This window comes from Sediminibacterium goheungense, assembly GCF_004361915.1.
Taxonomy (GTDB): domain Bacteria; phylum Bacteroidota; class Bacteroidia; order Chitinophagales; family Chitinophagaceae; genus Sediminibacterium; species Sediminibacterium goheungense.
Genome location: NZ_SNWP01000010.1, coordinates 1,442,227 through 1,499,897 on the forward strand (window position 1 = coordinate 1,442,227; position 57,671 = coordinate 1,499,897).

Genomic DNA, 57,671 nt, shown 5'->3' on the forward strand with positions numbered 1-57,671 from the left:
TTGCAAAGCCTCTGTCTTTGATATCAAATACACTCCCTTTTATTCCGTCACGCATATCATCACTGAATACAGCAATGCCTTTTAACAGGTGAGCATTCTTCTTTACCGCTCTTCGTTCTTCCGGATAGGGAGAAGCACCTGCTGTCCAGCCTTCACCATACAAGAGTATGTCTGGTTTTATTTTATGGAGGGTATCTGAAATCAGGTTCATGGTAGCAATATCATGTACCCCCATCAAATCGAAACGAAAGCCATCAATATGGTATTCTTTCACCCAATACAAAACACTCTCCACCATAAACTTCCTGAACATGGCTCTTTCACTGGCCGTTTCATTTCCGCAGGCAGTCGCATCAGAGAAACTGCCATCCGCTTTCTGGCGATAATAATAACCGGGCACCAGTTGGTTAAAATTGGATGTTTCTGTAAGTGCGGTATGATTGTATACCACATCCATTACCACACGCAACCCTTTTTTATGAAAAGCCTGAATCATTTGTTTGAGTTCGCGGATACGCACATTTCCATCTGCCGCATTGGTACTGTATGAGCCTTCAGGTACATTGTAATGAACAGGATCATAACCCCAGTTGTATTGCCCGGTTTTGGTTTCATCCACCGAATTATAATCGTAAAAAGGTAACAGGTGTACATGCGTAACACCCAGTTCTTTAATATGATCCAAACCGGTTGATAAACCTGCAGCATTTTTGGTACCCGACTCGGCTAGACCTAGAAATTTTCCTTTTTGTTGTACACCCGAGGAAGAATGGATGGTGGCATCCCTGATATGCAGTTCATAAATAATGGCATCGGTAGGTAAATTTTTAGCAGAGAATGCCGGGCTTTTGTCTTTACTCCATCCATCAGGGTTTGTTTCTTTCAAATCAACAACCATTGCTCTCTGCCCGTTAATACCAACCGCCCTGGCATAAGGATCAGTTACTTCGTTGCTCCATTTGCCATCGATTTTGGCGCGTAGGGTATAAAAATATCCTTTCAGATTTTCCTGTACGGTTAACTCCCAGGTACCGGATACTGATTTTTGCATGGGTAGTACCTGATAAGGATTGCCACCGGTTCCCGTCTTGTATAATCGTAGCTCTACTTCACTGGCAGGCGGACTCCAGATGCGAAATACCGTACGCTGGGGCGAGTAGGAAAAACCAAGATCAGCACCTTTGTAAACGGGGTAGGATTGAAAATCGGGCTGTGCATAAGCTATAAACATGGAAAGAATCAATAAAGAGGAAAGAAAACTAGTTTTCATACTTAGAATTATGCAGTAAATTAAGAAAGATTTGGTGGATGAAATGGTTCCTGCTGTTTCATCTATACAATATGCCAAATTACCGACAACAATGATGAAATACTATATAATGATACTTGTTTTGCGAGATGAAAAATAATACTTCTCTGGTCATATTATCACATGTACTGGGAAGTCTGGCTATTTTACTCTTACCGTTGATATTGCTGCAGGTTTTCCCACAACCCATACAAATTTCTTCGCTATTGACCTCCTATGCCTATTGGCAGTTTTGCCTTTTTTACCTGCTCTTCTTTTATTTTCACAAATACATACTTCTTTCACTTCTACTCGAGAAAAATAACTGGCTTGCCTATACAGCCATAATAACACTATTATTACTATTGGTGGTGAATATTCAGCCATTCGATCAGCTACTCTCTCTGAGCGGCTCAACACCTTTGCCTATGAAAAGTTTTCCGGGTAAAGAACCACCCAGAAAAGGCCCAAGGGTTGACATACTCAGTATCATTTTATTTATTCTGGTAATTGTATTCAGTGTGGCTTTTGAAATGAATAAAAAATGGCGATCCTCATTATTAAGAGCTGAGCAGGCAGAGAGAGAAAAAGCTGAGGCAGAACTTTCATTTTTAAGGGCACAGATCAACCCTCATTTTCTGTTCAATACATTGAATAATATTTATTCCATGTCTGTAACAGGCAGTCCTTATACATCCGAAAGCATTCTTAAGCTATCCAATATCATGCGTTATGTTACTGATGAGTCGCATGAAAACTTTGTTCCGCTACAACAGGAAATCGATTGTGTTACAGATTATATTGATCTTCAGAAATTACGATTGGGCAAAAAAGTACAACTCGATTTTGTTGTAACCGGTAATCTTGACAATAAAAAGATTGCCCCATTGTTGCTGATTAATTTTATTGAAAATGTTTTCAAATACGGGATCAGCAACCATGCTGTAAGCCATCTGCAGATCAGTATCGATGTGTTAGATAACGAACTTAGATTTTATGCTCAAAACCCATTACACAGTTCGCAAAGAATGATTCATCGGGATGGTATTGGTATACAAAATACAGAAAGAAGACTCTGGCAGATCTACCCGAATCAACACAAGCTTGAAATCAAAAGAGAAAATGGCTTGTTCACAGTAGCCTTACAAATAAATTTTAAAAATGAGTAGCCATATCAAATGCGTTGCAGTAGACGATGAGCCACTAGCACTTGAATTGATCAGTAAACATATTCAGCAAACTCCTGGCCTGGAACTGATACAAACATTCGACGATGCAATACAGGCAGGTGAGTTTATCAGAAACCATGATATTGATCTTCTATTTTTAGACATCAATATGCCCGATATTACCGGACTGGATCTTCTGAAATCATTGCCACAAAAACCCATGACTATTTTCACAACGGCTTATAAAAAGTTTGCTTATGAAGGATTTGAACTTGATATCATCGATTATTTATTAAAACCTATCTCCTTCGATCGTTTTACAAAAGCAGTTCTTAAGGTTCAGCAAAAGCTGAAAGCAAAAAAAACAATTACCCAGCAGGAAGCACATTTCGTTGTTAGATCTGAATACAAGATGGTAAGAATTGAATTATCTTCTATCCTATATGTGGAAGGCGTTGAAGACTATGTAAAATTTCATATTGAAAACGAGAGACCTGTTATGACACTGATGACTTTGAAATCAGTATTGGAAAAACTTTCCTCACACAGATTTTATCGGATACACAGAAGTTATATTGTACCTGTTGCGAAAGTGCGTTCCATTTTAAATAAAAAAATAACCCTCTCTAATGGAACCGTTCTGCCCATAAGCGATAGTTATGCCGACTTTATTCAACAGTGGAACCAGTCAGGGCTTTAACAAAACATTCTCCGATACATAATATCCGTTAGTCGATACATATTTCCGGCGATACAGGCGCCCGGATAGCTTTGATAGTGAATTAAAAAAACAATCCTTTCTCCTGCCAAAAAAGGTATTTATCGATACATAAGTCTGTTTAATCGATACATCCGAAAACAATGGCAGCATTTGTTTCAGCAACCGTATCATTCACCTAATCAAAGCAATCAGCATGGAAAGAAAAGATTTTTTAAGAAACAGTCTGGGCATCATCGGAGCAGGATCTCTGGTAATTGCCTGCGGAAAAAGCAGCGTTAGTCCCTCCGGTTCAGGAACCGGTACTTCAACCGGCGGCACCACCACAGGCAGCAGTTCCTGCGTTGTATCTCCTACTGAAGTAGAAGGTCCTTATCCTTACCCTGGTGGGGAAATCAATAATCCGTTGCAAAGAGTAGATATTACAGGCGGACAAACAGGTGTTCCGTTAAACATGACTTTAACGGTGGTAAATGCAAACAATGCCTGTGCAGCTGTATCAGGAGCAAGGGTTGATATCTGGTATTGTAATAAAGACGGGTACTATTCCGGTTATGGTAATCAGCCTGGTTTACTGGGCACAAAAAGTTATCTGGGCGAAACATGGCTAAGGGGTTACCAGCTTTCAGACAGTAATGGTCAGGTAAAATTTTCAGGTATTTATCCAGGTTGGTACAGCGGCCGAGCTACCCATATTCATGTAGAGGTTTTTGTAAACAATGTATTAGTAAAAACCACACAGATGGCTTTTCCCGAAACCATTTCAGATACGGTACATACCAGTTCATTGTATGCGGCACATGGTATCAATACCACCAGAAACACTGCTGATAATATTTTTGGTAATTCAGCAACAGATCTTGCCAACCAAACCATGAGTCTTACAGGCGATACCACCAATGGGTATACGGGTACTTATAAAATTGGCATTTCTATTTAATTGTTGGAATATGGAAAAAGCAGTCATTCAATTAAAATACAGACAGGTTATTGATCATAACACAGAAGACTTTCTGGAAAAGATGATCTTTCAGTTATCCTATGATGAATTCAAACTCAAATCGCAGGTCTACAATCCTGAACAGAAATTAACCCGTTTCAGTCAGATGAAAGCGATTGATGGAAGGGCTAATTCATTACATTATAAAAGTGGTTTTGCAGTTAGCGGTTATCTGGAGTCTTTGAACAAAGCCATCCCTGGGTTTGCCAATGAAGCAGGCCAGCCTGTATTATTTGAAAGCTATCGTTTTGAAGTGATAGAATCTGATATTACAGATATCAGTAAACATCAGGTGGCTGTTCACTATATCACCGGCAATCTTTCAGTATTGGGCGTGTTAGGAGATAAGCTGCTTCTGGCCTATGGCAACAGGTTCTCAGATGCCCTGCCAACCGATCCCATTGAGGATTGCTTTTTATTGGCCTTACCAAAGGGTGTTACGATCAATCGTTTTCATATTTCAGTTTCATAAATCCCCCAAAAAACAGCAAGGCCATCTTATAAAGATAGCCTTGTCTGTTTTATTTTATAAAACTTCGTTACTGTGTTATCCATGTTAAACCAGATGTGCTTTTCATTTCTGCTTTATTACTTTCATTCCCCAATCTGTCAACCGCAGTAACCGCCACCAACGATAAAGCCATCTTCTCTTTACCGGCAGTTGTAATATATGTATCCAACTCCAGCATCCTGTCGTGCCTGTTGAGTACCTGGTATCTTTTCTGGTTACCATACTGATAGTACACAACCCAACGAAACACCGCTGATGACTGTTCATGCTGCCAGGTAATTTTCACTTTCCCGTTTTCGGTTCGCACTTCTACGGAAGGTTTTGCAGGCGCATGGGTTCCCAGCCAGGGGCTTTGTGGTACCAACGCCTGTCTTTTATAGGGTCCTTCGATCAATGCTTTTGCCATAGGTGGATTTTTAGATACTGAAAAAATATTCCAGTGCAGCACACCCATACTCTCAGGTAACATACCCCGAGAAATCATAATCTGACTCATGATTTCATTTACATTTCTGGCACTGGTATCTCTTCCTACACTGATGCCCGGCCAGAGATGTCGTTGCATTGTATTCTCCTGCTGCCACCAACCCAATAAAACAGGGTAACTCTGTGGCATACGATTGATGGGCCAGTATAATTGTGGCGCGAAATAATCGATCCATCCTTTATTCAGCCATAGTTTGGCATCGGCATATAACTGATCGTATTGGTCGAAGCCTTCAATAGAAGCAGGATGACCGGGTCGCCAGATACCAAATGGACTCAACCCGAATTTTACATATTTTTTCTCCGCCTTTATTTCTTTGTACAATCTTTCAATCAAAGTATTTACAGCATCTCTTCTCCAATCGCCCCTTGAAAGTTTACCCCCCGATTGTTGATAAGATTTCCAGCTCTCATCATCCGGAAAATCTTCTGTACCATTATAAGAAGGATAGGGATAGAAATAATCATCAAAATGAACGCCATCGATATCGTATCGCTTAACAATATCCATCACCACTGCCGATGTATGATCCTGGGTTTCTTTCCGGGCTGGGTCCATCCACCAATAGCCTTCTTTCAGTTTCATCACCAACTCAGGGTGTTTGGTAACGATCGATTGCTCACTGATTTCTTTACCATCTTTATGGTGTGCACGGTAAGGATTTAACCATACATGCAGTTCCATACCCCTATCGTGCGCCGCTTCTACCCAGAAATTCAATGGATCATAAAAAGGATCTGGTGCTTTTCCCTGTTTGCCGGTGAGATAGTAGGACCATGGTTCCAAAGCACTTTCATACAGGGCATCGGCCTGCGGACGTACCTGAAAAATAACGGCATTGAAATGATGCGCTTTCAGAAAATCCAGCTGCTCAATGGCTTCCTGCTTTTGTTGCTCAACAGATAATCCAGATTTACTGGGCCAGTTAATATTAGCCACGGTAGCAATCCATGCAGCCCTGAATTCCCTGTCGGCACCAGCTGTTTTTACTGTTTGGGTACGCTGTACTTTTTTAGCAGGGTTGCAATAGAGAAAGAAAACAGATAATAAACAAAGAAGTAAACTATTACGATACATATATGGTAGTTATGAATATTAAAACTACTCTAAAAGATTGTAAACTTCATGTAAGTTCACCGCAGAGACGCAGAGGAAACAGCGTTTTCGCAGAGTTTTTTTACCTTACCTAATTATTTATATGAAATGTCGATATCAGGGAAGAAGAAAAGGATTGATGTAATTGATAAGCTGCTGGAAGCCTGCTACCAGCACAATAAAGACGCATTGTTTATCATGAGCCTGATGCACCAGTATGAGGAGCGAGGCAGCCTGAGCAAAAAGCAACTGGAAGGCTTACTATTAAAAGCGAAAAAAGCACAGGATATTCCCGTAAACCTCATTGCTGCAGTAGAAGCCATTGTGTTGAAAATGCCTACACGCGACAAAACACCGGTGAAAGACACAAGTAACAAGACAGAGGAATCAGGTGAGAAATGGGAAACACTGATCAAAGAAATACTTAACAAATACCCTCAACATAAACGTATTCTATTCCTGAAAGCACAGCTGGAGCAACGAAAAGCACTCCCACTTACAGAGCAGAACGAAATTGAAAAATTTTACCAACTGCTGATTCTCAAGAAAAAATGAATTGTGACAAATATCACGGCTCGCTCTTTTTAGCTGTTTACATTTGCAGATTGCCTAAATTGTGTCTATGATACCTATTGAGATCATACAAAAACATTTCCCTTTTTTTGATAAGGATTTACAGGATCAGATTGCCGAGGTAGGAGAAGTAAAAGAATTTGAACCGGGTGATGTTCTGATGAAAACCGGACAGAATATCCGTTCCACCATGCTGGTACTCTCCGGTTTGATTAAAATATTCAGGGAAGACGATGAGGGCAATGAGTTTTTCATGTATTACCTGCAATCGGGGCAGGCCTGTGCACTTTCGATGGTATGTGCCATTAAACAGGAAACCAGCCAGATTATGGCTAAAACAGTGAGTCAAACCGAGGTAATCGCTATTCCATTAACATATATGGATCAGTGGATGGCCAATTATAAAAGCTGGTACCATTTTGTAGTGAGCAGTTATCGCGATCGTTTTGAAGATATGTTGCAAACCATCGACCATATTGCTTTCAGAAATATGGATGAGCGACTGGTATTCTACCTCAAGCAACATCAGGCCAGTACAGGGTCGGATATGCTATCTATTTCCTTTACTGAAATCGCGCAGGAACTCAATTCATCAAGAGAAGTGATTTCAAGACTGATGAAGAAGCTGACTGAAAAGGGCATGATCAGACAGCATAAGTCATATATCGAGATTGTAAACCTGTAAACCCATACGTGATAAATATCACGTATGAATCCCTTTTACACCAACACCTTTGCTTTAGAAACACATAAAATGGAAATAGCAGGTTATATCGCATCATTGGTTATTGGCATCTCTCTCGGCTTAATAGGGGGTGGTGGTTCCATTTTAACCGTGCCTGTTCTGGTGTATCTTTTTGGTGTTGAGCCTGTAATCGCAACGGCCTATTCACTTTTTATTGTTGGCTTATCCAGCCTGGTGGGTGCCATACCCAAATACAGACAGGGATTTATTAACCTGAAAACTGCCATTATATTCGGCATCCCCTCCATTGCTGCTGTTTTTGCTACACGAAAATTCATTGTTCCGCTGATACCTGCTGAAGTATTTACTGTAGGTAGCCTTGTAATCACCAAGTCTATCTTAATGATGTTGTTATTCGCTGTTCTGATGGTATTTGCCTCCGTCTCCATGATTCGTGAAAAACAGCAGACAGCCGAACAAGAACCCGGTCCGCAACAATTCAATTATCCTTTAATTCTTATGGAAGGTGCGGTAGTAGGTATGTTAACAGGTTTGGTTGGTGCCGGTGGTGGTTTTTTAATTATACCTGCATTGGTCTTATTAAGCAAACTACCCATGAAGCAGGCCGTGGGTACATCACTCCTGATTATTGCTGCCAAATCGCTGATTGGCTTCACCGGCGATCTCTCTCATTTTACCATGGATTGGACCTTATTGGGTTCGGTAACAGCGCTTGCCATTGCCGGTATTTTCATAGGTAATAGCATGAGCAGAAAAATGGATGGCAATAAGCTTAAAAAAGGATTTGGATGGTTTGTGCTGGTCATGGGTATTTATATCATTGTTAAAGAAATTGTTTTGCCCGGCGGTTCATCACACTAGTTTTTAATACCCCCCAATAAAGAGAGGTCTGCAGCAATGTGGGCCTTTCCTGTTTTATGACAAAGAGCAGTTCTTATGGTGACGAATATCACGTTTTATATGCTCTTCGATTTCCAATTTTACATCGTTGTGAAACAAACGAATCACAGTCCCTATGCGGAATATTCCACCGCAGAGAATGGAGGGCGCAGGGGTTACGCAGAGGGTATTTGTTAAAAAAATAAAGGCGTGATACAGGTCACGAAAAAAAGAAAGCAGATAACACAATTTTACAGTATCAAAATAAAACAAACCACTATGATCGTTGAACAAATTTATACAGGATGTCTGGCACAGGGAGCTTATTATATTGAAAGTGATGGTGAAGCAGTGGTAATTGATCCACTCAGAGAAGTAGCACCTTATATCCAGAAAGCTGAACGCAATGGTGCTAAAATCAAGTATGTACTGGAAACACATTTTCATGCCGATTTCGTTTCCGGCCACCTGGATCTCGCTAAAAAAACCGGTGCTGCAATTGTATATGGGCCGAATGCAAAACCAGATTTTGATTTTTACGCTGCCAAAGACAATGAAGAGTTGAAAGTAGGTAAAGCTACCATCCAGGTATTACACACACCGGGCCATACCATGGAGAGTACCTGTTATCTTTTAAAAGACGAATCGGGAAAAGCTGTTGGACTTTTTAGTGGCGATACCTTATTCATAGGTGATGTAGGCCGTCCTGATCTTGCACAGAAAGTAAAGGCAGAACTTACACAGGATATGCTGGCAGGTTATTTGTTCGATTCATTACGTAATAAAATCATGCCGCTGGCAGACGATATCATAGTGTACCCTGCGCATGGTGCCGGTAGTGCCTGTGGTAAAAATATGAGCAAGGAAACCACTGATACATTGGGTCATCAAAAAAGTACCAATTATGCTTTAAGGGCCGATATGACCAAAGAAGCGTTTATCAATGAAGTTACCAATGGTCTGGTAGCACCACCCGCCTATTTTCCTTTAAATGTAATGATGAATATTCATGGCTACGACAGTATTGATACAGTACTGGAAAGAGGTCAGCAGGCATTGAGTCCCGAAGCGTTTGAAGCAGCTGCTAATGAAACAGGCGCATTGATTCTTGACACGAGAGATCCGCAGACTTTTGCAGCCGGGTTTATTCCCAACTCCATCAATATAGGTATCAACGGAAACTTTGCCCCATGGGTAGGTGCTATGATACCGGATATTAAACAGGAAATACTGCTGGTTACGGATGAGGGAAGAGAAGAAGAAGTGATTACCCGACTGGCTCGTGTTGGCTATGATTTTACCATCGGTTATCTGAAAGGTGGTTTTGAAGGCTGGAAAGCTGCTGGCAAAGAAACAGACCAGATTCGTTCCGTGAGTGCTGATGATCTTGCTATTGTGATGGATGAAGAAAACATCCATATACTGGATGTACGTAAACAAAGTGAATACCTCAGTGAACATCTGCTGGATGCACAAAATGCACCACTTGATTTTATCAATGATAGTATGACCCAGATAGACCGCAACAAAACCTACTATGTACATTGTGCCGGCGGCTATCGCTCCATGATTTTCAACTCCATTTTACGTGCCAGAGGGTTTGACAATCTGATTGACGTAAAAGGTGGTTTTAAAGCACTCAAAGAATCAGGAAAGTTCAAAGTGAGTGATTATGTATGTCCAACAACTTTATTATAAAAAATGAAAACAATACAGGAAATTATCAATAGCGGAGAAGCGATGGTTATTGATGTAAGAACCAGCAGTGAGTTTAGCATAGCGCATTATCCGGATGCCATAAATATTCCTTTGGATGAATTACCCAAACACCTCGATCAGTTAAAAGGGAGTAACAAATCCATTATTCTTTATTGCCGTAGTGGTAACAGAAGTGGTATTGGTATGAACTTTTTACATCAGCAGGGACTGAAAGACGTATATAATGGTGGTGGATTAAGTGATATGTTACAATATAAAAATTAGTGTCTATGTTATCTTTTTTGAAGAAATTATTTCCAGCTCCGGTAGATTATAATGCTGTAATGGCGAGAGGTGGTATTATTATAGATGTAAGAACCAGTAGTGAATTTTCCGGCGGACATATCAAGGGATCCAGAAACCTGCCCCTGGATCAGATCAAAAAAGAGATTCCTGTACTTAAAAAAATGAATACCCCCATTATTACTGTCTGCAGAAGCGGAAATAGAAGTGGTATGGCAAAGTCACTACTGGCAGCTTCAGGTATGGAAGTATATAATGGCGGCGCCTGGAATAGTTTGGCAAATAAACTGAATAAATCATGAAGAAGATACTCCACAAATGGCACTTTATGCGTATAGCAAGGGTAGTATTAGCAGCTGCCATACTGGTACAGTCATGGTATGCCAAAGACAATACTACAGCTGTATTCGGTGTATTATTATTATCCATGGGCGTATTCGATATCGGTTGCTGTGGTGCAGGATCCTGTTATACACCTTTGAAAAAGAACCATACGGGTGCCCATAAAAAATCTGTGTATGAAGAAGTGGTTTAAGAATAACAGTCTGTTATTGGTGGGTGCAGTGGCCGGTGCCCTGACCGGATACCTGTACTGGAAATTCGTAGGTTGTAGTTCCGGCACCTGTGCCATTACTTCAAAACCGCTGAACAGTACCCTCTATTTCGCAGTATTGGGTATGTTGGTGTGTAGCCTGTTCAAAAAATCACCCAAAAAAGAAAGCCATGTTGAATAATGCATTCTCAAAAATCATTGATGCCGATAAACCGGTATTGGTAGACTTTTACGCAGACTGGTGTGGCCCCTGCCGAATGATGCCGCCTGTTTTAAAAGAAATAAAATCGAGATTAGGCGATCAGGTACAGGTATTCAAAGTAAATGTAGACGAGCATACCGATGTAGCTGCTCATTTTCAGGTAAACAGTATTCCTACCCTGATGATTTTTAAAAAAGGACAATTATTATGGAGAGAACCTGGTGTGAAAAATGCCGGTCAATTACAGCAAATATTGAATAACTATCTATCATGACAACCACAGAAACATTTTATGCAGAAAACATCCGCTGTGCTGGTTGTGTGAATACCATACAATCAGAACTAAACAAAATACCCGGTGTAGAAGGCGTTGAAGTATCCATTCCTCAAAAAAAGATATCCGTAATGGGTATTGGTATCCGGCGCGATCTGATTGTTAAGGCACTGAGCAAAATGGGTTATCCTGAATCAGGTCATAATTCCATGCTCAGAAAAGCAATATCATTCGTATCCTGTTCTGCAGGAAAATAAACTTATCTATACTTTGTATTCATGATAGTACGGAGCACTGCCATTCTCGTTTTATGGATTGTATTCAGCTATCCTGTTTTTTCTCAACAAACCATTACTGAACACAAAGCTGATAGCAACACTCTTTTATCTGCTTTCAGTAAGGGCAAGATAAAAGGACATGTCAGGTATTTCTTCATGGGTACCGATAATGAAAAGAACCTTACAGATTATTATGCGCATGCAACAGGTGGTGGACTCAATTATAGGACCGCTTCTTTCCGTGGCTTCAGGTTGGGTATGGGAGGCTTCTTAATTTTTAACAGTGGCTCTTCAGATTTCATGAAACCCGATCCTTCCACGAAACAATACAATCGGTATGAAATAGGTTTATTTGACATTGAAAACCCATCCAACAAACGAGGTATTAACCGTCTTGAAGAACTCTACATAAGTTATGGGTGGCAGAAAAGTAGCATAACAATTGGCAGGCAGTTGATCAATACACCTTTCATTAACCCTCAGGATGGAAGAATGAGGCCAACTTTTGTAGAAGGTGCCTGGCTAAATACCACCCTGAAAAAGGTAAAGCTGGATGCAGGCCTGCTATGGGGCATAAGTCCCCGAAGTACGGCAAGATGGTTTACGATCGGCAATTCAATGGTCGTCTACCCGCAAGGAGTAAATGAGTCTGGGAACCCCTCGGATTATAAAGGGTACATCAGTAGCAGGTTTATTGGTTTACTGGGTATTCATTTCGCTGTAAACCCAAAACTGAAATGGCAGGTTTGGAATCAGCTAACCGATCAGGTAAGTAATACCCTATTGATACAAGGCAATCTACAACTTGGTGAATCTGAAAACAACCATTACTATACAGCTATACAACTCATCTCTCAACAGCGCATGGGCAATGGTGGAAATGATGACCCGGCGCATAGGTATATAGAAAAAAACAGTACTTCCCTGAGTTTTGGTTTACAACTGGGCTGGAAACAAAAGAATCAGGATATTTCATTGAATTATACAAGAATTACAAAACAGGGGCGTTTCCTGATGCCACGCGAATGGGGTCGCGAACCACTCTTTACATTTTTGCCCCGTGAAAGAAATGAGGGTTTCGGCGATGTACAGGCTTTGTTGCTGCTGCATAAAAAGCAATATGGAGAAACCGGGTTTCAGTCGCAAATAGGTTTTGGGTATTATCAGTTACCTGATGTGTTGAATACCCGGCTCAATAAATATGGTATGCCTTCCTATACCCAGTTGAATATTGATCTTCAATACGATCTCAGTAAATACTGGAAAGGTGCACAGCTGGCGTTTTTATATGTATATAAAAGTCAAAAAGGGAATAGTTATTATAACGACAAATATGTCATCAATAAGGTAAATACATCATTATTCAACCTAATTTTAAACTACCGTTTTTAAAAAATCAGCCATGTGGCATAAGATCAGATCGAACTGGCTTCCTTTTATTCTGTTGGTATTGACTTTTCTTGTCATAGCCGGCTGGTTTTTGCAAAGAAAATCTTACACAGACCTGTATACCAAAACCGATAGCAGCTGGCATGCGCCCAGTTATTTCATCGAACCCATTAAAGATGAAGCCACCCGTGAACTGGTTTTATATGGTGAAGAATTGATTGCGCATACTTCCCGTTACCTGGGACCCAATGGATCGGTACAGCAGATCAGCAATGGCATGAACTGCCAGAATTGCCATCTTGATGCCGGGAAAAAAACAGATGGAAATAATTATGCAGCAGTAGCAGCTACCTATCCAAAATTCAGGGCAAGAAGCGGACATCTGGAAAGTATTTATAAACGCGTGAGCGATTGTTTTGAAAGAAGCTTAAATGGTACTGCACCAGATAGTAACAGTAGAGAATACAGGGCCATTGAAGCCTATATTAAGTGGGTTGGTAAAAATGTATCTAAAAATGAACATCCAAAAGGTACGGGTATAAAAGTACCGGAAATGCTTAGCCGTGCAGCTGATCCGGTTCATGGAAAGAAAATATATACAACCAAATGTGAACGTTGTCATGGTAGTAACGGGGAAGGACTCATGAATCCTGAAAACAATGGATATAGTTATCCGCCACTCTGGGGTATACATAGTTATAATACCGGTGCCGGTTTATACCGGCTGAGTAGTTTTGCAGGTTTCGTGCAATCCAATATGCCTTTTAATGAAGTAAGCCATAACAATCAACTTACGAATGAAGAAGCCTGGGATCTGGCAGCTTTTGTAAATTCACAACCCCGTCCTGTTTTTACCGAATCACACGACTGGCCCGATCTTACAAAGAAACCATTCGATCACCCTTTTGGCCCCTACGCAGACAGTTTCAGTGAACAGCAACATAAATATGGTCCTTATCAGTCCATATTACAGGCAAAAAAATATTAACCAGGTAACGTGACTTGTATCACGCAATAACTATTTTGTAAAAAGCATTTTTGCTGTCAACATTTTTTATGAAGGAATTTTTACAACAGCCATGGCCCTGGTATGTAGCGGGGGGATTCATCGGACTCATTGTTCCCATACTATTAGTATTGGGAAATAAACATTTCGGCATTTCTGCTAATCTCCGTCATGCCTGCGCCGCTTGTTTTCCGGGTAAGATTTCTTTTTTTCAATACAACTGGAAAAAAGAATCCTGGAACCTGTTTTTTGCAGGAGGCATTTTAATAGGCGCAGCAATTGCAGCTTTTGGTATACCCGACCCTAATCCGGTTATCGTGCATCCCGAACTGGTAACAGAATTAAAAGCGTATGGTATTACAGATTACAGCAGTATGGTACCAAAGGAACTGGTATCATGGTCGTCGTTGTTTTCAGTAAGAGGTATGATCATGATGATAGGTGGTGGATTTCTGGTAGGCTTTGGTTCCCGCTATGCAGGGGGCTGTACCAGTGGTCATGCCATCATGGGATTGGCCAATCTGCAATGGCCTTCGCTGATTGCAACCTGTTGTTTTATGGCCGGCGGTTTTTTAATGGCCAATCTGATACTGCCTTTTATTATGAAATTATAATCTGAGAAAATGAACAAGGTTCAACCCGAAATAATTACCGATTTTGAAGTACGTTCTCTCGACACCATGTGTGTGAATGAGTCTGAACAGCAGCACCCCTGGTGGTACAATTTCAAATACCTGGCTGTTGGTATTTTATTTGGTATTGTTTTTGTAAAAGCTGAAATCATTTCCTGGTTCAGGATGCAGGAGATGTTCCGTTTTCAGCGTTTTCATATGTATGGTGTAATCGGTACAGCGGTAGTTGTGGCAGCCATTTCTATCCTCCTGATTAAAAAATACAAGGTGAAAACCATTCATGGTGAAGAAATACATTTCACGCCCAAAAAATTCAATAGGGGACAAATCATTGGCGGTTTGATTTTTGGTTTAGGCTGGGCTCTTACTGGCGCCTGTCCCGGACCCATTTTTGCACAGATAGGCATGGGTATAACTGTTATGGTTGTGGTTTTATTGAGTGCCATTGCCGGCACCTGGGTGTATGGTTATTTCAGAGAAAAGCTTCCGCACTAACTATACTAAATCGTTTTCCTTGATTCTAAAATAGCCAGAATTTTATCGAGCTTATCAACCTCTATTCTATTCAACCTTCTTTGCAGTTCTTCAATTTCCTGTTTGGCTTCCAGATTGGTCTGGTAATCATCCATGGCCTGTAAACGATCTCTTTCATTTTGTCGTTTCTGCGACATCATAATAATAGGTGCCGCATAAGCCGCCTGTGTGGAAAACAACAGATTCAATAAAATAAAGGGATAGGGATCCCAGTGCATAAGAAAACCAACCAGGTTACATCCCATCCAAACAAGCACAATAATTGTCTGAATAATAATGAAAGACCAGGACCCCATTCCATCAGATATATTATCCGCAATTTTTTGACCAAAAGTTCTTTCAGCAGCATGTAATTCATGCCAGGTGCGCACTTTCGTTTTATGTTCTTTTTTCATAGCAACTTGTGTTGTTTATCAGCGTTTAACTTCTATTAAGTTAGTCTTTCTATTTTACTATCCAATGAATATCTGCTCACACCATGCTATCTTTTTAAGCCGAATCTAATTGGAAGGTCAACCCAATCTTTCTACCTTGGCCGCCGCTTATGAAGAAAATTCTCCTTTTTGTATCACTTTTTCATTTTGCATTAAGTGGCATGGCGCAGCTTCATTTCCCTGTTGATGAAAATTCAGGAAAAGTACAGTATCAGCTATCAGAAGATATAGCCGTATCCAATACGGACAAATACAATCGTACAAAAACCTGGTTTATGAACTATTACAAGACCTCCAGGTTTGAAGAATATTTTATGAGCAGCAAAAGAGGCAGGCTTACCCACCTTGAGGAATCAAAAAAAAGTAATAGTATTTCTGGTAAATATGGCTTCCATGTCATGTATCCATCTGAAACCTCATCGATGGTAATAGAACAGGTCTTTGTTATGTTTACCATGAAGATTACATTCACGAAAACCGGCTACGAGAACCTCATAACCGACATGATCTGTTTTACAGCCCCCACTAATTCAAATGGTAATATGCGGCCTGTTGAATTCGGGCTGGAAGCTTATAATGCCCAGCAATTGAACAGACTGGGTTATGTACAGTATTATATCATTCCGCAAGTCAATCAATCCGTAAAAAAAATACAGCAGGATCTCTCCCGAAGCCTTCGTTACGGGAATTTAACGGAGATTTCCTGGTAAAAAACGGGGTAAAACACCCTGTCAGTGTAGTGATTATATTACACCAATACAAACGCTTGCACTATTGTAACAGCCCGAACTATAGCCTTACTTTGTTGGACAAATCTGTATTCTAATACAGAATACCCGGTTTAGAATCCAAACATCTTAAGAAAATCCAAATCAGCCTGTTGACTCCTGTAGCGTAAGTTAAACGGGTAATATCCTAAAGATTGAAAAACCAACGCTATCAGCCTTTGCAGGATCATACCCGCAAAGGTTTTTTCTTTTATAGAAAAGAATGGATCAGTATTCTTATACTCCAGATAATCACCATAATACCCACCGCAATAAACATGGTTTTCAAAGGTAGTTTACCGGCCAGTTTTGCGGCAATGGGAGCAGCTATTACACCGCCAATAATCAGTCCGGCTATTACCGGCCAGTGCGATATACCCAATAAGGAAAAGAAAGTAGCAGCACTGGCAAGTGTTACAAAAAACTCAGCAATACTCACCGATCCTATTACATAACGGGGTGTTCTTCCCTTTAATATCAATGTACTGGTTACCAGTGGCCCCCAGCCTCCACCACCAAATGAGTCGAGAAACCCACCTGCTGCACCCAGCCAACCTACTTGACGAAATTTCTTAGGCTTGTTCAATTTTTTAAATCCTGTTCTTAAAATGCGTAAGCCAAGAAACAAAGTGTAAGCTGCCAGCAGCGGTTTTACAAAACCCGCATAATGATCGGCTAAAGTCGATAATGCCACCGCTCCCAGTATGGCACCCAGTACGCCCGGAATAAGCAATGCCTTGAATAATTTTTTATTCACGTTGCCAAATCGGTAATGACTATAGCCTGAAGCAGCACTCGAAAACATTTCAGCCGTATGTATACTACCGCTGATGGCAGGCAGTTTAATACCCAGTGAAAGCAATACAGTTGCCGATACTACGCCATAACCCATGCCCAATAAACCATCTACGAGCTGTGCCAGAAACCCTGCCAGTATCATCCAGTAAAAAGTACTGTCGAGAGAAGCCAGCAGCTCCTTCGATTGAACAAATAACTCCTTATATGGCAGATAAGACAGCAACAGGTGACCCAGGAACATGAAGAAAAAGGCAAACAGAAAAACAGAAGCAATCTTTTTCCATCTTTGCTCAGCCACTGCCGGATTTTTTTTATCAGTGGCGGCCAGCACAGCTGTTATCTCATTCAGTTTTTTTACTTTATCCGAGAAATCGCCACCTATTTTATTCCTGATCTGCTGCATCTGGTCCAATACCTGATCCAGTTCAGACGGCAGCGTTTCCTGTAATACTTCTTTTAAGCGTTTCGCTATGGTAGGCGACTTACCATTGGTAGAAATAGCAAGTTTCAGGTTACCCTTCTGTACAATGGAACCCAGATAAAAATCACATAATGCGGGTTTATCAGCCACATTCACCAATATCTTTCTGGCTTTGGCATCATTTCTTATTTCTTCTGCAGTATCTATATCGTTCACGGCAACAATTACAATATCTGCATCATACAGATCTCCGGAAGAATAGGGTTTTTGTACCAATACTACCTGCTCCCTTTTTGCTGCGAGCTCAGTAAGTTCTTCCTGAAATGCCGTAGCCACTATTTTAACACGTGTAGCCGGTGCGTTCAGTAATACGGCCTGCAATTTTTCAAAAGCAACGGGGCCTCCTCCTACAATCAATACACGCATTCGTTCCAGCTGTATAAAAACCGGAAACAAATGATTCTGACGCAATGCCCTACATTCCGTACCCGATAACTTCTGTTCAATAGCTTCTGTCGTCATTTGCTTTTTATGATTTTGGTTTAAAGCCGGTATCAAATGTGATTGCCAGGTAGTACAGTGCACCAATGGTAGGCCCGGCTGCATACTGTATATACCTGTGGTTGAGAATATTACTACCACCCAGCTTAATGGTTGTTTTCAGCTCCGGTATTTCACGTGTAAATTGTATATCGATGGTATTGAAGGCAGCTATGCGGCCATTGGCCAATGGGCTTTCCCAGTTAAAAGCATCCTGCCATTTCCATACGATATTAAATCCTGTATGTCTGATAAATTCCCTGTTGCGTAGTGATACATTGGTGAGCCACTTGGGTGTATTAAAGCCGGTTACAAAAACATCTCTCTGCCGGTTCTCACTGATATTATTATAGTTGAGGTTACCGGAAATCACAAAACCCTTCGGTAAACTGTAAATCAAGCCCAGTGCACCACCATAATTATGGTATTGATTTTTTGCATTGGTATATACACGATAACGTGTTTGTCTTGCTCTGTTCGATGCCAACATTGCAATCACCGCAGCATCTGAACCTACCTGAACCGTATTATTTTCGGGAACAGCCACTTCCACCTGCCCTAAAAATCCATCATAAATATTGGTATACAGATCCAGATCAATGACCAGCTTATTATCCAGTAAAACACTTTTGTAACCTACTTCAAATGAGTTAATTCTTTCGGGCCTTGTGGGCTGCAGACTGGTAACCTGTAAAATGGCTCTGTTTTTGAGCGCTGCATTGTTGGCTGTTAAACCTGTTGCCACATCCCTGTTCACCGCTGCATTAAATTCGTTAACAGAACTGAGTGTATATGAATTGTCGAGATAACCCAATCCTTCATTGATATAGGACAATCCTCCTACTCTTCTTACATTACCATTGTTCACAAAAGAAATGGCTTCAAACAATGCCGGGAACCTGAACCCATTCTGGAAAGACGCTCTTATATGATGCTTCTGTGCAGCAGAATATACCAACGCAATCCTTGGATTGAATTTGGGTGAGAACTCCGGATTATTATCAACACGCAGAGAGCTTACCAGTTTTAAACGGTTATCGAAAAAGGTTTTTGTGGCCTGTACAAAAGCACCATATTTGGTATACTGCACCGGCTTACCAAAAGAACCATCAGCCAGTGACTTGTTCCTGTCTGCTGCAGCCCTCGAAAAATCCACAAAATTGTTTCCGTCAGGGATTACTTCATACAAACGATAATCAGCACCTACTAAAAGATGAAAGACTTTTACCTTATCAGTAAGATCCCACAATAGATCTGTATGATACATTCTGCTTCGCTGGTTAAGCCAGGCACCGCCAGTAGCGGGCGCCCCTGCAATACCTGAATTGGCATGATCCCAGTTATTGATACCGATGATGGTATTTTTCAATTGCTCAAAAGCAGTTGTACCCGGTTCAACACGACCTGCATCGGCAGCTTTCCTGGCAAGATTAGCTGCGACTGCCAGATCATCGCCATTATTTATGCTTGTTTGGAAAGCATTCCTGAACCTGTCGCGCCATGCATTATTGGAAAGATGGGTGAGGTCAAGATTATCTGCCAGCGGTTTAATATTATAAGAATTGCCTGTATTCTCAAATGATAGATAGGTTCTTGCCGTAAAGCTGCCCGATTTAAATTCCAGTTTATGATTCTGTACAGTAGCATTGTCTAACTGAATCTTGTTCCCTCTCTGAAAAATACCATCCATCTGTCCAAAACGATAACTGTAAGAGAGTTCTGTTTTGGTAGAAAATTTATGGTGTAATGCCAGATCGAATTTTATATTTTCTACTGTAGGGTTCGATAAATCTTTTTCCCAGTAACCGGTTCTTCGAACGATAAACGATTTATTGGGTCCATTATAATTGATACCGGTAACCGTTACCGCATTGTTATTTTCATCACCATATTTATTCCAGCCATCATACGCCGCATTATTCGTTCCGTTTAGCTGCGGATACAGTGGGTTGGCTGTACTCAGGTTATTCGGGTTCTGATCTGTTTGTGTATTCGATACCCAGTCTGTGGCCCTGGTATAACCCGCATTGATTTTAAAGGCCCATTTCTGGTTAAACACATGTGCATAGCGAATAGCGGTTTCTGAAAGTACAGAGGCATTTCTGTCAATACCGTCGACATGGTTCACCCCTGTTTTCTGGTACACACTCAATCCCGGATATTTAAAGGGATTTTTGGTACTGATATTGGCCATCCCATTAATGGCATTCATACCATACAAAGCAGAAGCTGCACCCGGTGTAATCTCAACATTCTCTACATCCAGTTCAGTAGGACCAATGGAATTACCCAGGGATACGCCCAGTGTGGCTGCCTGTATATCTACCCCATCTACCAGTTGTACAAAACGAAAATTATTGGGAATGTTGAATCCTCTTGTATTGGGTACTTTGAATGTGATACTCGATGTGGTAAGCTGTACGCCTTTCAGGTTTTCCAGTGCATCATAAAAACTGGGCGCTGCTGCTTCTTTAATAGCAGACAAACTTAATTTCTCAATACTTACCGGCGATTTCAAAATATTCTCCGGAACACGTGATGCTGTTACCACCACTAAACTTGCATAGGCATTCTGCACATTTAACGATAATATGACCGGCGCATTTTTATTGGTGATCACAAATTCCTGCGATGCATAACCCAATGAAGACACTTGCACGGTGAGCGGCAGTGAAGCACTCGTTTTTAGCTGAAAAGAGCCATCTTCTTTGGTAACAGCTACTGCATTGGTATTCTTGATACGAATAACGGCACCTGCCAGTGCAGTATTTCCCTGTCCTTCTTTTAGGGTACCAGATAATGTATAAATGTCTTGTGCCAAAAGGCTTATTGAGATGATGATGAAGGTGAAAGATAATAATAAATATTTCATTAGTCTATTAGTTTAGTAGAGTTATTAGGCATAGCTTTACCTTTTACTCCTTTTGTAAGGTAATGCCCTAGTTCAAAGCAGTACCAGTAATCAATTTCGTTCCGTTTATTTTTTTACCTGTCTGGCAGCAGACAGGCGCTTTTTTTCTAAAGCCGGTAAAGAAATCCTGCGTAATTAGATAATCGGTGTTCTGATGTTATATAACAACATCGTTCATTTTGGTCTATTAATAAGGCTACTTTCATTTTCTGATAGTTTGCTGTATTCATGTTATAATATGGCTCTTTGTGCGAAATCGCCGAAGCTTTCATGTTGGGTTTTGTTTTTCTTGTATTGATCAAATAAATCATCGAGGGTTTCCAGTATACCGGTTTCGTCCAGTTGTTCCCTGAATCTGGTATTGAGGCGGGTACCCTCACGATCGCCGCCAATATGCAGGTTATAACGTCCGGGACCTGTGCCTACCCAGCCTATTTCGGCAGCATAGGGTCTTGCGCAGCCGTTCGGACAACCGGTCATACGGGTAATGATGTTTTCATCTGCCAAACCGTGCTTTTGCAACAGAGGTTCTATTTTACTGATGAGTGTGGGCAGGTATCGCTGCGCTTCGGCCAGTGCCAGCGGACAGGTAGGTAGTGCCACACAGGATATGGCATTTTTCCGCAAGGCACTGATGGCTTTGTCTCTTTCAATAATGCCATACTTATTCAATATACTTTCTATGAGCGCTTTATCCTTATCTGCAATTTCACTCAGTATCAGGTTCTGGTTACTGGTGAACCTGAAAATAAGTTGATTCGTTTCTGCGAGTTCCAGCAGCGCTGTTTTCAGGGGCACATCTGCTTCATCGGTTACTCTTCCATTTTCAATAAATACGGTGTAATGCCAATTGCCTTTATGATCTGCCAGCCAGCCGTAGCGATCTATTCTTTCGGTAAAATCGTAAGCTCTGGCTTCTTCGAGTGCAAAGCCACAACGCTGTTCCAGTTCTTGCCTGAATGCCGCTACACCCATTTTATCCAACGTATATTTTAACCTCGCCAGTTTACGATCAGATCGGTTACCGAAATCTCTTTGAATGGTGAGTACTTCGTATACCGCTTTCAATGTTTTTTCTTCGCCCGATGCAAAACCAATCACAGTAGCCAGTCTGGCATAGGTATCAGGGTTACCATGTGTGGTTGATAAACCACCACCTACTGATATGTTAAAACCTACTAATTTTCCCTCTTCAATAATAGCTATCAGTCCCAGGTCATTCGTTAACACATCCACATCATTATTGGGTGGAATAGCGATACCGATTTTAAATTTCCTTGGCAGATAGCGGTCTTCATACAAGGGATCTGTTTCATCATATTCGGCTATCTTTTCCTCATCCAGCCATATTTCATAAAAAGCCCTTGTTTTAGGCAATAATAAGCGGCTTATTTTATCCGCATACGCATGTACTTCTTCATGTATGGCCGATTCGGAAGGATGGCTGGTACAGGCCACATTTCTGTTCACGTCTCCACAGGCTGCTATAGAATCGAGCTGTACAGCATTGAAATCTTTTAAAGTGGGTTTGATATGATGTTTTAAAATACCATGCAATTGTATGGTTTGCCGGGTGGTGATCTTGATGACACCTGTTGAATAATTACCTGCTATATGATGGGCTGCTACCCATTGTTGCGCAGTCATACTACCACCCGGTATTCTTAAACGGATCATGAATGAGTAAAGCTTATCCAGTTTTTTGGCAGCCCTTTCTTCCCGGAGATCGCGATCATCCTGCTCATACATACCATGAAATTTAATCAAAGCATGATCGGACTCGCGAACGGCACCGGTAATTTCATCCTGTAAACTCTCCTGCAGGGTGCCACGAAGACCCTTGCTGGAAGTTTTTATTTTTTCGATGGGGGAGGGCTTGTTATTAGACATGATTGGGATTGGGATTGGGATCGTGAATGGTCAATGGTGAATGGTGAATGGTGAATGGTGAATTTTAGTAGAGATCTTTGCTGTAGCGGTTTTCGTTTTTCAGGGTTTCGAAAAATAGTTTCCCGTTTGTTTCGCTTCCGGTTTCTGCGCTGAATACTTTTAACAATGCCTCTTCAATGGCTTTACCTGCCGGCTCTTTTTCGCCGCATAGATAAAGACTGGCACCAGCTTGCAGCCATTCGAATATTTCTTTTCCCTGCTGTAGTATTTTATCAGCAAGCGTAGGTGCTTTTTCAATTCCATTGTGAAAAGCCAGACTTATTTTAGTAAGTACATCTGTTTCAAACCAACTCTGCCATTCGGTCTGGTAGAGAAAGTCGGTGGTAAACTGCTCTTCACTAAAGAACAACCAGTTTTTACCGCTTGCGCCCGTTGCATCTCTTTCTGCTACAAAAGAACGGAAGGGCGCAATACCTGTTCCCGGGCCTATCATAACAATGTCTTTATCAGCAGCAGGTAACCTGAACCGCTTATTGGTCTGTATAAAAAAGCGAACGGTATCACCTTGTTTTTTGTTTTCTAAAAAATGGGTACACAAACCAGTATGCTCTTTTTCCTCTTTTATAAATACATCTCTTAATACCGTAATATGCACTTCTCCATTATGCGCTACCGGAGAAGACGCTATATTGTAAATACGGGGTACATTCTGTGTTAAGCCTTCCAATACCTGCTCAAACAGTGCAGGGTTTTGCAGGGGGTATTTTTTCAGTAGCGATAGTAAATCTGTTTTTGCAGCAGGAATTTCCTGACCAACTACTGTTGCATACTGTTTTACCGATTTCTCCAGCAGATAACTGATATTGATTTTTGAAATCAGCAGTTCACGTATGGTGGCTGTTTCATTTTTCCAGGTAATGGTCTTATTACCATCGACCGAAGCCAGTTGCAGTATTTGATCTACCAGCAAAGCATCACTTTCAGGTACAATGCCAATAGAATCGCCGGGGAGAAAGGCAACCCCTTCTGCGAGCAATTCAATATAGTATATTTTTTTAGCAGATCCTTTTGCGGTAAGGTTAATATGGGTTTGAATAATACCCTCATAATATTGTTTACCTGCTGGTTTTGGGGCGGCTACCAAAGGTGCAGTAACCGTTGTTTCTGTGGGTACGCTTGTTGTAAGTTGTTCTATTACCTTATCAAACCATTGCGCAGCCGTGGCTTCATAATCCAGGTCACATTTCTGTAATCCGGCAATTCTTTGTGCACCGAGATATTGCAATTGTTTGTCTACATCTTCTCCTGTTTTACAAAACAGCGGATAAGCGGTATCACCCAATGCCAGCACGCCATATTTCAGTTGCGGCAATTTGAACCCGTTGTTATGAATATGATCATAAAACTTTTGTGCAGTAACCGGCGGCTCCCCATCGCCCTGTGTACTGATGACCGTTATAAAATATTCTTCTTTGGGTAATTCCGTGAGTTTATACTGATCAAGACTTACCAGTTTGGTTGGCAGACCTTTCTTTTTAGCCTTCGCGGCAAAATCGGTAGCCAGTTTTTTTGAATTGCCGGTTTCTGTTCCGTAAGCAATGGTGAGTTTTTTGGGTGAAGCATTAACAGGCTCCGCAGGGGTGGTGGCAGGTGCTGCTATCCATCCCGACAAATACCCATTCACCCAGATCAATTCTTCTTTGCTGAACTGGCTGATAAAATCTGCTAATAGTTTCAATTTAGGCTCTGCTAACATGTCTTTTTTTCGTTGTGTTCTCTGCTAACTGTGTGAGTCTGCCGGTGAGTGGTTGAAAATAATGTTCGGTACTTACCGTATCAGGCAGCCATGCAAACCGTTCATGTAGTGCCACTACCTTACCTATGATTACCAGTGATGGTGAGCGGAATGTTTTACCCTGCAGTTCTGCCGCATAATCGTAAAGGCTACAGGTATGTATCTGTTGCAGGGGTGTAGTAGCCTGTTCTATCACAGCGAGTTTTTTGGTGGCATCAATACCAAAAGATGTTAACTGTTCTACAACCGTTGCGAGGGTTTCGCCCGACATATAAAATACCAGTGTATCATCTGTTTGCGCCAGCTCTTGCCAGGTTTCTTTCGCTACAATATCTGATTTGTAATAAGTGAGTAAACGAACACCTACCGATAAACCCCTTGCCGTTAAAGGAATACCCGCATAAGCGGCTGCACCCAGGGCTGCCGTTACACCGGGTACTATTTCATAAGGTATCTGGTGTTGTACCAGGGTTTCCAGTTCATCGAGCACATTGGAAAAAATACTGGTATCTCCTCCCTTTAAACGAACCACTGTTTTGTATTTCAATGCATAGGTCACCAGTAATTCATTAATCGTAGCCTGTGGTGTAGATACTCCTCTGCGGCATTGCTTTCCTACATAAACAATCTCCGCCTGAGGATTTACATATGTGCTCAATATTTCCGGACTCACCAAACGATCTGTGAGTACAATATCTGCCTGCGCCAGCCAGCGGGCAGTTTTTACCGTTACCAGTTCAGGGTCACCCGGACCCGCAGAAGCCAGTATTACTTTACCGTATGTTGGTTGCCGACTCATTGTCTACTTTTTTAGTAGATTATTGTTGTAAAAAAAATCTTTCGTTGTATTCCGGCTCCGGACTTAAGTCCGGAGCCGGAATGAAAATGTATCAGAACAACCCTTCTATAGAAAGGTATCTTTCTCCGGTATCGTAATTAAACGTAAGCACTTTGGAACCTGCAGGAATTTCGGGTAATTTTTTGGCTACCGCTGCCAGTGATGCACCGGATGACACACCTAATAAAATGCCCTCTTCTTTAGCAGCACGCTGTGCATAGGTATAGGCTTCTTCTTTACCTACCTGTATAATTCCATCCAGCAAACCTGTATTTAAAATAGAGGGTACAAAACCTGCACCAATACCCTGCAGCGGGTGTGGTGAGGGAGCGCCACCACTTAACACCGGCGATAGTTCCGGTTCAACGGCAAATACTTTTAAGGCAGGAAATTTCTGCTTGAGTACTTCCGCAACACCGGTAATATGGCCACCGGTACCTACACCTGTTATGATATAATCCAGTCCATCCGGAAAATCTGCCAGTATTTCCAATGCTGTGGTTCGCTTATGTACTTCTGTATTGGCCGGATTATCGAATTGCTGGGGCATCCACGCATTGGGCGTACTTTGTGCTAACTCCGTAGCTTTTTCAATGGCACCTTTCATTCCTTTTTCGCGGGGGGTGAGTACAAACTCAGCTCCATACAAAGCCATCAGTCTCCTGCGTTCAATACTCATGCTTTCAGGCATCACCAGTATAATTTTATACCCTTTAACAGCGGCTACCAATGCCAGACCAATACCGGTATTACCACTGGTAGGTTCAATAATTACACTGTCTTTATTCAGTAAGCCCTTTTGTTCTGCATCTTCTATCATTGCCAGTGCTATACGATCCTTGATACTGTTACCGGGATTGTTTCTTTCCAGTTTTATCCATACTTCATGCTGGTTACCGAATAAACGGTTTACACGTACATGCGGTGTATTACCAATGGTTGCTAAAATGCTGTTTGCTTTCATTATGCTTTGATTTTAAATCACAAAATTGAGTGGTTCGGGAAAGGGATCTTTGTCTTTTATTTTGATTTCACTTTTATGGTATACTACTGAGTTGGCTGCCACACTATGCGTGAGCCATATATTACCACCGATAATACTGCCGGCACCAATTACAGTTCCCCCACCTAAAATGGTAGCACCGGAATAAATAATCACATCATCTTCAATGGTAGGGTGGCGTTTGGTGCTGGCCTGATCCTTATCTACATTCAAGGCTCCCAGTGTTACCCCCTGGTAAATTTTTACATTGCTGCCAATTACGGTTGTTTCTCCAATTACAATACCGGTACCATGGTCAATAGCAAAAGAAGAACCAATACTGGCGCCGGGGTGTATATCAATACCTGTTTTACTGTGTGCATATTCTGCAAACAAACGTGGCAGGGTTTTGATCTGCTGGCGATAGATCTGGTTAGACAATCGATAAATAGCCGTTGCATAAAAACCAGGATAAGCTACCAGCACTTCTTCAATAGACTGTGCCGCCGGGTCGAATGCCAGTACTGCATCGGCATCTTTCAACAGTGTTTCATATAGAACAGGCAATGCATCAAAAAATGTTTGGGTCTGCTCTTTTACTTTTTGTTCATCCCTGATGAGTTCAAAGAGTATGGCTGAAAATGTATGCCTGATTTCATGGTATTCGCCCGCTAATTTTTCTACCGAATTGAACTTTCGCTCATATGAGCCAAACAAAAAATTAAACAGATCGTCAATAAAACTTTCTGCCAATGCCTTATCCGGAAAAGACTGATACGCTTTTCTGTTACGCTGAAACAATTGTTGTATAAATATTTCTTCTGACATCTTTTGTTATTGTATCATGCAGGCTCCTACCGTTACATGACTGGTTTCATCAATTAAAATAGCACCGCCATTGGTGCGTAGTGTATGGTAAGCATCGTAGGCTATGGGGCCTGCTGTTTTAATGGTAACTTTCACAATGTCGTTCAAAGCCACGGTTTCCGGTGCGTTGATTTGCTCGAGCGAGTGTACATCGAGGCGGTAACTGATTTCTTTAATCACCGACCTTACCTGTTTACTATTGATCTGTAACAGGTATTTGTTTCCCGGCACCAGGGCTTTGTGATCCATCCAGCATAACAAAGCTTCTATTTCATTGCTTACCACCGGCGGGTGATCATTTTTTACAATCAGGTCGCCACGGCTGATGTCTATATCATCTTTCAGGTGCAGTACCACACTCTGTGGTGCAAAAGTTTCTTCCACTTCCTTGCCATTGTGTTCAATGGCTTTAATGGTAGTAGGGATGCCTGCGGGCAATACCGTTACCGGATCTCCTTTTTTATAAATACCACTATTGATTTTTCCCGCATAGCCGCGGTAATCATGCAGTTCTTCTGTTTGCGGGCGTATTACATACTGTACCGGAAAACGGGCCCGCACCAGATCAATATCATCTGCCAGCTCTACCGTTTCCAGGATACTGAGTAAGGATGGTCCTTCATACCAGCTTATAGAAGCCGCTTTCTCTACAATATTATCGCCATTGAGTGCACTGATGGGTATATAACGAACATCTTTCAGACCCAGTTTTTTGGCTACTTCTGCATAGTCGATCACGATATTGTTATACACATCTTCCGAATATGCCACCAGATCCATTTTATTAATGGCCACGATAACATGCGGTATGTTTAAGAGCGATGCAATGATAGAATGTCTGCGTGTTTGCTCCACCACACCATGTCTTGCATCAATTAAAATAATAGCAAGATCTGCGTTGGAAGCACCGGTTACCATGTTACGGGTGTATTGCACATGACCAGGTGCATCGGCTATGATGAATTTACGTTTGGGTGTGGCAAAATATTTATAGGCCACATCAATGGTAATACCCTGTTCTCTTTCTGCCCGTAAACCATCGGTAAGCAGGGCCAGGTCTATTTCACCATCTTCTTTGTTTTTGCTTTGTTTTTCAAGCGCTTCGAGATGATCGATCATAATCGATTTACTATCGTATAATAAACGACCAATCAATGTAGATTTTCCATCATCTACACTGCCTGCTGTTATAAATCGTAATAGATCCATTTTTTTATTTTATAAATTCTCAATGATGCTATTAAATCAATCCTGCTATTGATCAAAATAGCGATTACTCCCGGGCCGAATGGCCCCGTCCCTGTTCCCGGGCTACATTGGCCTCTGATGAGATCATCTTCGCATGATCTCATCTGTCTTCGCTACGCTCGACACCGACCCCAATTAGGCCCGTCCACAGGGACTGATTAAAAATTAAGATTGCAAACCCGCTCATACTTTCTGGTTATTGAATGTGCTTTTGATTTCAGATGTGTCATAGTGTTGTACATTAGAAATAACCATTCTTTTTTCTGTCTTCCATCGCTGCTTCGCTCACTTTATCATCAATTCTTGTTTCACCACGTTCACTGGTTTTGGTGGCGGTAATTTCACGGATGATATCATCAATACCTGAAGCATCCGATTCAACTGCCGCTGTACAGGTCATATCGCCTACGGTACGGTAACGTACTTTTTTATGAACAATTGAATCGGTTTCTTCCAACTGAATAAATTCAGAAACAGCTATCAGCTGGCCCTCATACTGTAATACTTCCCGTTCGTGTGCGAAATAGATTGAGGGCAGTGCTATGTTTTCTCTTTTAATATAGTTCCAGATATCCAGTTCTGTCCAGTTACTGATGGGAAACACACGCACGTTCTCACCTTTATTGATACGCCCGTTATAGGTGTTCCATAATTCGGGACGTTGCAGTTTGGGGTTCCACTGACCAAACTCATCTCTTACAGAAAAAATACGCTCCTTGGCTCTTGCTTTTTCCTCATCTCTGCGTGCACCACCGATGCAGGCATCAAAACCAAATTCTTCAATGGTATCGAGCAGGGTATAGGTTTGCAAGGCATTGCGGCTGGCGAATTTTCCTTTGGGTTCGGTGAGTTGTTTTTTGCGGATGGTATCTTCTACTTTACGTACCACCAGTTTTTCGCCAATGCTGGCTGCCAGTTCATCCCTGAACTGCAGGGCTTCCGGAAAATTATGTCCGGTATCGATATGCACCAGCGGAAAAGGAAATTTACCCGGACGGAATGCTTTGAGTGCCAGATGTACAAGTGTAATAGAATCCTTTCCACCACTGAATAACAAAGCAGGTTTTTCAAACTGTCCGGCCACTTCACGCATAATATGAATGGCTTCTGATTCTAACTGATCCAGATAATCTAATCTATACCTGCTCATACCTCAATTTTTTTCGGTTTCATGCGAATGCAATCCGCATTCTTTTTTACTATTGTCTTCCCACCACCAGCGACCTGCCCTGAAGTCTTCACCGGGTTTAATGGCACGGGTACAGGGTGCGCAGCCAATGCTTACAAAACCTTTATCGTGCAGCGGATTGTAAGGAATGGCTTTCTGGTGTATGTATTCTTTTACCTCATCGGTTGTCCAGTGTAATAAGGGATGGTATTTGATGATCTGATTGGTGGCATCCCATTCTACGGTAGTAAGGTCCTGGCGCGCGTGCGAATGTTCGGCTCGCAGACCTGTGATCCAGATGGCATTACCTGCCAATGCTTTTTTGAGCGGCAATACTTTTCTGATGGTACAGCAGGCCGATCTTAATTCAGGTGAATCATAAAAGGCATTGGGACCATGACTGGCAATATATTCCGCTAAAATATCGGCATCAGGATAATAGGCTTTGATGCTGGTTTTATAAAATTCCAGTGTACGGCTCCAGGTGCTATAGGTTTCAGGAAACAAGCGGCCCGTATCCAATGTAAAAATGGATACAGGTAATGCATGGGTTTGAATGATATCTGTGATTACCTGATCCTCATAACTAAAGCTGGTAGAAAAAGTTACCGCACCAGGATATAATGAAGTAAGCTGTGCAATAGACGCTTCAATGGAAAGACCATTGAGTTCTTGTTGTAAACCGGTTGCTGTATGACTATTGAGTTGTGCTGACATAATATTGGTTTGAAGAGAAAAAAGATGGATGAATCTAACTCGCTTATCCTTTGCAGACACAGCAACAGACTTTGCTGTTTAACATATTCAGTGGTTTCATCTTTTCTGTTTTCATAACGGTTATTATATCGTTCACAACATCTCAAAAAAAAAGCATCCTGATGCTCAGTCAGAATGCCTTGTATATCTACAGTTGCTGTGTATTACTAAAGTCTGACTTATCTCACCCCCACAATGCTGTGGGGACCGGATTTGGCACCTTTTTCCGCCTATGGTGGAAATGGTTGCCAAGGCTTCACAGGGCCAATTCCCTCCGCCTTTCTTGATAAGAAATATATAAGAACGAATACAAAGATAAGGAGAATATTATATTCCCTACCAAATAAGTAGACTTTTTTGTAAAAGAAATGTAAAATGAGTGCTTACGGGTGTTAGTATAGTTGAAACACCTGTCAGGTTTTTGCCTTATTTTAATCGCCGAACTGGATGTATAGGAGACCACATCGTCAGAAAGATCCTTCCTCCCTTCGGCTACGCTCAGGGCAGGCTAAGGATTTCCGATCTGCGATCGGAACGCTCGTCAGGATGACCTGCTTCTCTTCATATATAAGGAGAGTCGTTGTTGCAAGATGGCTTCGCCATCATGCAACAACGACTCTCTACAATAAATATCGTTCTACAACTTCACGCCCAGTGTAACAAAGAAATTACGCGGTTCAGCTGCCATCAGGCCGGGGCCGGGATAGCCACCTGCTCTTCTGGTGAAATATTTTTCATTCAGCAGGTTATTGATCCCACCTTTTACAAAAAATTGTTTGGTGAATGCATATGTGCCGCTGATGTCGAGCAGATCGTATGAAGGTATCAGTCCGTTAACACCATTAGCCGTGGGTGTTACCGTATTGTTGGCATCACTGAAAGCATCTGATACAAAACTGTATTGTGCCGTTACCGTGAGGGCTTTGCGGTTATAGGTAATACCAGTTCGGTATATCTGTTCAGGTGCATTTTCTACACGTTTGTCTTTGAGGTTGGTTTCCACCAGGGTATTGCCCTGTCTTACAATCACACGCAGGTTATCGTAACGTGCCTGGATATAGGCCAGTGAACCAAAGAGCGTAATATTTCCGAATGATGGATTCACCGACCATAATTTCAAGGGACTAAATTCTATCAATGCCTCAACCCCTTTGCTTCGGCTATTGCCAACATTGGTGCGCAGGTTATAGAAACTGCCATCGGCGCGTTGCTGCGCAATTAAACCAATTCGGTTATTGTATTGCAGGAGATATCCACTCACATCGAAGAACAGGTAATTGCTGATGCGGCCACGGTAACCCAGGTCTATATTATAACCTTTGGCATCTTTCAGGTTCTGGTCAATCACATCGGTGGTCGGGTTGGCTGTGAGGTCGCTGAACAATACGGGTCGGTATGCCTGTGAATAGTTGGCATAGATTTCTGTTTGTCCGATATGGTATTCAGCACCCACACCCGGCAATACAAATCGTCTTGTTTTTTCCTGGTTACTGATTTTTACTTCGGTATTACCCGTGATATTCACCCTGCCATCGGCTTCATTTCGAATATTTTCTACACGGATACCGGGTATGATGATGAACTGATCTGTTATCCTGAACAGGTTCTCTGCGAAGAAGGCAGTATTGGATGTAACAAAATTGAGGGCCGTAGGGTAAGGGTCTGTAATAGATAGGTTATAGCCAAAACCGGTATCGCCTCTGCCATTCTGAAAACGATGTGTTTTGCCCCTGAAATAACGGATGCCTGCTGATAAGGTATTTTTCATGCCACCGATTTTGTAATCGGTTATATAACGTGCTTCTGCACCTATGTTCCGGTATTCGTCTGCATCTACCCGGCGGTTATTGTATTGCAAAGTAGCTGCGTTAATGGTATCGGCAATATTGGGTGTTTGCATAAAGCCTACACTGTTTCGGTTACCGATCATACCAAACAGTTTTACATTGAGCCGGCTCTTTTCGCTGATGGTATAATCCATATTCAAGGCGGCCATATTCCATTTTACTTCAAACCAGTTGCGTTGGCGAAGGCTGCGGTAGGCATCTGCGGCAAACTGTGCATCTGTTACACCACCGGGTTGCTGACTCAGGTAATCGAAATGTGTGATCTCCAGACCCAGTTTGAGTTTGGGATTGATTTTCCAGGAGAAATTACCAAAAGCAGTATTCACTTTAAAACCGCTGTTTTCACGAAAACCATCGCCACGGCGGTGATCCCAGAAAGCATAATAATGTGTGTTGCCCTTTTCGCCACCGATGGCATTGTAAGAATTGAACAATCCGAAACTACCTGCTGTCTGCTGCGATTCGTATTGAAAGGGTTTATTGATCTCACTACCATCTTTCATGATAAAATTTACCATACCCCCAAACTGCGGACCATACTGCAAGCTCGCCGCTCCACGTAATACCTGCACCCTTTGTACGGAGTTTAACTGCGGTGTATAATAGGCTTCCGGATAACCAAAGGGATCACTGCTGATATCATATCCATTCTGACGCAGGTTAAACTCCCAGCTTCTGTTGGGGCTGAGTCCGCGCGCCGCAATACCGATCTGTATACCACTCGGATCGCTCTCCCAGATCTGTATACCCGGTACTTTGGCCATTACCTGGCGCATGGTATTGGTAACTACATTGCCCTGCACATTATCCATCATGATCAGTGCATTTTTTTTTCCTGCATGAATGGTGGTGCCCACTATTTCGGGCAGAAAATGTATATCTGCTTTGGTATAACGACCCACCAGTGTAATATCCGGCAGGTATTTGGGTTGAAAGAAGGAACTGTCTGTTATTACCGGTCTGGTTTTCTCCTGTGCCAAGGTCTGTAAAGCCATGATTCCCATCAATAGCATCAACTGCAATCTGCGCATCATTGTCGTTTTAGATAATGCTGCAAAGAGAATTCAAATGAAAAAAGTTCCTTTACGAAAACGGAAAAGCGATTAACGAAATGCGAAAAAACTACCCGGAAGGGAATAATGAATATCGAATTTTGAATGTCGAATTTCGAAATGAGAGAGTTGTTGAATAGTGTATATAGATGCAGTAATAAACATAAAGTTTGCAGTTTCCTTATTTCGTAAATGACCACATTGTCGGCCTTAGAAAAAACTAAGCCGAGGGTCTTAAGAAAAGAAAAAACCAGCGCCGGACTTCAGTCCGGCGATTCTATGAGGAGCAATAACCATGAGCCTGTCGAAGGGTAGCAGAAAGATCCTTCCTCCCTTCGCCAACGCTCAGGGCAGGCTGGTGATTTCCGACCTTGTCGGAACGCTCGTCAGGATGACGTGCGAATAATAATTTATTGAGGGGAGTAGTTGTTGTATGATGGCTTCGCCATCATACAACAACTACTCCCCTTTTTCTCATACTGAACCGTCACCCTGAGCCCTGAGCGAGAGCGAAGGGCGAAGGGTCTCAGCCCAGACTTCAATCCGGCGCTTGTATAAAAGGTAACGTCATCAAAAAAATTCTTCTCTTCTCCAGATGTTTTATTTTGCAGCATGACTCAAACAGATAGTGTTGTATTAGAGCAGGTGATTCTGCATAAAGTGGGTAACCCCACCCGCGGGGAGGAACTCAAACTCTCCGTGAACCCTTTAACCCTGAACGATGAAATAGTGAGGGGCCTGCTTACCAGATATTTTCTTTCGCCCTTTAATGAACATGAACAATACCAGTTTACCCATATCAGCAGTCTCGACCTGAATGAAGTGTACCAGTATGTGAACGGTATTTTTGATGACCCGAAAAGTTTTGTTTCACAGTCGGCCCTGCTGGCTTCTTTTTTGTACCAGAAAAGTACCCATGCCCGTGTTAAGGAAGGAGAACTCTATGTTACCCGTTTCAGCAATGTACCTTTTGGTACCGAATACATTGATGCCATCGGCTTGTTTAAAAGTGAAACCAAGGAAACTTTTCTCAAAGTTTTTCCGCACGGACAAAGCTGGGAAGTGATTGCGGAAGATGGGGTGAATATTAATAAGCTGGATAAGGGTTGTCTCATTTTTAAAAAGAACCGCGAAGAGGGTTATGTGGTTTGTGTGGTAGACAATACCAATAAACAGGATACCCAGTACTGGGTGTCAGATTTTTTGCAGGTAACCCGCAGTGCCAACAGCTATCACCACACGAATGATGCATTGGGTATGTGCAAGCTTTTTATCAGCAATGAACTGAATGAGAAATTTGATGTGAACAAAAGCGATCAGATCGATTACCTGAACCGCAGTCTCGAATATTTCAGCACCAAAGAATCTTTTCACCTGAATGAGTTTGCGGAAGAAGTGCTGCACCACCCCGAAGTGATCGATAGTTTTACCCAATACAAACAACAATACGAAGTGGCCAGGCAGGTAAATATTGAAGATGGTTTCGATATTCATCTCGCTGCGGTGAAAAAACAACAGCGTATTTTTAAAAGTGTGCTGAAGCTCGACAAAAACTTTCATATCTATATACACGGTCGTAAGGACCTGATAGAAAAAGGATACGATGAAATGAGCGGTAAACACTATTACAAAATCTATTTCGACGAAGAAAGCTAAATCCTGCACCTCTTATATTTTCTATGCCCCAGCTGCTAACACTGCATACTTCGCTTTGTACACCTGTTGCCCAACTGGCCACAGCGCTCTGGCCCGATGCCGATCTGGCAGAAATGATTGCGTATTACCAGGCGCTTGCCCAATCTTCTACAGCTACCTGCTATCTTTTACAGGAGGAGAATGACTATATTGGTTTTATAGAACTGAATACCCGTGTAGATTATGTGGAGGGATCTGATGATGCACCGGTTGCCTATATTGAAGGCATTTATATACACCCGGCTTACCGCCACAAGGGTTATGGGCGCCTGCTCATAGCTGCCGCCGAAGCATGGGCCAAAACCCGCGGCCTCACCCAACTCTGCTCCGACACCGAAATAGAGAATGATGAAAGCATCGGCTTCCACAAAGCCAATGGGTTTATGGAAGTTTCAAGGATTGTATGTTTTGTTAAGCATCTGTAGTAAACATTCCAGAAAGTATTCCAAGAATAACATGCTAAGTACAATTATCCTAATCCACCAGACTATCTTCCTGGCCTTAGAAAAAAAGCGCCGGACTGAAATCCACCGAATTCATAAAAGGCTGCAACAGTAAAAGATCCTTCCTCCCTTCGGCTACGCTCAGGGCAGGCTAAGGATTTCCGACTTTGTCGGAACGCTCGTCAGGATGACGTGCGAATAATAATATAGAGAGGGAGTAGTTGTTGTGTGATGGCTTTGCCATCACACAACAACTACTCCCTTATTTTCTTATACCGATCCGTCACCCTGAGCCCTGAGTAAAAGCGAAGGGGCGAAGGGTCCCGGCGCTGGGAATTTTTATCTAGCCGGATCATTAGCACAAATGTTAAAATCTAAAAAAAGATTTGGCGCTTTCGCCACTTCTTCTACATTTGTAGAATAAAGTACAAATCTGTAGAATGAAACTAACCAAGGCAGAACAACAGGTAATGGAGATCATCTGGCAGCAGGGTGAAGTGTTTATGAAAGATATTGCAGAAGCTTTCCCCGAACCCAGACCTGCGCCCTCTACCCTCGCCACTTTACTCAAAAGAATGCAGGACAAAGGTTTTGTAGGTTATAAAGTTTTTGGCAACTCCCGGCAATACCATGCTTTGGTGAACAAGGAAAAATATTTCTCGAAAGAAGTAAAGTCGATGATTAAAGGTGCTTTCGACAATTCAGCTCTCAGCTTTGCTTCCTTTTTTACCACGGCTACCAAACTATCCGTGAAAGAACTGGAGCAATTGCGCGATATGATTGATGAAGAACTTAAAAAGAAAAGCAAATGATGGTACTGATCCTGAAAATGGTACTGGCTTCGGCCTGTATCACCGGCATCTACTTCCTGCTGCTGGCCCGTGAGAAAAGTTTCCGTTTTAACCGGTGGTTTTTACTGCTCGCACTGGTACTGCCCCTTACCGTGCCTTTGATTGAGGTAGAAGTGAATCGCTTACCGGCCAACAGCCTGGTACAGAACTATGCACAAACCCTCTCTTCCTGGCAGCATACGGTGCTTACAGATAACAGTGGCCCCAACCTTAACCCGGTTAGCCCTGTATCGGGCACCGGCTTTACAGACATCCTCTGGGCGGTTTTGTTGCTGGTGAGTGCGCTCTTTCTCTTCCGTTATATGCTTCGTGTGTACCGCCTGCTGCAGCTGAAGAAAAACAGTGTACGGGTGCAGCGGGCCGGACGCTGTGTAGCACTTTCTGAAGAAGTGGTACAGCCCTTTAGCTTTCTTTCTACGATCTATGTAAACCGGCAATCTTTTGAACAAGAGGAGATACCGGCAGATATACTGCTGCACGAAACCGCCCATTGTGAGCAGTTACACAGCCTCGATATTTTATTCGGGGAACTGCTGCTGGTACTTACCTGGTGGAACCCCTTTCAGTGGTTATTACTCCGCAGTATTCGCCAGAACCATGAGTTCCTGGCCGATGAGAAAGTAGTGCGTACCAAAGCCGGTGAAACCGTTTCTTACCTGCAATTATTACTGGCATCGGTACGTAGCAGCGCTTATGCACCCATGGTGGCTGAATTTAATTATGCATTCATCAAAAAAAGATTTACCATGATACAGAAAAAAACTTCCCGCCTCGCTACCCTTTATTCCTTTACCAGCTTGCTGGCCTGTGTATTGGTACTGGCTTGTTTTATGTCGTTCCGGTATACAGCGGTATGGCAGCAAAAATTTACCGAAAAGAGAATCGATACCGTTCCTGCCGTTCAACCCGGCAAAAGTTTTGAAACCTATCTTTTAGATAAAAGTTTCTCCTTTACCGAGCAAGGTGTTTCGGCAGAGGAGATGGCAGAATACAAACGCATCACCGATAAATATTCCGCAGCCGCAAAAGAAAAGAATAAGAAATGGGTAGAAATAAGCAAGGATGACCAAACCCGTTTACAAAATATTTTTGGCCGCATGAGCAAGGAGCAGCAGCGTGGTCAGGTGGTTCGATTCATCAAACGTCCGCCACCTTTTGCGAAAAATGTACCCACCGCCACTCAGTTTGAAAACTTTAAAAAAGCAGCTACCTATGGTGTGTGGTTAGATGATAAAAAGGTTGCGAATGAAGTATTGAACCAATATACCAGCAGCGATTTTGCACATTACTCCGTAAGCAAGCTCTATGGCGCAGCCAAAAAAGGCAGAAACTATACGCACCAGGTAAACCTGATGACGAAAAAAGCCTATGAAGATTACCTGCGCGATGCACGCAAAAATGCCAATGAGCCCATGATGATCATGAGCTGGCGGCCACATGTGGCGATGGTTGAAAAAACAAAATAGCGGGCAATTAGTACATGATAATTAGAAAGGGGTCTTTATGACCCTTTTTTTATGGGGTGTATTCCGGTTTCCCGGCAGTCTAATACATAGCATCAACAAATCAAAAACAGGGCATAACACAGTTTTGGTGTTATGCTGTGTTGATGGTGTGTTGTTGCTGTGTTGTTGATCCGAGGAAAACCTTTACCAGTAAGGGTTTCAGGTGGTTGAAAACTGGACGAGGGGTGAAAAATGTATTGGCTTGGGAATCAGAGAGTTAGCAGAAATGAGGTGTTTCTTTGGTTATTTTAGCCGAACAATCAGAGATTGCTCAAAATCAATTATTTAGAAAAAATTTCAGATTGATACTCGTTTAGATTCTTTGGAACTTTTTTTAGTGTCGACAACATGATTTATGAGAATATCAATAGCTAACAGGTAAAGGAAATTGACAAGAGGGTTTGGTGAATTTTAGATTATATCATTATGTACACTCTTCATTTTATAGGTTTATTTAAAATATATGTTTATCTTTCTTAATAACTAGTTCCAATTAATTTATGAATAATAAATTACTATTTGAGCAGCTTTATGCTGCCTCTACTGAAAAAGCAATTCAAACTATTATAGAGACAAACCCAACTATATTCAAAAACGAAAATTGGTACCCCATTGGAGAAAATGAGTCAAATTTCTCTATCATAGAAAACCAGCAGTCCAATCCAATAGCTGCCCTTGTAGAAAAAGTAACCAACTCCATAGATGCTATATTGATGAAGAAATGTCTTCAAAAAGGTATTGATCCTAAATCTAAAGAAGCACCTATGTCAATGGATGATGCGCTTGATTTGTTTTTTCCAAAACATAAGAACTGGGATTTAAATACGCCAAGAAGACAACAAGCTGAAGACATTCAGATTATTGCTGATGGGCCTACAAAAGAGAGTTCAGTAATTATTTATGATAATGGGGAAGGACAGCATCCAGATAAATTTGAGCAAACATTTTTATCCTTACTGCGTGGCAACAAAAATGAAATTCATTTTGTGCAGGGCAAGTACAATATGGGTGGTAGTGGAGCGATTGTTTTTTGCGGAGAGAAAGGATATCAGTTGATTGGTTCTAAACGATTTGATGGCACGGGGCAATTTGGGTTTACATTAACAAGGGAACATCCTCTATCAAAAGAAGAACAGGATATTAAGAAAAACACTTGGTATGAATATTTAAAGATTGATGGTAAAATCCCTGCTTTTGATATTACAGAACTAGACCTGAAACTACTGAACCGAAGATTCAAGACAGGTACCATTATTAAAATGTATTCTTACCAAATGAAAGGCATTTCAGGCTTTGCACAAGATCTAAACCAAAGCCTGAATGAGTTTCTTTTCAAACCTGTTCTGCCAATTTTCACTATTGATACAAAAGAAAGGTATCCCAATAATAAAGTTTTAGAAACCACGGTTTATGGCTTGCAAAGACGTTTGGAAGAAGAGAAAGATTATGTGGAGGATTGGTTTTCGGAGGAATATGAGGATGCCCTTTTTGGCAAAATGAAAGTAACCTGTTACGTTTTCAAAGCCCGTCAGGAAGGGAAGACGGCTAAAGAAACAAAGGCCGATATTCAAAGGAGATACTTTAAAAACAATATGTCTGTTCTCTTTTCCATGAATGGGCAAATACATGGCCATTACACTTCTGAATTTATTACCCGTAGCTTAAAATATAATCTGCTAAAAGACTACTTACTTATTAATGTAGATTGTAGCAAAATGAAGTATGATTTTAGAAAAAGCCTTTTTATGGCTTCACGGGATCGTTTGAAAGGTGGTGAAAAAGCAGAAGAACTACGAGACTATTTGAGGAAGAAATTGATTAAGTCAAAATTAGATGCTATCAATAATAAGCGGAAAGACACTATTGGCTTGGAAAGTGAAGATACAACCGAGTTAATAAAAAGCTTTGCTAAGAATTTATCTAAGGATAGTGAGTTATTTAAGTTACTGCAGAACACATTGAAGCTAGAAGAAAAGACCAAAGAGAAACCAGAGAAGAAAGAAAGTAAAGGCAAGTCGGAACGGGAAGAAAAGGCATTTAAATCCGAACGTTTCCCCAGTTATTTTAAACTGCAGCACAAACAAAACAGCCCTATCCCCGTACCTATTGGTGGTGAAAAAACCTTGAAGTTTGAAACGGATGTTGAAGATCACTACTTTGATAGAACAGATGAGCCAGGCGATCTGCAGGTTAGTATTTTAAAGGTGAAACGTACTGATAGCAAAGGAGGTACTGAAAAGGGCAGTAATAAGGAACCTGGTGAGTTGTTGAATATTATTAAATCAAGTCCCGATAAAGGAACGATCAAGATTACTTTTAATCCTGATACAGATTTGCGGCAGGGCGATGAAATAGAAGTGCATGCCACTTTGAAAGGAGCAGGAGAGGAATCATTTATAGAAATTCTTTTCCTTAAAATCGTAGACCCAGAACAGAAAAAAGAAACGGCACCTAAAGAGGAAGAAAACTACAATAATATAGGCTTGCCAGAATTGGTTAAAGTAACGAAAGAGCAATGGGATGGATTAGAATCACATGGTATTTCGATGGATTATAAAACGGTAATGAGCCTCCAGGCATCGGGAGATATTTTGGAAACAATTTATGTAAACCTAGATAGTAATGTTTACTTAAATCACCGGAAGAAGTTGAAAAACGAGGAACAGATTATTACTGCACAAAAAAGGTATATCACATCTGTATATTTTCATTCTTTGTTCCTTTATATGATTACTAAAAAGAACAATTACAAATTAGTCCACTTTAAAGAAGAAGGCGAAGAAGACGATGTAACGGTTGACGAATATATTAGGTATGTATTTGATAGCTATTATTCCGACTTTCTTTTAAATTTTGGTATGGAACAGTTGATGGGAGCACTGGAAGATTGACACCTGAAAGCATATACAATTGAAGCGATTTCCATTCTTCTTATAAAAGGGGTATATTTATCTGCCATAAAAAACGACAAACTATTTGTTGAAATATTTGGTTAAAATACCCCATTAACGCCTATTTCGATGTCAACAAAAGAAGAATTGCTTAAACTAAGAGATGAAATTAATCAACAATTAGCTGAGCTAAGTAATGATTCCATTGCATTTAGTGTAGATGCCAATATTATCAATAGGCTTGGAAAAGAGTTAATCGGACGTGCAGAAACTGGAGTATCAGAATTAATAAAAAATACTTATGATGCAGATGCAACATTTGTCTCAGTTGATTTTGTTAATTCTAATTTGACTGGGGGGACTTTAATTATTGATGATGATGGACATGGCATGACAAAAGAAAGTCTGATAAAGGGATTTATGACATTATCATCAACAAGTAAAATACATGAACCTATATCACCAAAATTTAAACGACAAAGGGCTGGAAGAAAGGGGATTGGGCGCTTTGCAACACAGTTTTTAGGAGAAAAGCTGATAATTATTACTCAAGTTGAATCCGAAGAATTTGCAACAAAAGTCACTATCGATTGGAATTCGTATGAAATGGATAAGGAGCTTTCTTCCATTGAAAACCATATTGAAGCTATTCCAAAGCAAAAAATAAAAGGGACTACTCTTTATATCGAACAGCTTCGTCATTCTTGGACAGATGCGCAAATAAGACGTGTGTTTAGATATATTTCAGATTTATTACAACCAACTTTTTTATCTGATCGTAGTAGTGAATTAAATATCGCAAAACAAGGAGATGAGTCGTTTTTGGTTGAATGTTATCGTACGGAAAATGGATTAAGAACAATTATCGCAGACATTAATAAACTCCTTTACGAAAAATGTCTAGCTGAAATAGATGGGTATGTTACTAAAGAAGGTGATGCATATGTTCAAGTAAAAAGCACAAGTCTTCAATTGAATGATGCTGACTTAGCAATTAGCTCGTCTAAAGCTAGTAATGATATTGTCCAGCCATATTTAATCTTACGGAATGTAAATTTCAAGGTTTATTATTTTATTTATGATAGACCTGAATATTATAAAAACGGAATTACAAAACAAGAGCTTGGGAGGGTTGAAAATTTAGCATCAGAACAATCGGGAATAAGAGTTTACCGAAATGGTTTTCGGGTCTTGCCATATGGCGAGGTTGGAGATGATTGGCTAAAACTTGATAGACAATCTAACCGTATGCAGTTTGAGTTAAATGAGTCTACTGTAAGCTTCAATATACCTTATACAAACAAGAATTTTTTTGGCTTTGTAGAATTGATTGATAAAGAGGGGGATTTGTTTGAAGAAACAGCTAGTAGAGAGGGCTTAATAGAAAATAAAGCATTAGAGGAGCTTCGAGATTTTGTTAGAAAGGCCGTGACTGCAGGAGTAAGGCGAATTGCACCTTTCATTTATAATGAAAAACAAAAACGTGACCAGAAGAAAACAGAAGCGAAAACGTTAAAAGCGAAGGTAGAGGGCTTGCAAGCTAAAATCGAAGAATTCACAAGCGAAGACGAACAGGGTGAAGACGATGATGAAACAGATTTTGATTCTCAAAATAACCAAAAAGCTAAAGACAAAAAAAAAGAAGAAATAAAAGGTCTTTTGTCTGAGCTAAATTCTGATCTTAAAGTTATTTTAGACGAGATAGCAATGCTAAGAATACTTGCCACGCTTGGAATTACAATAGGGGAGTTTACGCATGAGATAGTTCAATTCCCTATCTTCTTCAACAGCAAACTCCAGAGCCTTCTCATTACTGAGACCGATCCACAAAAACGTGAAAGCTTAGAACAAGTAGTAGATAAAGTGAATCATTTAGACACATATACTTCTTACTTTAATGATGCTGTCAGCCGAAATTCAAAGCGGGAATTAGAATTTATTGAGTTGCGACGGGTTATTAGACCTTTTTTAGCAAGTACGAAGTGGGATTTTGAGCATGAGGGTATAAATGTCGAAGAGGATATCAGAGGTTATGATGTATTTACCGTTCAAATGCATCCCTCGGAATGGCATTCGATTTTATTAAACCTGTATACTAATTCGAAAAAAGCTCTTCGGAGAGCAAAGCCAAGCGAGAAGAAGATCAAAATAGTGGCTGGTAAAGATGACCAAAATGTATACTTAGAATTTTTAGATAATGGAGATGGTATCCCTAAAGAGAATGAAAATAGAATATTTGATGCCTTCTTTACTACATCATCACCAGCTGGTATGAATGCGTCATTAAATGAACAGCTAATTGGCTCAGGATTGGGACTAAAAATATTAAAAGACATTATTGCCGAGTATAAAGGCGATATTTTTGTAGCAAGTCCATCTGACGGTTTCAATACTTGTATTAGAATTGAAATACCAAAAGCTACTGATGAACAAATTAGGACCCTTCAAAATTAGATTTATGCCAGAAAAAATAACATATCTCTATCTTGATGACAATGATAAAGTAACTCGTGATGGAGATGTAGAATTATTTAATACCATTTCAAAGGATGTGGAAATTAAAACAGATTATCCTTCCAGCTGGAAGCAAAGATCAAAATCCATTTTTACTGATTTAAATCATTATGATGGAATAATTATTGACTGGGAGCTTACAAATCAGAGCCAGGCTGCCAAGGAAGGATCGCATGAAGCCGAAGATGTCGATTTTTCTGCCGAATCATTGGCAGAACATTTAAGAGTAAATGCTGCAAAAAAAAACGTGAAGGATATTCCTATCATTATCTGTTCTGCCGATAAGAATAAAGCATTTTCTAATTTAAAGAATCGTGAGCTTACACGAAGGGATATTTTTGATCTCACATACATCAAAAATGATCTATTTGTAAAACATGTGAGTGAAAGCGAAAGACAATTATTCAATCTTGCCATTGTATATAAATTGCTCCAGCAAAGTGCATTTGATGTAAAAGCAGCTCTTGATTTATCTGCGGACGAATTAGATTTTTTGGATATCAGGTTTTTAGATACGTTAGAAAAGATCTCAACTACAAATACTACTCATGATCTAGTATATTTTTTACTACAAGAGTTTCTTTTACCAGAAGGGCTTTTAATTAATGAACAAATTGTTGCTGCTCGGCTAGGCGTTGACATTGAAAAATCTGGCGATTCTTGGAATAAGATTAAGGAAGTATTGGTTGAAGAACAGATATGTTATAAAGGCTTACTTAGCATTGGGTGGTCTACTTATTGGTCATTTAAGCTTGTAAAATGGTGGAATGCCATTAGTGATAAGGACTTGCGCACAACTAGTGCATCAACAAGGGTTCAGGTTCTTAATGAAAAATATGGAACTACTTTGATCCCTGCGGAAAAAATAAAGTTTTGTAGCAGTGACGAATTTTGGACAGTATGCAAAGGCACTAGACGTCCTCTTGATCCAATTAACGGCTTTATAATTGGAGACTATACGTCTAATCCCTGGCTTGAAGTAGAATATGTATCGGCTTATGCGGAACTTGAAAAAGAAGATCCAAATGCTTGGCGAATCAGTGCAATTGAGCGTGTGCGATTTGAAAAGTTTAAATCCAAAATCGTAAAGAATGATTAAAAGGAACGATATATTAAGCCCCCGAGAAGAATTAAAAAATTTCTCTATTTTTTTAGACCAAAATCCATGGTTTAGTTCCATCTCTGTACCACATGATCTTAAAAAAATTTTGAGCAATAATGGCAAAATAGGAGATGTTTGTAAATATAGTTTGGTAAAATTTCCTTTCAAAAACATCAATTTAGATCGACATGTCCGTCCTAATTGGGTTTCGAGATTAGCAAGAGAGAACGAAGGAGAATCTAGAGTTCTACTTGAAGTTGCTTGCGAGTGTAACTATAACTTTGATGAGGATAATATTTCAGATCCTATTATAATGTTAGCAACTAAGATAATTATTCAGTTTGATTATTTTCTCGATTCGAACATTGAAGACCCGAAAACGTTGCAATGCTCATGGCACCTTGATAAGCATGATCCAAATAAAGGAGCTTCTACTAGCCACCCTCTTTATCATTATGAATATGGGGGTACAGAAATCAGGAAAACCGAAGGGTTTAATTATGGAGATTTTATTTTGATGGATAGTCCAAGAATAATGCATCCACCACTTGATCTAGTTTTAGCGTTTGATTTTGTAATCAAAAATTTTTATACTTACGAAACCCATAAAGTGCTAACCGATGATCTCTTATATAAAAGATATATAAAAAACGCTCAGTATAGATTATGGCGACCATACGCTATATCATTTGCAAGTCATTTTCACGATTTTAATGATATCTATACCATCGACAGAGCATTTGCAGACAATATTTTGCATTGTACAAATAAAGCTGAGATCTATTAATCTAAGAAGAGAATGTTTTCAAATATTTGATCCCATCTATCAACTTGGAGAAAACCACCCCAGACGGTTTATGTAAAATCTTGTAATACCGTGCAAACACGGCATCGTTTTCGGACTTCTCATCTACAAGAATTATTGTTTTATTTAAAGCATAGGCCATCCCTAATTCAAAGGCCAAGCCATATCCGGATGGATTTGAATCTTCCATATAAGCAAATAGGATATCGCATTCTTTTACAAAATGTATATCCCATGTCGTATATTGATAATGATGATCTAAGCCATGTGTTTGTGGATTAAAGAAAATAAATTGATCACATAATTCTTGAATCACAATACTTTGCCATCCAGATTTAAATCCGCCAGATAAAAATACTTTTGGCTTATACATTTAGTTTATTTTATAAAATTTTGACAAAAAAATCGAAAAAGGTATTTTATATGCAATACTGAGAAACCTAGAACGTGTTTTCATTAATAATAGGCTTCCAATAATTAAGATGCAATATATAAAAACGTTATACAGGCCTGTATTAAAGAATGAAAACCAATTTAGAAAGGATGTATAAAGGCAGCTTAATAACCCAAACAACCCTAATAATAGTGAAAAAGAACTTAAATGTTTACATAAATCTGATCTAAACATGAAAGTATAAACTTTCGTATCAGATTCAGGTATATAAGACATAACTATATTTCTAAGATTCCGAACATTTAAGTTTGTCAATTGAGCCGTTGTCAAAATAGGTGATCCACTTTGATCTTTCCAAAGCCGATTTATTACTGACTTACATTCCTGAAATTCTAGCTGACCACTAATTTCAGCCTCAATTTGTAAAGGTGTTTTTATTCCCAAAAGTTTTACTTTTTTTGTTATATAGTCAGAAAAGTCAATAGAATAAATAACGTACCCCGACAAGTATGCAAATAAGAAAATAACAAATTGTTCATTCCCCTTAATAAATGGAATGCTTTCAAAATTAAACTGGATAGACGGATTAATAATATATGTAAGCAAAAATATTGCATATAGTCCAGGTAATAAATACCCGAGAAAATCTAAGAAAAAAACTTTTATAGCATCTATTATATCACTTGTCTTCATAAACAATTAATTTTTTTATATAAAACAACTTGCACAACCCTCTCCCTCCGCTTCATCTAGTATATCAACAAGATAAGGAGATTTTTTATTGTCGTTAAGTCTGTTTGTTTTCTTTATATAATCTTCTTTTATACCAGCCATTCGTTCTGGTTGTATTAAATCAGCCAGACTTTCATCCTGCATCCAGGTATAACCGTCTTTCTCATACTCCATGGCTTTCTTGTACAGTTCTGGGTGTTGTTCATATAGCCAAATCCATTCAATTTTTTGTTGGTAAAAGCAAAAAAAGCAACCTGATCGACTACGAGCATACTCTCCCTTTTGACCGTTATGTTCAAAACTTATCTTTTCATAATATTGAGGCACACCTACTCCACTATCTTTTAAAATTCGGAAAATATCATCACGAACTAGTACGTCATTGTTATCAATTAAAGGAAATTGTTTTATCTGTGAAAGAGGGTAGGCTGTTGTTTGTAAAAACTGGAACACCACTTCATTAAATGCTTCGGTATCCAGGTCTAAGAGTGCTTGTACTTTGGTAGCCCTCAAAAACTTTGGTGTTACCGGCTCTTGTACCAGGTTTAATATTCTATCTAACTTGGAAGAGCTGGTTTGTTTATACCATTCTATCAGTTTTGGAATATTGCTGTTGGTAAACAATTTTGTCATTACATCTTCACTCCAAATATTTTTCCGGAAAGGGAAAATAGACTGGATGTTTGGCTTTGTAGAAATATAGCCCTCACGATCTTCATCACCCCTAATTCCTACATAAGAAATTACCGGATCATCGCCTACCCATTCCTCAAAGGGGTCAAGCTTAAGTTTGCGAGTACACCAACGTGATACAGAAGAAGGTAAATAACCACCATACAATTTCAAGAAATGATCAAACGGATCTTCATGGCTCTCTTCCGCAGAAACAAGACGTTTTATTTTTTTGCCTAAATAAGCCTCTAAATTCTCGATCAATTGATAGGTTTCTGTTAGCTCCTTACCAGTATCGCATGTATAGTATTCAATATCGAGTTGGGGATACTTTTCAAACAGGTAAATAGCCAGTGCTGCGCTGTCTTTACCTCCTGAAATACCCAATACATGTCTTACTTTATTTTTCATTTCGTAAAAGCTCCTCTAATAATTTAGCCAATGTGGCGATATTTAATTGTTTATCTCTTCCTAATTGACTCTTTACTTTATCTTGTAATTGAATATAAGCTTTATTCTTTGTTTTTGGTAAGCGAATTAAGTTTTTTTGAAGCCCTTGCACAAAGGAAGTTACCTCTAGTTTAAAGGCAATTTCTTTATCTTCATTAAAGTTACTAATCTCGCTCAGATTATCTAATTCATGCACCATATCCTTCATACGGTCAAAGAGGATATGCTTTTCTGAGTCTGATATTACGCTTAATGCCTTGCCAATACAAGCTTGTGCTATTGCATTCAACCAAGCGTTACGATCATCTAATTCTGAGTTAATCCGCTGTACAAAAACTCGCTGGTTTTGCTGTAGCAAATGTTTTTTTACATGTAAAAATCGTTTTTGCAGTGTTGACTTGTACGTCGGGAATTGCTCATTACTTCCAATAATCTCATCTTGTATGAAGAGCTCAAAACTATCTAATAAATCACCATAGCAGTTGCGTATATCCCGAATACTTTGCTGCAACTGGTTAATAAAGCTTTCTAGTTCATGAGGGTTTTGCTGTAATTCAATAATGCTAAAGCCCATTGCCTTAGGGAAATGTTCAAAAAAAGTCTGCTCCGGATCTTTCGCCGTAGCAATAGCTTCTCTAAGGGCGAGCGTTTTTTTATCTAAACTCCGGGTATGTTTTGCATATTCAGGCAAGTCTTTATAAAAAGTAAGGAATGGTCTAATAGTTTCAATAAAAAGACTATTAGTGGCTTTTTCCTGTTCGGCTTGGCTAAGCATGTTTCGGTAGCTGTTGAAGATGCTCAGCCTAACCCCTGCAATATCAAAGGCTTTTATTTCATAATCGCCAGGTGCTTTACTAACCAAGTCTAATGTATCAATAGTAAGTTGAGGTATATAACGATTCTCCTGAAATAATGCGAAATCATCTCTTTTGCAGAATAAAAAAATTGGCAACCAAAAATCAATAAATCCTTTTTTGAGTTTAAAGGGTTTCGTTAGCAATATATCTACTAAATCCTGTAGGTTACGTTTACCACTACGCGCTTCATTCAAAAAGTTGTTACAAGCCATCCATAGCCGGTTAAAGCTTTCACTGGTAGGCTCTGCTAATATATAACCAACACCCTGCTGCCTGTGCATACCTGTTTCTCTCAGCAGAGAAAGGTATACTGTTTTTTCAGGGGGGAACTTGGTATTTTCGAAACCTATATCAGCTAAGTTCCAGTTATCTATAAGATTTTTTAAGAGATTTTTTTTAGCTGAAGACAAAGCACCTGAAAGCTTTGTCTTGTTTATCATTTCATTTTTATAAATAGGTGTATTTGGATACACTTCATTGCAAATGCTGGACAAAAACTGGTTAAAGGATTTTTCATTCTGAAAAGTCTTTCTTTCACCATTAAAATACCAAACAATAGAAGATTGATCTCCTGCATAGATATTGGCCAAAACATAATGATTCAGTAATTTCACTTGATGTTGTAATATTCCATTCAATTCACGAAGAGCAACTCTATCTTCTTTATTATTTTCTCTAACTTTTTCAATCTTCTCAATTTCAAATAATAAATTTCGAATTTCATCAGTGTTTTTATAGAGGCCATATAGAATAGCTTCTCGATTGCTTTCTGATACTACACGAATATCCTTTTCACTTACCTTATCTGAAAAAATCAGGTTTATAATGCCATCCACTTCATTTTCTGGGGCTTGTACCCATGGCTCCTCTGTCAAACAAAAAGCAAATAATCGTGGAGTGCCTCTTTCATAGTGCACTTCTTTAGCTGGTATGTATGGAAAGTCGAAGTATTTACTCAAATGGTGTACTGTATTCACGACTCGTTCTACCAAATTACCTGCTTCGTTAATTGCCAGCTCTATATCCAAATCAGTACCCTCAAAAAGAATCAATTTATCGCTATGTTTTACGTAGCGAATTATTTTGAAACCTTCTAATTTTGCAATAATTGCAGCTGGCTGTTTGATGCCTAAACTATATTTACCATAATCTGCGAGGAATGTGCGATTAATACGTGCAGATGCCGTAGCAAAGATATTAAGTAACCCTATCGTCTTTACTAATTTCAATGCATCAGTAACTTCGTTACCCAAAAGTCCTTCCGCACGTTCAATAGCAATACGCATAGCTGCCCATTGCGTATAATGAGGATTGAATTTAGTAGTAAGTAGCGAGTTAAAATTATAAACTAAATAATCGTATAAATTAGCTACATTATAGTAGGGCGCTTGATCATTTTTAAAATTTCGAATGCCCAAATGATCATTTGATTCTATAAATGAAAAAAGCGATCGCTCATTCTGTCCATACTTTTGAAGACTAAGTGTAAGCACTGCTGCTGATAATATATCGAAGGGTAATAGTTTCTCAGCAAAGCTCTCTGAGAAATAATCTTTCAAAGGAAATGCCTTAGCCGCTTCTATACACTTGAACAGCTTTGAAAACTGCTTATCTTTTTGGCCAAATTTAAGTTCACTCAAACGCTCTGAAGCCAAAAATAGTAACTGCTCTACGGGTTCGTTAAAAGTAATTTCTTTAAGACGTCCTTTTACTTTATCCCACTCATTTTGCTGTGTCTGTGTAAGCCCTCGTGAATAGCCATTAAAATCTTGATGCAGAGTAGTAATGAAGATTATATTTTTCTTTACATCATTTACATACTCTGCCAGTTCCTGTATAAAATACAATTCGTTTTCAGGATTATTCTTGGCAGCGTATTCTAAAAATTTGCCAAACTCATCTACCACGATCACTAACCCTTTACCTGTTTTAGCTAAAGCTTTGTAATACTTATTCAATGAGGACAGTAATACTTCTGAAGTAAGTTTCTTTGTATCAAGATTTAACTGACTTGCTACTTCATTTCGTAAAGAATTATATTGTCCAACCAAGCGTATAAACTTAAATTCTTTAACGGGAATATTGTTACCTAGCTTAGAAAAATAGTATTGTTTGTGGTTAATATTTTTTTCAAATGCCCAAAGAAAAGCTGACTTACCAATACCATATGCCCCCACAATCGTAAATGAACGAATACCAGTTTGATAGTCGTTGATCAATTGGGTAAAAACTTGTTTAGAATTAGTGGTGGGAATATAATGCAATGCATTATCTGCATCACGTATAATATTTACGGATGGAGAAAAGCCATTGTGTTCCTGCTTTCTTTTTTTATCGGTTATAGTAGCCATCTAAAATATCGTACTTATTAATTTGTGATTTAATTTGTAACACTTCATTGCCTGCGGTTTCCGTATACACTACATGTCGGTTATAACGTTCAGAAATTTCTTGTAGTTTATTGTATAAGCCATCAGGATTCAAAGCAAATACCACTCCCGGAGCATTCCATCCTGTAAGCAGCTCTCTGAAAGTAAGCGTTTGCTGGCCTTCGTAATTGTCTAAAATATTGAACAAAACAATTTCGCATGGTAAATCAATACGTTCTTCCGAATCTATCTTATACCAGTCTACAAGATTATGATCCAAATCTCTTTGCTTAAAACGCTTCATAAGGTCAAGATCAACAAGCACACCATTAAAATCATCTTCTATATCTATTGAATCACCCTTTTGTGGTTTGGAATACATACGAAGGAATACGCTTATATCACGTTCCAAGGTATTGGCATTATCTGTATTTGTTTCATATTCTTGTGTTTTTCTCAGTAGAAAATTTACTGACTGGTCTTTCGTAAACTCAATTCTTTCTTTTCGTAATTCATTAAAGAATAAAGAAGCTATTGAAAAACGATTAGTTTTCAACAAGAAGTAATGAAGTAACCAAATGGTAGCAAAATCCTCAAGGTATAAATCTCTTCCGGTATCAGATTCAAAGAGATAATTAGCCAGAATGGTTGGCGTATCATTTTCATTCAGAATACCAAAGGCTTTACCCCAATATCTCAACGATGCCACCATGTTTTTACCCACACCTAAATCCACCACTGCTGTGTCTTCATTAAAGCTTTTACCTACACGCGAGAAATCAAACGTTTTTTTAAGCCAGAACTGCTTGCAAATGAATGACTCATGACCGGAAAAATAAATTCTTTGCTGTATCATATTTCTAACCTACGAAGGTAGTTGTTTCCCAATGTACCAAGTAAAATAGAAATGAACGATATGTTAGAAAAAAAGATAGCATATTATTACGAAATAGGGTAATTTATATGATCTATTCTGGTTAGAATGGACATTCTATTTTTTTCTAGAATTTCTCCATCCAACAGGATTTAAACAGTTTAAAAATAGTGGGTTAATTCTAAATCCATTTTCGTATAAGTTGTTGCTGTAATTATGCTTCCTAAAATACTTTTATTTAGTTAGCTGAGTGCGAAAAATACAATCTTGTTTTTTAGTAAAAAGTAGTAAAGTACAGTAACTTCATGTAGCAAAGTTAGCAGTACAGCGTTTACTTATTTTAATATTTAATGGTAAGTATTTACAAAGTTGTAGAAATGTTATGTACAATATCCTCTTATTCTTTACCATTCTGTTCTGCACCTCCACAATCACCGCCCAACCCCAATCTACCTGTTTTGAAATAAAACACCTCGAATTCTTCGACATTCAGCAAACAGACACCATTCAATGGCCCGTAAGCGAAATAGACCAACTATTGTCCACAGATTTTACAAAGGACATAACCGGTATACACCCCAAAACCAATTTCCTGATACCATTTATTGTGTACCAGTTAAAAAATTATCACCCGTCCTGTGCCACGCAAACCGATACTGTTCGTTTCAGAAAGCTGAAAGAACTGTATTGTAAAATCAGGCAGCAGGATGTTTCGGCACTTAACAGCCAACCCATCATTACACAACTCGAAACCATCAGAGCCGATTATGATGCACAGGTACAAACCGATAGTTTGCTACCTTATATGATGTATACCATTGACGATGGCCCTTTTTACGGAACGATACCCACCACAATACCCGATTATAAAAAAGGTAGTTCTTATACAACCCCATTCGGTACATTATACATCACTAAGCATACGGAGAAGATCTTTGTTACCGTGCTAAATACAAAAGACCAACATCTCTGGACGCGAATGATGACGGTTAACGGCAACAGACCCCTTACAGAACTGGAATTTTCGGGTAAGGACATTTTTACCAGTTCACTGGGTTATGCCCTCCGAATGGTGGCAGAAAGAGAAGCGTTGACTTTGTTTCTGAAAGCGGATGGTGGGTTCAGGTATTATTATCATTCATGGTAATAGTGTACTGTGAAATTTCATTTTACGGCATCCTGCAAGTAATGTTAACTTAGTATATAGATCAAAGCTATTTCACCTTACAGGTGAAAAATTTAACAATGATCCAACTACGCAAAATAAAAGAGCCTTGAGAACCCTTATACTCCTTTTTCTCCTCCTCCAAACCCCCGCACTCAAGAGCCAGTCCTCTGCTCGCCTCTATTATCATAACGATCCTGAAAAGCTATATATGGGTGAGCTCACCGACTCTGTATATAAAGCTGTAAAGGAATACCTCACGCAGAAAACCCAGACTACCCTGCAGGATACCCTTATGATAAAATACGATTACAACCACGAAAGCTGCTGGAACAATCTTGATGCCCATGGGAAAAGATATATTATGAAGTTTGTAAACGCTCACCAGCAGATAATCCATAAAACCTTATTGCGCCGCCCCCAGGTATCCATATTTACCTTCAGAGAGCCCGGAGATAAGCTTAACAAAATAAAAAAATGGGATAACACGATTATCATTGATTCCAGCCGACAACTCTTTACCCTACTCTTTCAGGAAAGATGCACCTGTGGAAGCTCGATACTGATTATGCCCGATAAAACATTTGTTTTCTACCGGTCTGATTCACACAGTGAAATTTTCAACCTCACCAAAAACCAAATAGTAGCACTACGTAACCGTAATTAGTTGTATGGGTTTGTAGGTGTATATATTTTTTGTGCCACGCTATAAACCACATGCAGCAATAGTCAACCGTACTACAACAGTGTTTCTAATTTAGCAAAAGCCGAGGGGCCCATACCATGTAAGGCTTTTAGTGTTTCGGGAGCTGTTGCGCGTAGTGTTTCCACAGAATAAATAGATGCATTTACCAATGCCCTCAATGCAGGGCGGGCTATTTTAAGGGCAAGAATACGCTTGTCTATTTTTGCAATCTCCTGCTCGTACCAGGCTTTTGTTTGGGGTTCTGTTTGTAGTATACAGTTGGTCATACGAAAATCTGTATACTAAAAATAGGCAGTTTTCTTTTTAGTTGTATAGGATCAGTTCTGTAAGTCATCATTGGCACCTAAAAAATTTCAGGTGCCAATGAAAAACTTCTTTAACGGTTGGATTACTGCGTCACAAATCTATTTTGCAAGTGATACCCTTTTTATAACCTCACTACTACATCAATCTATTGTTTCTGATAGGTTACCGTAAGCTGATCGCCCGCTACAATGGCGCCTGTAGTAGTTACGACCAGTTTTTTACAATCAAATAATTGTATGGCACCGGTTTCACCATCTATGGTAATATTGCTACCATTTACCAACCAGCTACTGGTATAGCTGGTATTAGGATTACACTGAACACCTGCATCGGTATATTCAGCCGTACCATTGGCATTCAGCTTTATGATATCGTCTTTTTCACAGGCTTTCAGCATGGCAAAAAAATCCTGTTCCGCAGCATTGGCAGAAGCTTTGTATTGAACAGCTATTGTTTTATAACTGCCCGCAATAGACGACATATTGGTAACACAAATACCAGGCTTACCATCCTTATCGCCGCAGGACAACAGGATGGTTGACAGGAAAATAACTTGCAGAATATTCTTTTTCATAGCTTTTAATATTTAATAAGGCTTCCATTTAAAAAACAACTACCGGCGCCGAACGGCTAAAACTACCCGAGTTATCGGCCGTTGCAGTAGTAGAGGAAACCTGTGTATTGCCTCTTTTTACCACCACAGTAACCTGCTGCCCAACAGTACCTCCATTGCCCGAAACAGCAATAATGGCGGCAGATACACCAGATGTATACGTAATTTCTTTGCGCCAGGTTACCGTACCCACAGTTTCATTGGCCGTTCCACCTGCTGCCGTAGTATAGGAGGCAAAAATGTTGCCCGTATAGTTACCACTGATTTCAAACTGCAAAGTGCGGGAACTGTTATTCGTGGGTTTTTCATCTTTACTGCAGGCAGTAAACAGTAATGCAAACAATAAAAAAGCGCTGATACATTGTTTCATAGTAATCAATGGATTTTAAAAGTGAATGAATACGATCAAAACAAACGGACCCTGAAATTTTATACTTTTTATTGCAGGTATTCCGATTGTAAAACTTATGGTAAACAGTTGCCGGTTATTACACCTTATAAGGTTTTCTTTAGTTTCACAGAAACCCTTTCACCCTCTTTTTTTATGGTAATGATTTTTTTGATGCTGGCAGAAGCGCCTCCCTTTACCTTATAGGTTTCTGTATTGGCGCTGGTTCCCTGAAACATACCGTTGATATAGGTATCGGTATAACCCACCACTTCGGTACGATTACTGGTATGTATATAACCAAACTCTGTGTACAACAAATACTCGCCAGGTTGCAGGTTTACAAATTCAAAACTGCCCTTATCATCATACACCGTTGCTACTTTTATACAGGCTGCTGCTTCCTTTGATAAGGGTATCGACACACCCTTTTTCCGTAAACTTTCATTACGTGTTACCCACTCCTTATAATAAGCGGTATAAGGAATTAATAGTACCGCTATACCCTTTGCAGCATATTGCTTTTTGTTGATATTGAATATGGCTTTGCCACCCAGTATGCCTTCGTTTTCATTATCTCTTGCAAAAGCCTGTCCTTCTATTACCGACTTACCTGATTGTATCATGGCCAATGCCTGCTCCTTATCAAATTTGGCAGCAATGGTACTCTCTTCCGCCTCTTTGTTCAGCATTAGTACATACTGGTTCTTTGAACGCACTTCTATTTTCCAAAGCCTGCGGGTTTCTTTATCGATATAATAGGTATACTGATCGTTGGTAGCCGGCTCCTGCACCGTAACACACCACACGGCATGCTCACCGGTAAAATCACTTTTATAACTACTACTCTTCACTTCCTCGATAAGCACTTTATTGATATGGGTTTTCGCATCCGTTTTATAATCATACACCAGCAACGCTGCCTTATAACCAGAAGTGAGCGGTAAGGCTGCCAGTAAATAAGGATACGCATAGCTTTCGAGTATAGAACCCGTAATGGGCTCCTTTATACGCGTTTCCTGGTTGCGTTTACGATCATAGTAATAACCGTTTACCTCTTTACCGAAATGTAATACCATGCGCCTGTCTGGCGTGTAGGAAGAACGGTATACAGGCAGCATAGTATTAGCTTCTGAAATACTGGTATCGATCCAGACCTGATCAGAATTTGTCATGGTAAGTGTGGTAACAATCGCCAGACGGTCACTGGCTTCAGTGGTATTGATATTGAATGCCCCAAACGGTACCAGCTGATTACCAGACCGGGAAAAACAGGTCATTTCAGTAATGCCTTTTTTAATCCACTTACGGTTAAATGACTGACCATCTATTTTCACCGTATTCTGTGCATAGCCCGCTGTTAGAAGAAGGCTGAACACAAAAGCCATACAATACTTCAATGCAGTATATCTTTTTTTCATTACCACTGGATCTTTAGGATGATTGGATACAGGGCAAATCTATCATTGAACAATTGGGTAGCTATTAACTTAAGTTAATAAATGGATGAAGGGTAGTTTACTACAGCTTCTTATTTTTTCTTCTCCGCCTTTACACTACCATTGGGTTGATACATTGTATATCCGGTTACAGACCCCTTGGTATCTTTTTCAAACACTACACTATATCCGGTTACGCCTTTAATGGAGAACGCTTCGTTTTTTCCCTGCACCAGTTCATATGGAGGCTGGCCGGGAAGCAATGCTTTGAGTTTACCTGCATCCATCCATATTTTCACGGTTTGTACGCCCATCATATATTCACCGGTATAGGAACTGAACCCTGTTTCTGTAGCCCCGGTAACGGTATTTAACGTGGGTGCTGAAACAGTTGCGGGTGCGGTGGCAAGTACTTTTGTGAGCTCGAAAGTGCCATTGGGTTGCGTAAGCGCACATCCGGTTACATTTCCTTTATCATCTACGATAAACCTTGCACTAAAACCATTGAGACCCTTTAAGTTGAATACATGTTCTTTAACAGGTACCATTTCATATTCCGGCTGTCCGGGTACAATGGCTTTTAACGCCCCATTGGCATCGATATAGGTTTTGAACAGTAAACCGGATAAGGTGAACGAGCCCTCATACTTTTTTAATTCGCCCTTATCTAGGGCAACAACAGCTATTTCTTTTTTAAATTCAATGGGTTTAATTCCATCTTCGTAGGGTAATGTAAGTGCCTCAATATTACCATCTGCCCCCACTTTAAATTCGCCACGTATGGCTTCGCTGCCATCAAAAACGGTTGCATTCACCGAAAAAGTAAAATAGTTATACTGATGGTGCTGAATATTAAGTTTCCACCGATTGAAGGTTCCGGTGAGTTTACCCTGCTCTGCCTGAATGGTAATGTTTCCGTAGCCATTATTGGTATAGTTTCCATTGTACTGCTGCAAGGGATGTGAAGGTTGGGTGATGGGCAGATTGGTTTTGGATGCCTGCTGCCTGTTGTCTGCAGGCTGTTTTAAAATCGCATTCCAGTCGCGAAAGCCAGCTTCAATCATTCTGTCGATGAGTATATTGGTAAGTATGCGGGGTAAGACAGAATTGTTTTGATTGACCGATACAAAAATGCCGATACTATCTGTTGGTAAAAAAGAGGTGAAGGAACTAAACCCATTTACATTACCACCGTGCCCCACACCATAATGTCCACGATAGTTGGCAACATACCAACCCAGTCCGTAATTGAAGAAATAATAATCGGTCATTTTAGAAGTGGGCAGGTTGG

At 40.1% G+C, this 57,671-nt stretch carries 53 protein-coding genes and 1 riboswitch (2 of these 54 only partly in view); of the genes, 29 read left to right on the top strand and 24 right to left on the bottom strand.

Features of this window, described 5'->3' with window-relative positions; all coding sequences use genetic code 11:
- A protein-coding gene (gene pulA / locus BC659_RS06140; RefSeq protein ID WP_133473790.1) for a type I pullulanase crosses the window boundary here: on the bottom strand, positions 1-1,270 show its 5' portion. 710 nt of this gene lie to the left of the window's left edge; 1,270 of the gene's 1,980 nt are visible here — the first part of the coding sequence; its start codon is at positions 1,268-1,270; its stop codon lies off the left edge, out of view.
- Positions 1,271-1,398: 128 nt separating this feature from the next.
- Here pulA and BC659_RS06145 point away from each other — a divergent pair, with 128 nt between their 5' ends.
- The 4 genes from BC659_RS06145 (at position 1,399) to BC659_RS06160 (ending at position 4,647) form a co-directional block, all read left to right on the top strand.
- Positions 1,399-2,457 (top strand): sensor histidine kinase, encoded by a 1,059-nt coding sequence (locus BC659_RS06145; protein ID WP_133473791.1) that lies wholly within the window; start codon positions 1,399-1,401, stop codon positions 2,455-2,457.
- Positions 2,450-3,157 (top strand): LytR/AlgR family response regulator transcription factor, encoded by a 708-nt coding sequence (locus BC659_RS06150; protein WP_133473792.1) that lies wholly within the window; start codon positions 2,450-2,452, stop codon positions 3,155-3,157. The genes BC659_RS06145 and BC659_RS06150 overlap by 8 nt, the downstream gene beginning before the upstream one ends.
- Positions 3,158-3,371: 214 nt before the next feature.
- Positions 3,372-4,115 carry an intradiol ring-cleavage dioxygenase gene (locus BC659_RS06155; RefSeq protein WP_133473793.1) on the top strand — a complete coding sequence of 248 codons (744 nt, stop codon included), beginning with the start codon at positions 3,372-3,374 and terminating at the stop codon, positions 4,113-4,115.
- Between the two features lie 10 nt (positions 4,116-4,125).
- A complete protein-coding gene (locus tag BC659_RS06160; RefSeq protein ID WP_133473794.1) occupies positions 4,126-4,647 on the top strand; it encodes a hypothetical protein in 522 nt (173 codons plus the stop codon).
- Between the two features lie 67 nt (positions 4,648-4,714).
- On the opposite strand, the gene BC659_RS06165 is transcribed toward BC659_RS06160, so the two are convergent.
- Positions 4,715-6,250: a glycoside hydrolase family 10-like protein gene (locus tag BC659_RS06165; protein ID WP_133473795.1), complete on the bottom strand. Its 1,536-nt coding sequence runs from the start codon at positions 6,248-6,250 to the stop codon at positions 4,715-4,717.
- Positions 6,251-6,376: 126 nt separating this feature from the next.
- Here BC659_RS06165 and BC659_RS06170 point away from each other — a divergent pair, with 126 nt between their 5' ends.
- The 14 genes from BC659_RS06170 to BC659_RS06235 all read left to right on the top strand — a co-directional run bounded on the left by BC659_RS06170 (position 6,377) and on the right by BC659_RS06235 (position 15,256).
- Positions 6,377-6,823: a hypothetical protein gene (locus BC659_RS06170; RefSeq protein WP_133473796.1), complete on the top strand. Its 447-nt coding sequence runs from the start codon at positions 6,377-6,379 to the stop codon at positions 6,821-6,823.
- Positions 6,824-6,890: 67 nt separating this feature from the next.
- On the top strand, positions 6,891-7,526 hold the full coding sequence (locus BC659_RS06175) for a Crp/Fnr family transcriptional regulator (protein ID WP_133473797.1): 636 nt from the start codon (positions 6,891-6,893) through the stop codon (positions 7,524-7,526).
- 24 nt (positions 7,527-7,550) lie between these two features.
- On the top strand, positions 7,551-8,408 hold the full coding sequence (locus BC659_RS06180) for a sulfite exporter TauE/SafE family protein (RefSeq protein WP_246027084.1): 858 nt from the start codon (positions 7,551-7,553) through the stop codon (positions 8,406-8,408).
- A gap of 297 nt (positions 8,409-8,705) precedes the next feature.
- Complete coding sequence (locus BC659_RS06185; protein WP_133473798.1) at positions 8,706-10,124, top strand: MBL fold metallo-hydrolase; 1,419 nt, start codon at positions 8,706-8,708, stop codon at positions 10,122-10,124.
- Between the two features lie 3 nt (positions 10,125-10,127).
- Positions 10,128-10,409, top strand: a complete 282-nt coding sequence (locus tag BC659_RS06190; RefSeq protein WP_133473799.1) for a rhodanese-like domain-containing protein — start codon at positions 10,128-10,130, stop codon at positions 10,407-10,409.
- Positions 10,410-10,414: 5 nt separating this feature from the next.
- Positions 10,415-10,729 carry a rhodanese-like domain-containing protein gene (locus BC659_RS06195; RefSeq protein ID WP_133473800.1) on the top strand — a complete coding sequence of 105 codons (315 nt, stop codon included), beginning with the start codon at positions 10,415-10,417 and terminating at the stop codon, positions 10,727-10,729.
- A complete protein-coding gene (locus BC659_RS06200; RefSeq protein WP_133473801.1) occupies positions 10,726-10,962 on the top strand; it encodes a hypothetical protein in 237 nt (78 codons plus the stop codon). Before BC659_RS06195 ends, BC659_RS06200 begins: the two co-directional genes overlap by 4 nt.
- Positions 10,946-11,161 carry a DUF6132 family protein gene (locus BC659_RS06205; protein WP_133473802.1) on the top strand — a complete coding sequence of 72 codons (216 nt, stop codon included), beginning with the start codon at positions 10,946-10,948 and terminating at the stop codon, positions 11,159-11,161. Before BC659_RS06200 ends, BC659_RS06205 begins: the two co-directional genes overlap by 17 nt.
- On the top strand, positions 11,151-11,456 hold the full coding sequence (gene trxA, locus BC659_RS06210) for a thioredoxin (RefSeq protein ID WP_133473803.1): 306 nt from the start codon (positions 11,151-11,153) through the stop codon (positions 11,454-11,456). The genes BC659_RS06205 and trxA overlap by 11 nt, the downstream gene beginning before the upstream one ends.
- Positions 11,453-11,713: a heavy-metal-associated domain-containing protein gene (locus BC659_RS06215; RefSeq protein WP_133473804.1), complete on the top strand. Its 261-nt coding sequence runs from the start codon at positions 11,453-11,455 to the stop codon at positions 11,711-11,713. The genes trxA and BC659_RS06215 overlap by 4 nt, the downstream gene beginning before the upstream one ends.
- A 21-nt stretch (positions 11,714-11,734) precedes the next feature.
- Complete coding sequence (locus BC659_RS06220; RefSeq protein WP_133473805.1) at positions 11,735-13,126, top strand: OprD family outer membrane porin; 1,392 nt, start codon at positions 11,735-11,737, stop codon at positions 13,124-13,126.
- A gap of 10 nt (positions 13,127-13,136) precedes the next feature.
- Complete coding sequence (locus BC659_RS06225) at positions 13,137-14,111, top strand: c-type cytochrome (protein WP_133473806.1); 975 nt, start codon at positions 13,137-13,139, stop codon at positions 14,109-14,111.
- A gap of 68 nt (positions 14,112-14,179) precedes the next feature.
- Complete coding sequence (locus tag BC659_RS06230) at positions 14,180-14,743, top strand: YeeE/YedE family protein (RefSeq protein WP_133473807.1); 564 nt, start codon at positions 14,180-14,182, stop codon at positions 14,741-14,743.
- Positions 14,744-14,752: 9 nt separating this feature from the next.
- Positions 14,753-15,256 carry a DUF6691 family protein gene (locus BC659_RS06235; RefSeq protein ID WP_133473808.1) on the top strand — a complete coding sequence of 168 codons (504 nt, stop codon included), beginning with the start codon at positions 14,753-14,755 and terminating at the stop codon, positions 15,254-15,256.
- Between the two features lie 5 nt (positions 15,257-15,261).
- Here the strand turns inward: BC659_RS06235 and BC659_RS06240 are convergent, their stop codons facing one another.
- The gene (locus BC659_RS06240; RefSeq protein ID WP_133473809.1) at positions 15,262-15,690 is read right to left on the bottom strand and encodes a DUF1003 domain-containing protein; all 429 of its coding nucleotides are present in this window, start codon (positions 15,688-15,690) and stop codon (positions 15,262-15,264) included.
- A 149-nt stretch (positions 15,691-15,839) separates the two neighbouring features.
- On the opposite strand from BC659_RS06240, the gene BC659_RS06245 reads away from it, so the two are divergent.
- Positions 15,840-16,439 carry a hypothetical protein gene (locus BC659_RS06245; protein ID WP_133473810.1) on the top strand — a complete coding sequence of 200 codons (600 nt, stop codon included), beginning with the start codon at positions 15,840-15,842 and terminating at the stop codon, positions 16,437-16,439.
- A 268-nt stretch (positions 16,440-16,707) separates the two neighbouring features.
- Here the strand turns inward: BC659_RS06245 and BC659_RS06250 are convergent, their stop codons facing one another.
- The 11 genes from BC659_RS06250 to BC659_RS06300 form a co-directional block, all read right to left on the bottom strand.
- Positions 16,708-18,237, bottom strand: coding sequence for a TSUP family transporter (locus BC659_RS06250; RefSeq protein ID WP_133473811.1), 1,530 nt, complete (start codon positions 18,235-18,237; stop codon positions 16,708-16,710).
- A gap of 7 nt (positions 18,238-18,244) precedes the next feature.
- Entirely contained in the window at positions 18,245-21,076 is a 2,832-nt protein-coding gene (locus tag BC659_RS06255; RefSeq protein WP_246027085.1) for a TonB-dependent receptor, read from the bottom strand.
- A 321-nt stretch (positions 21,077-21,397) separates the two neighbouring features.
- On the bottom strand, positions 21,398-23,056 hold the full coding sequence (gene cysI, locus BC659_RS06260) for an assimilatory sulfite reductase (NADPH) hemoprotein subunit (RefSeq protein ID WP_133473813.1): 1,659 nt from the start codon (positions 23,054-23,056) through the stop codon (positions 21,398-21,400).
- Between the two features lie 64 nt (positions 23,057-23,120).
- Positions 23,121-24,812 carry a diflavin oxidoreductase gene (locus tag BC659_RS06265; protein ID WP_133473814.1) on the bottom strand — a complete coding sequence of 564 codons (1,692 nt, stop codon included), beginning with the start codon at positions 24,810-24,812 and terminating at the stop codon, positions 23,121-23,123.
- The gene (gene cobA, locus BC659_RS06270) at positions 24,796-25,650 is read right to left on the bottom strand and encodes a uroporphyrinogen-III C-methyltransferase (protein WP_133473815.1); all 855 of its coding nucleotides are present in this window, start codon (positions 25,648-25,650) and stop codon (positions 24,796-24,798) included. Before cobA ends, BC659_RS06265 begins: the two co-directional genes overlap by 17 nt.
- Positions 25,651-25,741: 91 nt before the next feature.
- Positions 25,742-26,653 carry a cysteine synthase A gene (gene cysK / locus BC659_RS06275; RefSeq protein ID WP_133473816.1) on the bottom strand — a complete coding sequence of 304 codons (912 nt, stop codon included), beginning with the start codon at positions 26,651-26,653 and terminating at the stop codon, positions 25,742-25,744.
- A gap of 12 nt (positions 26,654-26,665) precedes the next feature.
- The gene (locus BC659_RS06280; RefSeq protein ID WP_133473817.1) at positions 26,666-27,499 is read right to left on the bottom strand and encodes a serine O-acetyltransferase; all 834 of its coding nucleotides are present in this window, start codon (positions 27,497-27,499) and stop codon (positions 26,666-26,668) included.
- A gap of 6 nt (positions 27,500-27,505) precedes the next feature.
- Positions 27,506-28,747, bottom strand: coding sequence for a sulfate adenylyltransferase subunit 1 (locus tag BC659_RS06285; RefSeq protein ID WP_133473818.1), 1,242 nt, complete (start codon positions 28,745-28,747; stop codon positions 27,506-27,508).
- Between the two features lie 280 nt (positions 28,748-29,027).
- Positions 29,028-29,936 (bottom strand): sulfate adenylyltransferase subunit CysD, encoded by a 909-nt coding sequence (cysD, locus tag BC659_RS06290; protein WP_133473819.1) that lies wholly within the window; start codon positions 29,934-29,936, stop codon positions 29,028-29,030.
- 3 nt (positions 29,937-29,939) lie between these two features.
- Positions 29,940-30,671, bottom strand: coding sequence for a phosphoadenylyl-sulfate reductase (locus tag BC659_RS06295; RefSeq protein WP_133473820.1), 732 nt, complete (start codon positions 30,669-30,671; stop codon positions 29,940-29,942).
- Between the two features lie 215 nt (positions 30,672-30,886).
- Positions 30,887-31,003: riboswitch (SAM riboswitch) on the bottom strand.
- A gap of 344 nt (positions 31,004-31,347) precedes the next feature.
- Positions 31,348-33,591, bottom strand: coding sequence for a TonB-dependent receptor family protein (locus BC659_RS06300; protein ID WP_133473821.1), 2,244 nt, complete (start codon positions 33,589-33,591; stop codon positions 31,348-31,350).
- 630 nt (positions 33,592-34,221) lie between these two features.
- Between BC659_RS06300 and BC659_RS06305 the strand changes: the two genes are divergently transcribed.
- From BC659_RS06305 to BC659_RS06340, 8 genes are all read left to right on the top strand, one after another.
- On the top strand, positions 34,222-35,265 hold the full coding sequence (locus BC659_RS06305) for a nucleoid-associated protein (RefSeq protein WP_133473822.1): 1,044 nt from the start codon (positions 34,222-34,224) through the stop codon (positions 35,263-35,265).
- A 23-nt stretch (positions 35,266-35,288) separates the two neighbouring features.
- Positions 35,289-35,729, top strand: coding sequence for an aminoglycoside 6'-N-acetyltransferase (gene aac(6') / locus BC659_RS06310; RefSeq protein WP_133473823.1), 441 nt, complete (start codon positions 35,289-35,291; stop codon positions 35,727-35,729).
- Positions 35,730-36,187: 458 nt separating this feature from the next.
- A complete protein-coding gene (locus BC659_RS06315; protein ID WP_133473824.1) occupies positions 36,188-36,559 on the top strand; it encodes a BlaI/MecI/CopY family transcriptional regulator in 372 nt (123 codons plus the stop codon).
- Entirely contained in the window at positions 36,556-38,064 is a 1,509-nt protein-coding gene (locus BC659_RS06320; RefSeq protein ID WP_133473825.1) for a M56 family metallopeptidase, read from the top strand. Before BC659_RS06315 ends, BC659_RS06320 begins: the two co-directional genes overlap by 4 nt.
- 539 nt (positions 38,065-38,603) lie before the next feature.
- Positions 38,604-40,994 carry a hypothetical protein gene (locus BC659_RS06325; protein WP_211340709.1) on the top strand — a complete coding sequence of 797 codons (2,391 nt, stop codon included), beginning with the start codon at positions 38,604-38,606 and terminating at the stop codon, positions 40,992-40,994.
- Between the two features lie 129 nt (positions 40,995-41,123).
- Positions 41,124-43,448: a sensor histidine kinase gene (locus BC659_RS06330; RefSeq protein ID WP_133473826.1), complete on the top strand. Its 2,325-nt coding sequence runs from the start codon at positions 41,124-41,126 to the stop codon at positions 43,446-43,448.
- A gap of 4 nt (positions 43,449-43,452) precedes the next feature.
- Entirely contained in the window at positions 43,453-44,607 is a 1,155-nt protein-coding gene (locus tag BC659_RS06335; protein ID WP_133473827.1) for a hypothetical protein, read from the top strand.
- Entirely contained in the window at positions 44,600-45,397 is a 798-nt protein-coding gene (locus tag BC659_RS06340; RefSeq protein WP_133473828.1) for a hypothetical protein, read from the top strand. Before BC659_RS06335 ends, BC659_RS06340 begins: the two co-directional genes overlap by 8 nt.
- A gap of 1 nt (position 45,398) precedes the next feature.
- Here BC659_RS06340 and BC659_RS06345 read toward each other — a convergent pair whose 3' ends face one another.
- Genes BC659_RS06345 through BC659_RS06365 form a run of 5 tightly spaced genes read right to left on the bottom strand, consistent with a single transcriptional unit; the run spans position 45,399 to position 51,745 of the window.
- On the bottom strand, positions 45,399-45,788 hold the full coding sequence (locus tag BC659_RS06345) for a nucleoside 2-deoxyribosyltransferase domain-containing protein (protein WP_133473829.1): 390 nt from the start codon (positions 45,786-45,788) through the stop codon (positions 45,399-45,401).
- Positions 45,789-46,502 (bottom strand): hypothetical protein, encoded by a 714-nt coding sequence (locus BC659_RS06350; RefSeq protein ID WP_133473830.1) that lies wholly within the window; start codon positions 46,500-46,502, stop codon positions 45,789-45,791. It lies immediately after the preceding gene.
- Between the two features lie 15 nt (positions 46,503-46,517).
- Entirely contained in the window at positions 46,518-47,624 is a 1,107-nt protein-coding gene (locus BC659_RS06355) for a phosphoadenosine phosphosulfate reductase family protein (protein ID WP_133473831.1), read from the bottom strand.
- Positions 47,614-50,871 (bottom strand): hypothetical protein, encoded by a 3,258-nt coding sequence (locus BC659_RS06360; protein WP_133473832.1) that lies wholly within the window; start codon positions 50,869-50,871, stop codon positions 47,614-47,616. Before BC659_RS06360 ends, BC659_RS06355 begins: the two co-directional genes overlap by 11 nt.
- Positions 50,852-51,745 (bottom strand): DUF4007 family protein, encoded by an 894-nt coding sequence (locus tag BC659_RS06365; RefSeq protein ID WP_133473833.1) that lies wholly within the window; start codon positions 51,743-51,745, stop codon positions 50,852-50,854. The genes BC659_RS06360 and BC659_RS06365 overlap by 20 nt, the downstream gene beginning before the upstream one ends.
- A 400-nt stretch (positions 51,746-52,145) precedes the next feature.
- On the opposite strand from BC659_RS06365, the gene BC659_RS06370 reads away from it, so the two are divergent.
- On the top strand, positions 52,146-52,910 hold the full coding sequence (locus BC659_RS06370) for a hypothetical protein (protein ID WP_133473834.1): 765 nt from the start codon (positions 52,146-52,148) through the stop codon (positions 52,908-52,910).
- Positions 52,911-53,139: 229 nt separating this feature from the next.
- On the top strand, positions 53,140-53,595 hold the full coding sequence (locus BC659_RS06375; protein WP_133473835.1) for a hypothetical protein: 456 nt from the start codon (positions 53,140-53,142) through the stop codon (positions 53,593-53,595).
- A 71-nt stretch (positions 53,596-53,666) separates the two neighbouring features.
- Here the strand turns inward: BC659_RS06375 and BC659_RS06380 are convergent, their stop codons facing one another.
- The 5 genes from BC659_RS06380 to BC659_RS06400 all read right to left on the bottom strand — a co-directional run.
- Positions 53,667-53,900: a helix-hairpin-helix domain-containing protein gene (locus BC659_RS06380; RefSeq protein WP_133473836.1), complete on the bottom strand. Its 234-nt coding sequence runs from the start codon at positions 53,898-53,900 to the stop codon at positions 53,667-53,669.
- A 185-nt stretch (positions 53,901-54,085) separates the two neighbouring features.
- Positions 54,086-54,514: a lipocalin-like domain-containing protein gene (locus tag BC659_RS06385; RefSeq protein WP_133473837.1), complete on the bottom strand. Its 429-nt coding sequence runs from the start codon at positions 54,512-54,514 to the stop codon at positions 54,086-54,088.
- 28 nt (positions 54,515-54,542) lie between these two features.
- The gene (locus BC659_RS06390) at positions 54,543-54,923 is read right to left on the bottom strand and encodes a hypothetical protein (protein WP_133473838.1); all 381 of its coding nucleotides are present in this window, start codon (positions 54,921-54,923) and stop codon (positions 54,543-54,545) included.
- 125 nt (positions 54,924-55,048) lie between these two features.
- Positions 55,049-56,362 carry a DUF3108 domain-containing protein gene (locus BC659_RS06395; RefSeq protein WP_133473839.1) on the bottom strand — a complete coding sequence of 438 codons (1,314 nt, stop codon included), beginning with the start codon at positions 56,360-56,362 and terminating at the stop codon, positions 55,049-55,051.
- Between the two features lie 110 nt (positions 56,363-56,472).
- On the bottom strand, positions 56,473-57,671 hold the 3' portion of the coding sequence (locus BC659_RS06400; protein ID WP_133473840.1) for a serine hydrolase. The gene runs 883 nt beyond the window's last position; 1,199 of the gene's 2,082 nt are visible here — the last part of the coding sequence; its start codon lies beyond the right edge, outside the window — the gene reads right to left on this strand; it ends in the stop codon at positions 56,473-56,475.

What these genes read in the sequence shown, in the direction of transcription:
- BC659_RS06145 (WP_133473791.1), top strand. Translation starts at nt 1,399, where the DNA reads ATGAAAAATAATACTTCTCTGGTCATATTATCACATGTACTGGGAAGT.
- BC659_RS06150 (WP_133473792.1), top strand. Translation starts at nt 2,450, where the DNA reads ATGAGTAGCCATATCAAATGCGTTGCAGTAGACGATGAGCCACTAGCA.
- BC659_RS06155 (WP_133473793.1), top strand. Translation starts at nt 3,372, where the DNA reads ATGGAAAGAAAAGATTTTTTAAGAAACAGTCTGGGCATCATCGGAGCA.
- BC659_RS06160 (WP_133473794.1), top strand. Translation starts at nt 4,126, where the DNA reads ATGGAAAAAGCAGTCATTCAATTAAAATACAGACAGGTTATTGATCAT.
- BC659_RS06165 (WP_133473795.1), bottom strand. Translation starts at nt 6,250, where the DNA reads ATGTATCGTAATAGTTTACTTCTTTGTTTATTATCTGTTTTCTTTCTC.
- BC659_RS06170 (WP_133473796.1), top strand. Translation starts at nt 6,377, where the DNA reads ATGTCGATATCAGGGAAGAAGAAAAGGATTGATGTAATTGATAAGCTG.
- BC659_RS06175 (WP_133473797.1), top strand. Translation starts at nt 6,891, where the DNA reads ATGATACCTATTGAGATCATACAAAAACATTTCCCTTTTTTTGATAAG.
- BC659_RS06180 (WP_246027084.1), top strand. Translation starts at nt 7,551, where the DNA reads ATGAATCCCTTTTACACCAACACCTTTGCTTTAGAAACACATAAAATG.
- BC659_RS06185 (WP_133473798.1), top strand. Translation starts at nt 8,706, where the DNA reads ATGATCGTTGAACAAATTTATACAGGATGTCTGGCACAGGGAGCTTAT.
- BC659_RS06190 (WP_133473799.1), top strand. Translation starts at nt 10,128, where the DNA reads ATGAAAACAATACAGGAAATTATCAATAGCGGAGAAGCGATGGTTATT.
- BC659_RS06195 (WP_133473800.1), top strand. Translation starts at nt 10,415, where the DNA reads ATGTTATCTTTTTTGAAGAAATTATTTCCAGCTCCGGTAGATTATAAT.
- BC659_RS06200 (WP_133473801.1), top strand. Translation starts at nt 10,726, where the DNA reads ATGAAGAAGATACTCCACAAATGGCACTTTATGCGTATAGCAAGGGTA.
- BC659_RS06205 (WP_133473802.1), top strand. Translation starts at nt 10,946, where the DNA reads ATGAAGAAGTGGTTTAAGAATAACAGTCTGTTATTGGTGGGTGCAGTG.
- trxA (WP_133473803.1), top strand. Translation starts at nt 11,151, where the DNA reads ATGTTGAATAATGCATTCTCAAAAATCATTGATGCCGATAAACCGGTA.
- BC659_RS06215 (WP_133473804.1), top strand. Translation starts at nt 11,453, where the DNA reads ATGACAACCACAGAAACATTTTATGCAGAAAACATCCGCTGTGCTGGT.
- BC659_RS06220 (WP_133473805.1), top strand. Translation starts at nt 11,735, where the DNA reads ATGATAGTACGGAGCACTGCCATTCTCGTTTTATGGATTGTATTCAGC.
- BC659_RS06225 (WP_133473806.1), top strand. Translation starts at nt 13,137, where the DNA reads ATGTGGCATAAGATCAGATCGAACTGGCTTCCTTTTATTCTGTTGGTA.
- BC659_RS06230 (WP_133473807.1), top strand. Translation starts at nt 14,180, where the DNA reads ATGAAGGAATTTTTACAACAGCCATGGCCCTGGTATGTAGCGGGGGGA.
- BC659_RS06235 (WP_133473808.1), top strand. Translation starts at nt 14,753, where the DNA reads ATGAACAAGGTTCAACCCGAAATAATTACCGATTTTGAAGTACGTTCT.
- BC659_RS06240 (WP_133473809.1), bottom strand. Translation starts at nt 15,690, where the DNA reads ATGAAAAAAGAACATAAAACGAAAGTGCGCACCTGGCATGAATTACAT.
- BC659_RS06245 (WP_133473810.1), top strand. Translation starts at nt 15,840, where the DNA reads ATGAAGAAAATTCTCCTTTTTGTATCACTTTTTCATTTTGCATTAAGT.
- BC659_RS06250 (WP_133473811.1), bottom strand. Translation starts at nt 18,237, where the DNA reads ATGACGACAGAAGCTATTGAACAGAAGTTATCGGGTACGGAATGTAGG.
- cysI (WP_133473813.1), bottom strand. Translation starts at nt 23,056, where the DNA reads ATGTCTAATAACAAGCCCTCCCCCATCGAAAAAATAAAAACTTCCAGC.
- BC659_RS06265 (WP_133473814.1), bottom strand. Translation starts at nt 24,812, where the DNA reads ATGTTAGCAGAGCCTAAATTGAAACTATTAGCAGATTTTATCAGCCAG.
- cobA (WP_133473815.1), bottom strand. Translation starts at nt 25,650, where the DNA reads ATGAGTCGGCAACCAACATACGGTAAAGTAATACTGGCTTCTGCGGGT.
- cysK (WP_133473816.1), bottom strand. Translation starts at nt 26,653, where the DNA reads ATGAAAGCAAACAGCATTTTAGCAACCATTGGTAATACACCGCATGTA.
- BC659_RS06280 (WP_133473817.1), bottom strand. Translation starts at nt 27,499, where the DNA reads ATGTCAGAAGAAATATTTATACAACAATTGTTTCAGCGTAACAGAAAA.
- BC659_RS06285 (WP_133473818.1), bottom strand. Translation starts at nt 28,747, where the DNA reads ATGGATCTATTACGATTTATAACAGCAGGCAGTGTAGATGATGGAAAA.
- cysD (WP_133473819.1), bottom strand. Translation starts at nt 29,936, where the DNA reads ATGAGCAGGTATAGATTAGATTATCTGGATCAGTTAGAATCAGAAGCC.
- BC659_RS06295 (WP_133473820.1), bottom strand. Translation starts at nt 30,671, where the DNA reads ATGTCAGCACAACTCAATAGTCATACAGCAACCGGTTTACAACAAGAA.
- BC659_RS06300 (WP_133473821.1), bottom strand. Translation starts at nt 33,591, where the DNA reads ATGATGCGCAGATTGCAGTTGATGCTATTGATGGGAATCATGGCTTTA.
- BC659_RS06305 (WP_133473822.1), top strand. Translation starts at nt 34,222, where the DNA reads ATGACTCAAACAGATAGTGTTGTATTAGAGCAGGTGATTCTGCATAAA.
- BC659_RS06315 (WP_133473824.1), top strand. Translation starts at nt 36,188, where the DNA reads ATGAAACTAACCAAGGCAGAACAACAGGTAATGGAGATCATCTGGCAG.
- BC659_RS06320 (WP_133473825.1), top strand. Translation starts at nt 36,556, where the DNA reads ATGATGGTACTGATCCTGAAAATGGTACTGGCTTCGGCCTGTATCACC.
- BC659_RS06325 (WP_211340709.1), top strand. Translation starts at nt 38,604, where the DNA reads ATGAATAATAAATTACTATTTGAGCAGCTTTATGCTGCCTCTACTGAA.
- BC659_RS06330 (WP_133473826.1), top strand. Translation starts at nt 41,124, where the DNA reads ATGTCAACAAAAGAAGAATTGCTTAAACTAAGAGATGAAATTAATCAA.
- BC659_RS06335 (WP_133473827.1), top strand. Translation starts at nt 43,453, where the DNA reads ATGCCAGAAAAAATAACATATCTCTATCTTGATGACAATGATAAAGTA.
- BC659_RS06340 (WP_133473828.1), top strand. Translation starts at nt 44,600, where the DNA reads ATGATTAAAAGGAACGATATATTAAGCCCCCGAGAAGAATTAAAAAAT.
- BC659_RS06345 (WP_133473829.1), bottom strand. Translation starts at nt 45,788, where the DNA reads ATGTATAAGCCAAAAGTATTTTTATCTGGCGGATTTAAATCTGGATGG.
- BC659_RS06350 (WP_133473830.1), bottom strand. Translation starts at nt 46,502, where the DNA reads ATGAAGACAAGTGATATAATAGATGCTATAAAAGTTTTTTTCTTAGAT.
- BC659_RS06355 (WP_133473831.1), bottom strand. Translation starts at nt 47,624, where the DNA reads ATGAAAAATAAAGTAAGACATGTATTGGGTATTTCAGGAGGTAAAGAC.
- BC659_RS06360 (WP_133473832.1), bottom strand. Translation starts at nt 50,871, where the DNA reads ATGGCTACTATAACCGATAAAAAAAGAAAGCAGGAACACAATGGCTTT.
- BC659_RS06365 (WP_133473833.1), bottom strand. Translation starts at nt 51,745, where the DNA reads ATGATACAGCAAAGAATTTATTTTTCCGGTCATGAGTCATTCATTTGC.
- BC659_RS06370 (WP_133473834.1), top strand. Translation starts at nt 52,146, where the DNA reads ATGTACAATATCCTCTTATTCTTTACCATTCTGTTCTGCACCTCCACA.
- BC659_RS06375 (WP_133473835.1), top strand. Translation starts at nt 53,140, where the DNA reads ATGGGTGAGCTCACCGACTCTGTATATAAAGCTGTAAAGGAATACCTC.
- BC659_RS06380 (WP_133473836.1), bottom strand. Translation starts at nt 53,900, where the DNA reads ATGACCAACTGTATACTACAAACAGAACCCCAAACAAAAGCCTGGTAC.
- BC659_RS06385 (WP_133473837.1), bottom strand. Translation starts at nt 54,514, where the DNA reads ATGAAAAAGAATATTCTGCAAGTTATTTTCCTGTCAACCATCCTGTTG.
- BC659_RS06390 (WP_133473838.1), bottom strand. Translation starts at nt 54,923, where the DNA reads ATGAAACAATGTATCAGCGCTTTTTTATTGTTTGCATTACTGTTTACT.
- BC659_RS06395 (WP_133473839.1), bottom strand. Translation starts at nt 56,362, where the DNA reads ATGAAAAAAAGATATACTGCATTGAAGTATTGTATGGCTTTTGTGTTC.